General features: G+C 61.7%; 48 protein-coding genes, 1 pseudogene and 1 riboswitch (1 of these 50 cut by a window edge). Of the genes and pseudogenes, 21 read left to right on the top strand and 28 right to left on the bottom strand.

Annotation, left to right across the window (positions count from 1 at the left end; all coding sequences use genetic code 11):
* Both rpsD and AC1DF8_RS14135 read right to left on the bottom strand, forming a co-directional pair.
* Window positions 1–316 carry the 5' portion of a 30S ribosomal protein S4 gene (gene rpsD / locus AC1DF8_RS14140; RefSeq protein ID WP_112547755.1) on the bottom strand. The gene continues 302 nt to the left of window position 1, outside the view, so 316 of the gene's 618 nt are visible here — the first part of the coding sequence; its start codon is at window positions 314–316; the stop codon falls past the left edge of the window.
* A gap of 198 nt (window positions 317–514) precedes the next feature.
* Complete coding sequence (locus AC1DF8_RS14135) at window positions 515–1,045, bottom strand: MarR family winged helix-turn-helix transcriptional regulator (RefSeq protein WP_113206262.1); 531 nt, start codon at window positions 1,043–1,045, stop codon at window positions 515–517.
* 102 nt (window positions 1,046–1,147) lie between these two features.
* On the opposite strand from AC1DF8_RS14135, the gene AC1DF8_RS14130 reads away from it, so the two are divergent.
* On the top strand, window positions 1,148–1,483 hold the full coding sequence (locus tag AC1DF8_RS14130) for a cupin domain-containing protein (protein ID WP_478153972.1): 336 nt from the start codon (window positions 1,148–1,150) through the stop codon (window positions 1,481–1,483).
* Window positions 1,484–1,486: 3 nt separating this feature from the next.
* Here AC1DF8_RS14130 and AC1DF8_RS14125 read toward each other — a convergent pair whose 3' ends face one another.
* The 6 genes from AC1DF8_RS14125 to AC1DF8_RS14100 form a co-directional block, all read right to left on the bottom strand.
* The gene (locus AC1DF8_RS14125) at window positions 1,487–3,001 is read right to left on the bottom strand and encodes a helicase HerA domain-containing protein (protein ID WP_478153971.1); all 1,515 of its coding nucleotides are present in this window, start codon (window positions 2,999–3,001) and stop codon (window positions 1,487–1,489) included.
* Between the two features lie 108 nt (window positions 3,002–3,109).
* A complete protein-coding gene (locus tag AC1DF8_RS14120) occupies window positions 3,110–4,285 on the bottom strand; it encodes an MFS transporter (protein ID WP_478153970.1) in 1,176 nt (391 codons plus the stop codon).
* A 96-nt stretch (window positions 4,286–4,381) separates the two neighbouring features.
* Entirely contained in the window at window positions 4,382–5,185 is an 804-nt protein-coding gene (gene murI / locus AC1DF8_RS14115) for a glutamate racemase (RefSeq protein ID WP_478153969.1), read from the bottom strand.
* On the bottom strand, window positions 5,166–5,996 hold the full coding sequence (locus AC1DF8_RS14110) for an RNA methyltransferase (RefSeq protein ID WP_478153968.1): 831 nt from the start codon (window positions 5,994–5,996) through the stop codon (window positions 5,166–5,168). The genes murI and AC1DF8_RS14110 overlap by 20 nt, the downstream gene beginning before the upstream one ends.
* 18 nt (window positions 5,997–6,014) lie before the next feature.
* Window positions 6,015–8,051 carry an FUSC family protein gene (locus AC1DF8_RS14105; protein ID WP_478153967.1) on the bottom strand — a complete coding sequence of 679 codons (2,037 nt, stop codon included), beginning with the start codon at window positions 8,049–8,051 and terminating at the stop codon, window positions 6,015–6,017.
* A gap of 150 nt (window positions 8,052–8,201) precedes the next feature.
* Window positions 8,202–8,744, bottom strand: coding sequence for a hypothetical protein (locus AC1DF8_RS14100; protein WP_478153966.1), 543 nt, complete (start codon window positions 8,742–8,744; stop codon window positions 8,202–8,204).
* Between the two features lie 192 nt (window positions 8,745–8,936).
* Here AC1DF8_RS14100 and AC1DF8_RS14095 point away from each other — a divergent pair, with 192 nt between their 5' ends.
* Both AC1DF8_RS14095 and AC1DF8_RS14090 read left to right on the top strand, forming a co-directional pair.
* Window positions 8,937–10,148 carry an NADP-dependent isocitrate dehydrogenase gene (locus AC1DF8_RS14095; RefSeq protein WP_037102662.1) on the top strand — a complete coding sequence of 404 codons (1,212 nt, stop codon included), beginning with the start codon at window positions 8,937–8,939 and terminating at the stop codon, window positions 10,146–10,148.
* Between the two features lie 444 nt (window positions 10,149–10,592).
* Entirely contained in the window at window positions 10,593–11,222 is a 630-nt protein-coding gene (locus tag AC1DF8_RS14090) for a glutathione S-transferase family protein (protein ID WP_478153965.1), read from the top strand.
* Between the two features lie 61 nt (window positions 11,223–11,283).
* Here AC1DF8_RS14090 and AC1DF8_RS14085 read toward each other — a convergent pair whose 3' ends face one another.
* Window positions 11,284–12,135: an AraC family transcriptional regulator gene (locus AC1DF8_RS14085; RefSeq protein WP_478153964.1), complete on the bottom strand. Its 852-nt coding sequence runs from the start codon at window positions 12,133–12,135 to the stop codon at window positions 11,284–11,286.
* A gap of 234 nt (window positions 12,136–12,369) precedes the next feature.
* On the opposite strand from AC1DF8_RS14085, the gene AC1DF8_RS14080 reads away from it, so the two are divergent.
* On the top strand, window positions 12,370–13,002 hold the full coding sequence (locus AC1DF8_RS14080; RefSeq protein ID WP_478153963.1) for a LysE family translocator: 633 nt from the start codon (window positions 12,370–12,372) through the stop codon (window positions 13,000–13,002).
* Between the two features lie 85 nt (window positions 13,003–13,087).
* Here AC1DF8_RS14080 and alaS read toward each other — a convergent pair whose 3' ends face one another.
* On the bottom strand, window positions 13,088–15,742 hold the full coding sequence (gene alaS / locus AC1DF8_RS14075) for an alanine--tRNA ligase (protein ID WP_478153962.1): 2,655 nt from the start codon (window positions 15,740–15,742) through the stop codon (window positions 13,088–13,090).
* A 150-nt stretch (window positions 15,743–15,892) separates the two neighbouring features.
* Window positions 15,893–16,981 carry a recombinase RecA gene (recA, locus tag AC1DF8_RS14070; protein WP_112547765.1) on the bottom strand — a complete coding sequence of 363 codons (1,089 nt, stop codon included), beginning with the start codon at window positions 16,979–16,981 and terminating at the stop codon, window positions 15,893–15,895.
* A 229-nt stretch (window positions 16,982–17,210) separates the two neighbouring features.
* On the opposite strand from recA, the gene AC1DF8_RS14065 reads away from it, so the two are divergent.
* Entirely contained in the window at window positions 17,211–18,155 is a 945-nt protein-coding gene (locus AC1DF8_RS14065; RefSeq protein ID WP_478153961.1) for a carbohydrate kinase family protein, read from the top strand.
* A gap of 30 nt (window positions 18,156–18,185) precedes the next feature.
* Window positions 18,186–19,112: a pseudouridine-5'-phosphate glycosidase gene (locus tag AC1DF8_RS14060; RefSeq protein ID WP_112547767.1), complete on the top strand. Its 927-nt coding sequence runs from the start codon at window positions 18,186–18,188 to the stop codon at window positions 19,110–19,112.
* A gap of 74 nt (window positions 19,113–19,186) precedes the next feature.
* Here the strand turns inward: AC1DF8_RS14060 and cckA are convergent, their stop codons facing one another.
* Entirely contained in the window at window positions 19,187–21,790 is a 2,604-nt protein-coding gene (gene cckA, locus AC1DF8_RS14055) for a cell cycle histidine kinase CckA (RefSeq protein WP_478153960.1), read from the bottom strand.
* A 306-nt stretch (window positions 21,791–22,096) separates the two neighbouring features.
* Here cckA and AC1DF8_RS14050 point away from each other — a divergent pair, with 306 nt between their 5' ends.
* On the top strand, window positions 22,097–23,197 hold the full coding sequence (locus tag AC1DF8_RS14050) for a flagellar biosynthetic protein FliO (RefSeq protein WP_478153959.1): 1,101 nt from the start codon (window positions 22,097–22,099) through the stop codon (window positions 23,195–23,197).
* A 90-nt stretch (window positions 23,198–23,287) separates the two neighbouring features.
* On the opposite strand, the gene dksA is transcribed toward AC1DF8_RS14050, so the two are convergent.
* Window positions 23,288–23,707 (bottom strand): RNA polymerase-binding protein DksA, encoded by a 420-nt coding sequence (dksA, locus tag AC1DF8_RS14045; protein WP_007826301.1) that lies wholly within the window; start codon window positions 23,705–23,707, stop codon window positions 23,288–23,290.
* 277 nt (window positions 23,708–23,984) lie between these two features.
* Between dksA and AC1DF8_RS14040 the strand changes: the two genes are divergently transcribed.
* The 5 genes from AC1DF8_RS14040 (at window position 23,985) to AC1DF8_RS14020 (ending at window position 28,601) form a co-directional block, all read left to right on the top strand.
* On the top strand, window positions 23,985–24,479 hold the full coding sequence (locus AC1DF8_RS14040; RefSeq protein ID WP_183846010.1) for a SixA phosphatase family protein: 495 nt from the start codon (window positions 23,985–23,987) through the stop codon (window positions 24,477–24,479).
* A gap of 72 nt (window positions 24,480–24,551) precedes the next feature.
* Window positions 24,552–26,027, top strand: a complete 1,476-nt coding sequence (locus tag AC1DF8_RS14035; RefSeq protein WP_478153958.1) for a YcjX family GTP-binding protein — start codon at window positions 24,552–24,554, stop codon at window positions 26,025–26,027.
* Window positions 26,024–27,103, top strand: a complete 1,080-nt coding sequence (locus AC1DF8_RS14030; protein WP_478153957.1) for a YcjF family protein — start codon at window positions 26,024–26,026, stop codon at window positions 27,101–27,103. The genes AC1DF8_RS14035 and AC1DF8_RS14030 overlap by 4 nt, the downstream gene beginning before the upstream one ends.
* Window positions 27,104–27,313: 210 nt before the next feature.
* Entirely contained in the window at window positions 27,314–27,865 is a 552-nt protein-coding gene (locus AC1DF8_RS14025) for a hypothetical protein (protein WP_112547773.1), read from the top strand.
* A gap of 121 nt (window positions 27,866–27,986) precedes the next feature.
* Window positions 27,987–28,601: a flavodoxin family protein gene (locus AC1DF8_RS14020; RefSeq protein WP_478153956.1), complete on the top strand. Its 615-nt coding sequence runs from the start codon at window positions 27,987–27,989 to the stop codon at window positions 28,599–28,601.
* A gap of 92 nt (window positions 28,602–28,693) precedes the next feature.
* Here the strand turns inward: AC1DF8_RS14020 and AC1DF8_RS14015 are convergent, their stop codons facing one another.
* Window positions 28,694–28,873, bottom strand: coding sequence for a hypothetical protein (locus AC1DF8_RS14015; RefSeq protein WP_478153955.1), 180 nt, complete (start codon window positions 28,871–28,873; stop codon window positions 28,694–28,696).
* 199 nt (window positions 28,874–29,072) lie between these two features.
* Here AC1DF8_RS14015 and AC1DF8_RS14010 point away from each other — a divergent pair.
* Window positions 29,073–29,288 (top strand): annotated as a pseudogene (locus tag AC1DF8_RS14010) (hypothetical protein); the annotation flags it as partial.
* Window positions 29,289–29,309: 21 nt separating this feature from the next.
* Window positions 29,310–29,885: a cysteine hydrolase family protein gene (locus tag AC1DF8_RS14005; protein ID WP_478154087.1), complete on the top strand. Its 576-nt coding sequence runs from the start codon at window positions 29,310–29,312 to the stop codon at window positions 29,883–29,885.
* Window positions 29,886–29,961: 76 nt separating this feature from the next.
* Here AC1DF8_RS14005 and folK read toward each other — a convergent pair whose 3' ends face one another.
* The 3 genes from folK to folP all read right to left on the bottom strand — a co-directional run bounded on the left by folK (window position 29,962) and on the right by folP (window position 31,808).
* Window positions 29,962–30,489 carry a 2-amino-4-hydroxy-6-hydroxymethyldihydropteridine diphosphokinase gene (gene folK / locus AC1DF8_RS14000; RefSeq protein ID WP_478153954.1) on the bottom strand — a complete coding sequence of 176 codons (528 nt, stop codon included), beginning with the start codon at window positions 30,487–30,489 and terminating at the stop codon, window positions 29,962–29,964.
* Window positions 30,470–30,838: a dihydroneopterin aldolase gene (folB, locus tag AC1DF8_RS13995; RefSeq protein WP_112547776.1), complete on the bottom strand. Its 369-nt coding sequence runs from the start codon at window positions 30,836–30,838 to the stop codon at window positions 30,470–30,472. Before folB ends, folK begins: the two co-directional genes overlap by 20 nt.
* A 76-nt stretch (window positions 30,839–30,914) precedes the next feature.
* Entirely contained in the window at window positions 30,915–31,808 is an 894-nt protein-coding gene (gene folP, locus AC1DF8_RS13990) for a dihydropteroate synthase (protein ID WP_478153953.1), read from the bottom strand.
* A gap of 207 nt (window positions 31,809–32,015) precedes the next feature.
* Between folP and AC1DF8_RS13985 the strand changes: the two genes are divergently transcribed.
* Complete coding sequence (locus AC1DF8_RS13985; RefSeq protein ID WP_183879237.1) at window positions 32,016–32,645, top strand: DUF922 domain-containing Zn-dependent protease; 630 nt, start codon at window positions 32,016–32,018, stop codon at window positions 32,643–32,645.
* Window positions 32,646–32,944: 299 nt separating this feature from the next.
* Here AC1DF8_RS13985 and AC1DF8_RS13980 read toward each other — a convergent pair whose 3' ends face one another.
* Complete coding sequence (locus AC1DF8_RS13980; protein WP_112547779.1) at window positions 32,945–33,265, bottom strand: 2Fe-2S iron-sulfur cluster-binding protein; 321 nt, start codon at window positions 33,263–33,265, stop codon at window positions 32,945–32,947.
* A 204-nt stretch (window positions 33,266–33,469) separates the two neighbouring features.
* Complete coding sequence (locus AC1DF8_RS13975; protein WP_112547780.1) at window positions 33,470–33,841, bottom strand: Hpt domain-containing protein; 372 nt, start codon at window positions 33,839–33,841, stop codon at window positions 33,470–33,472.
* A gap of 464 nt (window positions 33,842–34,305) precedes the next feature.
* Between AC1DF8_RS13975 and AC1DF8_RS13970 the strand changes: the two genes are divergently transcribed.
* Together AC1DF8_RS13970 and AC1DF8_RS13965 are read left to right on the top strand one after the other, a co-directional pair.
* On the top strand, window positions 34,306–41,154 hold the full coding sequence (locus tag AC1DF8_RS13970; RefSeq protein WP_478153952.1) for an apolipoprotein A-IV repeat region-like domain-containing protein: 6,849 nt from the start codon (window positions 34,306–34,308) through the stop codon (window positions 41,152–41,154).
* A gap of 182 nt (window positions 41,155–41,336) precedes the next feature.
* A complete protein-coding gene (locus AC1DF8_RS13965) occupies window positions 41,337–42,203 on the top strand; it encodes a D-alanyl-D-alanine carboxypeptidase family protein (RefSeq protein ID WP_183846016.1) in 867 nt (288 codons plus the stop codon).
* A gap of 76 nt (window positions 42,204–42,279) precedes the next feature.
* On the opposite strand, the gene AC1DF8_RS13960 is transcribed toward AC1DF8_RS13965, so the two are convergent.
* Genes AC1DF8_RS13960 through AC1DF8_RS13945 form a run of 4 tightly spaced genes read right to left on the bottom strand, consistent with a single transcriptional unit; the run spans window position 42,280 to window position 46,352 of the window.
* Window positions 42,280–42,894, bottom strand: a complete 615-nt coding sequence (locus tag AC1DF8_RS13960) for an ABC-type transport auxiliary lipoprotein family protein (RefSeq protein WP_112547312.1) — start codon at window positions 42,892–42,894, stop codon at window positions 42,280–42,282.
* Between the two features lie 55 nt (window positions 42,895–42,949).
* On the bottom strand, window positions 42,950–44,320 hold the full coding sequence (locus AC1DF8_RS13955; RefSeq protein WP_112547313.1) for an MlaD family protein: 1,371 nt from the start codon (window positions 44,318–44,320) through the stop codon (window positions 42,950–42,952).
* 9 nt (window positions 44,321–44,329) lie between these two features.
* A complete protein-coding gene (locus tag AC1DF8_RS13950; RefSeq protein WP_112968227.1) occupies window positions 44,330–45,181 on the bottom strand; it encodes an ABC transporter ATP-binding protein in 852 nt (283 codons plus the stop codon).
* Between the two features lies 1 nt (window position 45,182).
* Window positions 45,183–46,352: an MlaE family lipid ABC transporter permease subunit gene (locus AC1DF8_RS13945; protein ID WP_478154086.1), complete on the bottom strand. Its 1,170-nt coding sequence runs from the start codon at window positions 46,350–46,352 to the stop codon at window positions 45,183–45,185.
* Window positions 46,353–46,453: 101 nt separating this feature from the next.
* Between AC1DF8_RS13945 and dgcA the strand changes: the two genes are divergently transcribed.
* On the top strand, window positions 46,454–47,437 hold the full coding sequence (dgcA, locus tag AC1DF8_RS13940; protein WP_112547315.1) for an N-acetyl-D-Glu racemase DgcA: 984 nt from the start codon (window positions 46,454–46,456) through the stop codon (window positions 47,435–47,437).
* On the opposite strand, the gene AC1DF8_RS13935 is transcribed toward dgcA, so the two are convergent.
* Together AC1DF8_RS13935 and AC1DF8_RS13930 are read right to left on the bottom strand one after the other, a co-directional pair.
* Complete coding sequence (locus tag AC1DF8_RS13935; RefSeq protein ID WP_029869149.1) at window positions 47,389–48,609, bottom strand: MFS transporter; 1,221 nt, start codon at window positions 48,607–48,609, stop codon at window positions 47,389–47,391. The two genes, dgcA and AC1DF8_RS13935, sit on opposite strands and share 49 nt — an antisense overlap.
* Window positions 48,610–48,798: 189 nt before the next feature.
* Window positions 48,799–49,611, bottom strand: a complete 813-nt coding sequence (locus tag AC1DF8_RS13930; RefSeq protein ID WP_112547317.1) for a UDP-2,3-diacylglucosamine diphosphatase — start codon at window positions 49,609–49,611, stop codon at window positions 48,799–48,801.
* Between the two features lie 293 nt (window positions 49,612–49,904).
* Between AC1DF8_RS13930 and AC1DF8_RS13925 the strand changes: the two genes are divergently transcribed.
* Window positions 49,905–52,217: an NADP-dependent malic enzyme gene (locus AC1DF8_RS13925; RefSeq protein ID WP_478153951.1), complete on the top strand. Its 2,313-nt coding sequence runs from the start codon at window positions 49,905–49,907 to the stop codon at window positions 52,215–52,217.
* A gap of 39 nt (window positions 52,218–52,256) precedes the next feature.
* Here the strand turns inward: AC1DF8_RS13925 and AC1DF8_RS13920 are convergent, their stop codons facing one another.
* On the bottom strand, window positions 52,257–52,790 hold the full coding sequence (locus AC1DF8_RS13920; protein ID WP_478153950.1) for a ribonuclease H family protein: 534 nt from the start codon (window positions 52,788–52,790) through the stop codon (window positions 52,257–52,259).
* A gap of 198 nt (window positions 52,791–52,988) precedes the next feature.
* On the opposite strand from AC1DF8_RS13920, the gene AC1DF8_RS13915 reads away from it, so the two are divergent.
* Window positions 52,989–54,071, top strand: a complete 1,083-nt coding sequence (locus AC1DF8_RS13915) for a DUF2865 domain-containing protein (RefSeq protein ID WP_113210433.1) — start codon at window positions 52,989–52,991, stop codon at window positions 54,069–54,071.
* A gap of 22 nt (window positions 54,072–54,093) precedes the next feature.
* Here the strand turns inward: AC1DF8_RS13915 and AC1DF8_RS13910 are convergent, their stop codons facing one another.
* Complete coding sequence (locus AC1DF8_RS13910) at window positions 54,094–54,942, bottom strand: LysR family transcriptional regulator (protein WP_029868793.1); 849 nt, start codon at window positions 54,940–54,942, stop codon at window positions 54,094–54,096.
* A gap of 140 nt (window positions 54,943–55,082) precedes the next feature.
* Between AC1DF8_RS13910 and AC1DF8_RS13905 the strand changes: the two genes are divergently transcribed.
* Window positions 55,083–56,627, top strand: coding sequence for an MFS transporter (locus tag AC1DF8_RS13905; protein ID WP_478153949.1), 1,545 nt, complete (start codon window positions 55,083–55,085; stop codon window positions 56,625–56,627).
* Between the two features lie 17 nt (window positions 56,628–56,644).
* Here AC1DF8_RS13905 and bluB read toward each other — a convergent pair whose 3' ends face one another.
* Entirely contained in the window at window positions 56,645–57,346 is a 702-nt protein-coding gene (gene bluB / locus AC1DF8_RS13900; RefSeq protein ID WP_478153948.1) for a 5,6-dimethylbenzimidazole synthase, read from the bottom strand.
* A 42-nt stretch (window positions 57,347–57,388) separates the two neighbouring features.
* Window positions 57,389–57,580: riboswitch (cobalamin riboswitch) on the bottom strand.
* Between the last annotated feature and the right edge of the window lie 91 nt (window positions 57,581–57,671).

Genomic DNA, 57,671 nt, shown 5'->3' with positions numbered 1-57,671 from the left:
CGAACTTGGCGCGGTAGACGATCGCGTCGAGGCGGGACTCCAGAAGACCGATCAGGTTTTCCGAGGTGTCGCCCTTGCGGCGGTCAGCTTCAGCGAAGATCGCGCGGAACTGCTTCTCGCGCAGGTCACCGTAGTAACCCTTCAGCTTCTGCTTGGCGCGCAGCTGCACGCCGAAGTCGGAAAGCTTGCCCTTGCGGCGCTGGCCGTGCTGGCCCGGGCCGTATTCGCGGCGGTTCACCGGGGACTTCGGACGGCCCCAGATGTTTTCGCCCATACGGCGGTCGATCTTGTACTTGGACGATTCGCGCTTGCTCATCGTATTTCCTTTCAAAGTGTTAGGACGGTTTGTTGCCAAACCGCACGAAGGAAACACGCCCTCCTTTGATCCCGTTTCCGGGAGCCGACAGGATCTTTCCATTACGCGAACGGATCTGATCCACGGGACATGTCAAATGAAACACCGGACATTGCTGCCCGGTGCTGGCGCGGTCTTTAGGGATAAGTCACAGGATTGTCAAACAGAATCTGCCACGGCGAGGCCGTTATCGCCGGTTCGCTCAAGGGAACCTGCGAGCTTGCGCAGCAGAGCGGCAAGCGCGCGGCGCTCGCTTTCCTCAAGCCCGCCGAGATGGGCGAGTTCCCGCTTCATATCTTCGCGGAAGGCGGCTTCTGCGCGTTCGATGCCCTCATCGGTCAGCGCCACCTCGAAGCTGCGCTTGTCCTGGGCAGAGCGCTCCCGCCGGATCAGCCCCGATTTCTCCAGCCTGTCCAGCCGATGCGTCAGCCCGCCCGACGAGATCAGCAGAAGGCTGTAGAGCTCGGTCGGCGTCATCCTGTAGGGCGGCCCTGCCCTGCGAATCGTCGCAATCACGTCGAACTCGCCCCGGTCGAGATCGAATTCGGCGAATGTCGCCTCGATGGAGGGCCGCACCAGATTGGAGAGCCGGTAGATGCGCCCGAGGATGCTCATGGGCGTCGTGTCGAGATCGGGCAACTCCTTTGCCCAGAGGGTGCGTAGGCGATCGACGTGATCTTCCGTTTCCATCATGGCTCCAAACTATCTTGACGAGAAGATAAATTGGGTGAAGTATCTTCTCGAGAAGATAAATTCATAGCGAAGTCCGTAGCGTGATCCAAGGAGGAAATCATGTTCCATGTCATACCGCGTGAAATCCAGCAGCAATTCGCCAACCGGACCATTCGCTTCGAGGGCCGGGATTTCGGCGCCCCGGTCTCGATCTTCCTGATCGACAACGAGCCTGGCCAGGGCCCGGACCTGCATGTTCATCCCTATACGGAAATGTGGATCGTGCGCTCCGGCAAGGCGCGTTTCACCGTTGGCGAAGAGACGCTGGAGCCCAATCCCGGCGATATAGTCATCGTGAATGCGGAGACGCCCCACTGCTTCAAGAATGTGGGAACGACGCGGCTGGAGCTCACCTGCATCCATGCCAGCCCCGAGATCATCCAGAGCTGGGTCTGATGCTTATTCTGCGGCGCTCTTCAGGGCCTCGGTGTCAGGCGCATCGGCCGAACCCGGCGCGGTCTCGGCCTGCAGGTCCGGGAAGGCGACGATGCGTTTGCCGGTAAAGTCCGTGTGGACGACGATAAGCCCCTGTTCTTCGAAATAGCCAAGCAGCCGGCGCGCGCGCCGGGCCGAATGCGTGCCATAAGCGCGGGCAATGCGGGCATCGGACGGGCAGGCCTCGCCGCCGATCGCGGCCTTCGCCATCATCAGGAACACACCCTGAAGATCGTCGGTGACGCCATTGGAGAGCGAAAGCGCCGTCGCCCAGGCCTCCCCTGCTGCCATGTCGGGATCGACGCCGGAGCGGGAAACCGCCACGCGCCGCCGGAAATCCTGCAAGGACATTGGGGCTCCCGGAACACGGCGCATGCGCAGCCGCACCAGGAATTCCTGATAGAGGACTGCATCCGTGCGGAAACCGGAGCCCGGATCGTCGAGGATCTCGGAGAGCACGCCGGAAAGCCGCTCCTCGCGCTCTTCGGCCGACAGTTCCGGCTGGGCCACACGCGGCTCGGCGGCCTGCATGGAGCTGGTGGCCGGCGTCGAGCGCGAGAGCTCGGCCAGGATATCGGTGGTCGGGCGCGGCGCCGGTGGAGCACGCCGTACGATCGGCCGCTGGAACTCTTCCGGATCCGGCGTGAAGATCAGGTCTTCGACATCTTGTGGCGAATCCGGCAGCGGCATCAGCTTCGGGCTGGAAGAACGCGCCGATGTCTCGACATTGCCGATCTGGATCGGCAGCGGCCGACGCGACAGCGCCGGTCCAAGGGCGACGAAATGACCGCGCTTCAGATCTCGGAACATTTCCGCCTGACGGCGGTCCATGCCGAGCAGATCAGCGGCGCGCGCCATGTCGATATCGAGGAAGGTGCGGCCCATCAGGAAGTTCGAGGCTTCGGYCGCGACGTTCTTTGCAAGCTTGGCGAGACGCTGCGTGGCGATGACGCCGGCAAGCCCGCGTTTACGTCCGCGGCACATCAGGTTGGTCATGGCGCCGAGCGACGCCTTGCGCGCATCTTCCGAGACATCGCCGCCGACCGAGGGCGCAAACATCTGCGCTTCGTCGACAACGACAAGAACCGGATACCAATATTCGCGATCGGCATCGAACATGCCGTTGAGGAAGGCCGCAGCCGCCCGCATCTGCTGCTCGATATCGAGCCCTTCCAGCGTCAGCACGCAGGAAACTCGGTGCTGGCGGATACGGTTGGCAATGCCGGCAAGCTCGGCCTCGGTGCGCTCGCCATCGACGACGACATGGCCGAACCGGTCGGACAGCGTGACGAAATCACCTTCGGGATCGATGATGACCTGCTGTACCCATTGGGCCGATTGCTCCAGCAGGCGGCGCAGCAGATGCGATTTGCCGGAGCCGGAATTGCCCTGCACGAGCAGACGCGTCGCCAGCAATTCCTCGATATCGAGCGTCGCCGGGTTGCCGGACGCCATTCCCATATCGATGCCAACCTGCACGCCCAATTCCCCTTACAAATTCCAGCCCCCGTCTCTAGCAGATTCGCAGGCGCTGTTGTCGTCAAACCTTTAAAAACCCACAGGGAAAGTCAGGCCTGGAAAGACGCCCTACACCGCCTCGCGCTCGACGAGATCGCCCGCCATGTCGTTTTGCGTCGGAATCAGCAGCCGGGTGCAGAGCAGGCTGACGAAGAGTGGCACCAGCAGGACCGCGAGCCCCACGCGCAAGCCCAGGAGTTCGCCGAGAAAGCCGATGATCGGCGGCCCGATGAGAAAACCGCTGAGCGCTGCGAAGGAGAGTATGGCAACGCTTGAAGCAGGTGGTCGGTCGGTCAGCGAAGCGACGGCCGTCACCGCAAGCGGAAATCCGACCGAGACACCGACACCGACTGCTGCAAAGCCAAGCAGGGCAAGCGGCGTCGCCGGCGCAAGGAGAACGACGAGCATGCCGGCAAGCGAGGCGATGCCGCAGCCGCGGGCAATGGCAACCGCGCCGAAACGGCCCTTCATGTAATCACCGCTGAAGCGCCCCGCAGCAACCATGAAAGCGAAAACCGAATAACCGAGACCGGTTTGGGCACCTTCGGCATTCATGACATCGCGGAGGTAGACTGCCGACCAGTCGGCGATCGCACCTTCGGTCATCGTCACGCCGAAGACGAAGGCGCAGATCCCCAGCAGGGCAAGGCTTGGCGGCCTGAAGCCGGTCTTTGTCTGCGAATTCTCCGCATGGTGACTTTCCGGCAATTTCGGCAGGCGCAGGCTGGCGACCAGCGCGATCGGCAGGACGATGATCGCCGTGATCAGGATCGACCAGTGCGGTGAAAGCCCGATGGCGATGGCACCAACGCCGATCAGGCTGCCGGCCATGATGCCGAAGCTCCAGAAGCCATGGCAGCGGCTCATGATGATCAGCCCCGTCGCCTTCTCCGTCACATCCGCCTCGACATTCATGCCGAGTTCCACCGTGGAAAGCGCGACCCCGACGATCATCAGGGCAAGGAAAAGAAGCAAGGCGCTGGGCGCGAAGGCCGGCAGCGAAACCACCGCAAGAAAGAAGATGAACCCATAGATGATCGCCATGCGCCCGCCGATGCGCGAGACGATCCGGCCGGCAAACGGGAGCGTGATCAGTGTACCAATAGGTAATCCCAGAAGGGCTATCGCGAGATCGGCGGTGCCCAGTTCGAGCTTCGCCTGGATATCGGGAATGCGCGGCAACCAGGCGCCAAAGGCGATCGGTTGCAGAAAGAAGATCAGCATCACAAGTCTTTGCAGCGGCACGGCGCATCCCTTTGCATCTTGAGCGGCAAACACCTGCTCGCGATTCCCCTCGGGGATCTTGCGTGATGAGGCAGGGGAAATAAAGCGCGCAGTGCCCTACCGSGYGCTCAGMCCGAAACCTTGCATCAGCCGCCGCGTGGCAAAATCCGGATTGCCCGAGGTGAAGACGGCAAAGTCGAAATTGTCAGGATGAACGGCGTCCGCAACATGCGGTACTAGCGTGCGAGCGCGCCGCGCAATGGCTTCCGCCGGATCCAACCAGTCCACCGGCCAAGGCGCCAGCCTGCGAAACATATTCGCCATGAAGGGATAATGCGTGCAGGCGAGCACGACGATGTCGGTCTTGCGCCCATCCTTCTCGACGAAACATTGGTCAATCTCGGTGAGCACTGCCTCGTCAGAAACGGCGTCACCGCGGATATAGGCTTCAGCCATGCGCGCCAGGTTTTCCGAGCCGACCAGCCGCACATGGCATTGCTGGGCGAAGGACTGGATGAGGTCGCGTGTATAGGCGCGTCTGACCGTGCCGGGGGTCGCCAGCACCGAGACGAGCCCTGAGCGTGTGCGCTCGGCAGCAGGCTTTATCGCCGGCACAGTGCCGACGAAGGTCATCTGCGGAAAGGCGGCGCGCAGGTCGGCGCCCACAAGCGTAAAAGCCGTATTGCAGGCAATGATGCAGACCTCGGGATCGTAATCTTCAAGCAGCTTGGCGAAGAGGCCGATGATCCGCTCCTTCAGCGCCTGCTCCTCCCATCCGCCATAGGGAAAGCCGGCATCGTCGGCGATATAGATGAAGCCGCGCTCCGGCATCAGCACGCGCGCCTCGCGCAGCACGGTGAGCCCTCCTATGCCTGAATCGAAGACGAGGACGGGTTTCAGCTCATTCGTCGGCGCTGTCATCGGTGGGCGCTTCCTTGCGGGATCTGGTGGAACCGCCCTTGCGCGGGCTATTGCGCGAGAAGCGGTCGAGAGAGGAGATGACGCCGCGCAGCACGCTGATTTCCTGCTCCGTGAAGGCCCGGCGGGAGAGAACTGCGCGCAGGTTGTCGACCATTTTCGGCTTTTTCGAGGGCGGATGGAAATAGTTGCGGGAATCGAGCGCCTCTTCCAGCTGGTCGAACAGGCCGAAGAGCTGTTCCTTGGTGGAGGGCCGCTGCTCAAGCGCCTGGAACGGCACCGCCTCCAGATCCTCCATGCCGGATTTCATCCATTCATATGACATCAGCAGCACCGCCTGGGCGATGTTGAGCGATGCAAAGGCCGGATTGACCGGAAAGGTGACGATCTCGTCGGCTAGCGCCACTTCCTCATTGGTCAGTCCCCAGCGCTCGCGGCCGAACAGGATACCCGTCGCCTCGCCTGCCCTGAAGCGGCTGCGCAGGTTTCCGGCGGCAAAGACCGGTGAGCGCACCGGCTTGTAATTGTCGCGGCTGCGCGCCGTCGTCGCATAGACGAAGTTGAGATCGGCAATCGCCTCTTCCAGCGTCGCGAAAACCTTCGTGCCTTCGATGACGTGATCGGCCCTGGAGGCTGCGGCCTGCGCCTTCTCGTTCGGCCAGCCGTCTCGCGGATTGACGAGGCGAAGATCGGCAAGGCCGAAATTCGCCATGGCGCGTGCCACCATGCCGATATTCTCGCCCATCTGCGGCTCGACCAGAATGATGACAGGCCCTTCGGCCAGAAGTTGACGCTCGCTGTTGGTGCCCGCCATGGTGCTTATTTGTGCTTCCTATTCCTGTTTTACGGGCGCAATAGCTTTGCCGGCCGCAAACGGCAAGTCCTGCGTCTCTGTCGGATAGAGCCGTTCGATGGTCGAGCCGATCATTTCGACGGCGAGTCGCGCCCCTTCCTGCCACAGTGGCAGGTGACGGCTGACGTGCCGCATCTGCTTGCGGGTGACGAGGAAACACTCCGAGCCGCGCGGCGTAAATCTGTCCAGAAGTCCGATCTCTGCGGTGATCCGTCCCTTGAGATCCTCGTCGACGGCATCGGCGGCGTTATTGCGGGCCAGAATGCGCGACCAATAGGTAACGGAGAGGAAAATCGCCAGCGTCTGGCGAATTTGTCCCGGCCTGGTGACAATGGACCAGGTGGAGCCGAGCGGGCGCGCCGAAAGCGTGATGTCGCGGTAGCAGGCATCGACCTTCTGCGAGATGACGATGAGCTCCGGCTGGCTCTTCTTTTCCGATACGGCCAGGAGCAGCTCCTTCAGGGCGTTGAACCACTTGGCGACCGCCGTATCGAGTGTCCCGCGCGTGCGTGCCGGCAGGACGAGGAAGGCGACGAGCGTTCCCGCCACCGCGCCGATCAGCGTCTCCTCCAGTCGCAACTTGAGGAGATCGAAGGTGAGGACACCCATCATGCCATAGACCAGGCAGAGAACGATCGAGATGAAGAAGGTCATCGTCGCATAGGAAATCTGCAGGAAATAGAAGGCAAGGAAGACGCAGACGATTGAAACCGCGATGGCGATGGCCAGCTGGTGCGTCAGCAATGTCGCCAGCACCAGGCCGAAGGCGATGCCGAACAATGTACCGATTGAGCGCTGCAGCGCCTTGATAGCAGTATCGCCGCGCGAATTGGTATTGCTGAAAACGAGGAAGGACGCCAGCACCGCCCAGAACCAGCGTTCGCGTGAGAGCGCCAACCCAAGCGTCATGGCGATCGCCGCCGCGAGCGTGATCTGCAGGGCCGAGCGCATCAGCGGGTTCTTCAGCGAAAAATCGATCGGCGTTGATGGGCTGGCCTCCTCAATCGAGGCAATCTCGGCAAAGTCGGACCTGCGCCCGGCATCGATCGTCTCCGCAAGCTGCCGGCGTGCGGCACCCAACCAGAGCAACGCCCGCGCCGTCTCGCCCTGCGGCTGGCCTTCCATATCGGCGACCGCCTTCTCCTGGGCCGAGAGCACTGCCTTGTCATCCTCGATCACCGCATGGACGAGCACAAAGGATGGCGGGCTTTGATAGCTCAGCACGATGGCGCTTTCGGTCGCCAGATGCGCATCGAATAGCCGGATCGCCAGTTCAGCGGCCGGTGCGGAAGCGCCATCGAAAACACCGCCCGGCGGGCGCGGAATGAAGCTCTCGGCCATCAGCACGACTTCCTTCAGCCGGTCCTCCAGCTGGCGCAGTTCCTGCCGGTCGGTCTCATCGACTTTCCCATCAGCAGCAAGGGCAGCGAGCTTGAAGAGGATCTGGTTGATGCGGCCCCGCACGCTCTCGAGCGATCGCAGCAGGTCGCGCCGCCAGTTGTCGGGCAGAAGCACCGCCCTCACCCAATGGCTGACGAGCGCCGAGACAACAGGGCCGACCAGGACGACGGGCAATTCAGCGATCGTCGGGTGGAAGTAGGAGCCCATGAAATAGGAAGTGAAGGCAAACATCCCGATCGCAAAGCCACGAGGACCGTAGACGCGCGCGGATGATGCGAGGAAGATCACCACGAGGAAGATGAAATCCGAGAGAACGCGTTGCGACTCCAGCGCCGCCGCGATACCGACGACGACAAGGCTTGCAAGACAGCCGAGCAGCCTGGTGACGAGCTGGCTCGCCGAGCCCTTGTCGCGTACCGCGACTCCGCCTTCGATCGACAGCACGATGCCGAGACCATAGGACGCGATCGGCAACGGCACGATGAGCATGTGTATCGAAAGCAGGATCGCGAAGGAGAGCAGGATCGACAGAGTGACTCGTGACCCCATACGCAGGCGCGACAGCGCCGGGTCATTGGCAAGCAGCCAGTCTCGGAACTCAAAGCCGGAAATCACCCTTGCCAGTCCTCATGCGCGCGGGATGTGGCGAACCCGAGAGCGAGATACCGCCGCCTCGGCAAAAATCAAATCACACCAAAATGATGATGCCAAGAGTCATTAGTCGTCGTGTTCTCCGGAGTCGCCAGACGGTGACTTCTTTGGCAGTCATTCGCCATTAGCGATCTGCACCATGGCCTCCTTGAGCGAGATCGGTCCCTGCCCCTCTTCGCCCTGGATCATGATGTCGTCGATGACGGCCTTGCCGCTCTCCTCGATTACCTCGAAACGCACGGTCGTGAAGGCATCCTTGTTGGGTGCGCCTTCCATGCAGGTCGCCGCCTTGAATTTCACCGTCACTTCGGTCGTGCCGTTTGCCGGCTGGCCGCTTTCGATGGAGAGATCCTGCAGCGGACAGGCATCCTGACCGTTGACGATGACGTCATAGTCGAAGGGCGAAATGCCGTCCTCGTCGGCCGCAGGATTTTGGGCTGCCGCCTTGTATTTGTCGCCGAAATCCTTGCTGTAGAGCCGGCCGAGCGTGCCTTCGTCGAAAATATCGATCCAGTCGCTGTTCTCGCCCGCCCAGTTTTTCTGCGTGTCCTTTATGATCTCCTTGACCGGCCCAGTCGCATCGGCCGCAAGTGAAAGGCCGGGTGCAAAAGACAGGGCGGCAACGAGGCCGGCGAACAGAACGGCGATCTTCTTCATGGCAAAATGTCCGGGACTCGGGGGGGCTTCTGCCGGCGAGACTAGCCATTTTCCAGCACTTGGCAATGGCGGCAAAAACGCTACGTCCCTGCCCGTTCTGCTTTGCGTTCCCGGCTCACAATGCTATAGCGCTCCGGACCCACATCACCCACCCGGGACAGCTGTCCCTTTCCTAGCTTACGAGGCAGATACATGAAGAAGATCAAGGTCGCCAATCCCGTCGCCGATCTCGACGGCGATGAAATGACTCGCATCATTTGGCAGCTCATCAAGGACAAGCTGATCCATCCGTATCTCGACCTCGACATCGACTATTTCGACCTCTCGGTTGAAAACCGCGACGCCACCAACGACCAGGTCACGGTCGATGCCGCCAACGCCATCAAGAAGTACGGCGTCGGCATCAAGTGCGCGACCATCACGCCGGACGAAGCCCGCGTGAAGGAATTCAACCTCAAGGAAATGTGGAAGAGCCCGAACGGCACGATCCGCAACATCCTCGGCGGCGTCATCTTCCGCGAGCCGATCATCTGCCGCAACGTTCCCCGCCTCGTCCCGGGCTGGACGCAGCCGATCGTCGTCGGCCGTCACGCTTTCGGTGACCAGTACCGCGCCACCGACTTCAAGTTCCCCGGCAAGGGCAAGCTGACCATCAAGTTCGTCGGCGAAGACGGCACGGTCATCGAGAAGGAAGTCTTCAACGCGCCGGGCGCCGGCGTTGCCATGGCCATGTACAACCTCGACGAGTCGATCCGCGAATTCGCCCGCGCCTCGATGATGTATGGCCTGATGCGCAAGTGGCCGGTCTACCTGTCGACCAAGAACACCATCCTCAAGGCCTATGACGGCCGCTTCAAGGACATCTTCGAAGAAGTCTTCGAGACCGAATTCAAGGATCAGTTCAAGGAAGCCGGCATCACCTACGAACACCGCCTGATCGACGACATGGTCGCTTCCGCTCTGAAGTGGTCCGGCGGCTATGTCTGGGCCTGCAAGAACTACGATGGCGACGTCCAGTCCGACACCGTTGCCCAGGGCTTCGGTTCGCTCGGCCTGATGACCTCGGTTCTCTTGACGCCTGATGGCAAGACGGTTGAAGCCGAAGCCGCTCACGGCACGGTCACCCGCCACTACCGTCAGCACCAGAAGGGCCAGGAAACCTCGACGAACTCGATCGCTTCGATCTTCGCCTGGACCCGTGGTCTCGCACACCGCGCCAAGCTGGACGACAATGCCGAACTCGCAAAGTTCGCCTCGACGCTGGAAAAGGTCTGCGTCGATACCGTCGAAGCCGGCTTCATGACCAAGGACCTGGCGCTGCTCATCGGCCCGGATCAGCCGTGGCTCTCCACGACGGCTTTCCTCGACAAGATCGACCAGAACCTGCAGGCTGCAATGGCCTGAGCCCTGTCAGGATAGAGATCGAAAAACCCGGCCATTGTGCCGGGTTTTTTGTTGCCGGCTCGGTGCTCATGGATACTAAATTAGCAACGCCTTTCAAAGGCAAGCCTCGCGTAAGTTGCAAAGCCTATTCAGAAACTCGCCTAGGCATGGAGGTTCTGATGGCCAAGAAGAGTTTTGTCCCCGAATTCCTGCAGCTTCTAAGGCTTCTCGCGCGCCGCGAGGGCCAGGATATGATTGTCTTTTACCTTGATCTTGCTTTGCTCGAGACGCAGACCCTGCACTACAATCAGCGCTGGCGATCCCTTCCCGGCCGGACCGCCGGCCCTGACGCAGCGCCGGCGACAGAGGTCATTTCCCGCGCGGCAGTGAAGGCGCCGCCTTCTCCAAGGGTTGAAATCTCCCGCGCCAGCGCTACGAAAGAAGCTTGGGAGAGAGGAAAGCAGGATGACCGAGGAAATCACCTTCTACACCAATCCGATGTCGCGCGGCCGGATAGCGCGGTGGATGCTGGAAGAAACCGGCATACCATATCATACCGAAGTCCTGACCTTCGGCGGGACGATGAAGGAACCGGACTATCTGTCCGTCAACCCGATGGGCAAGGTGCCGGCGATCCGTCATGGGAAGACGATCGTGACGGAATGCGCGGCAATCTGTGCGTATCTTGCGGACACGTTTCCGCAGGCAGGGTTGGGCCCGCAGGCGGATGAGCGAGCCGATTACTACCGCTGGATGTTCTTCGCCGCCGGGCCATTGGAAGCGTCCGTCACCTTGAAGGCGCTCGGCTTCGAAATTCCGCAGGAGCGGCTGCGCATGGCAGGTTGCGGCTCGTTCGGTGATGTCATGGGCACGCTGGAAAAGGCGGTTTCGGCCGCCTCCCCCTATATTGCCGGCAAGCGCTATACCGCTGCCGATGTTTATGTCGGTTCGCATATCGGCTGGGGTCTTGCCTTCGGCAGCATCGAAAAGCGCCAGGCGTTCGTCGATTATTTCGGCCGGCTTTCCGAACGCGATGCCTATAAGCGGGCAACGGCGCTGGATGAAGAAGCGGCAAAGGCGATGCAGGCGGCCTGAAGCAATTCCAGCAAAAGTGCGTAGCGGTTTTGCGTCCGGAATGCGTACAGAAAAGAGCCGTTTACGCCAGCGGCATGTAGATATCCGTCCGCAATTCGGTCGGCGCGACTTCGCGCGGATTGTTGAGATATTCCTCGAACATCACGCGATCCCGGATCTGCCGGCCGGACGCGGGCAGCCACTGGGCGTAGAGCCACTGATAGGCCTTGTACATATCGGCGTAAGGCCCCTTGTGGTGCAGCACGGCATAATCGCCGCCCTCCACCATGCGTCGCTCCAGTGGCGCATTGGCGGTCGTCTCCTCTCCTGCTGCGACACAGGCGACAGAGCGCAGCTTCTCGGGCTGCACGAGATCGGGATCGTCGAGATAGACGCCGATCATGCGCATCTCCGACTTTGCGAGCCCACGGGCATAGAGCGTGCCGAACAGCGTCTCGAAGGCCTTGCCGATCTCCATATAGGAGCCGGTATGGGGAACGCCGATGAGCTCGAGCTGCGGGATGGTTTTCAGGGTGACATCAAACATGGCTTGCGCCTTTCCGGTGCGTGAGGGTTGGAACTGCGTGTGGCTTCCCTCTTTCCGGTAGCGTGCCGGCGGCATTCCATAGACCGATTTGAAGATGCGGTTGAAGGACTGGAGATTGGGATAGCCTGATCGCTTCGCAATCTCGCTGACATCAAGATCCGTACGGACGATATCGCCCGCCGCGCGATGCAGCCGCAGCCGCTTGACGGTTGCCGCCAGCGTCTCGCCGTAAATCGCCCTGTAGATCCGGTGCCAGTGATAGCTCGACAGGCACGCGATTTCGGCCAGCCGCTCCATATCCAGATCCTCGTCGAGATGATCGTGGATATAGGCCGAGACCCGTCTCAGACGGTTCTCGTAGAGCGCCCATGCCGTTTCACCCACCATGTCAAACCCTTTGCAAATCGATCGGCTCACCAAAGCATAGCCCGATTTGACAAATCCTGCTGACTTGAACCTTAGAGCGCCGTGCGTCCATTCGGACGCACAAAGGACGCTCTAACTCTTTGAATCTACGCGCCAGGCTTTTCCGAAAATCGATTCATACTTTCGGAAAAGCCTGGTGCTGGGAGCGAATCCTGCGTAGACCGGAATTCCGGCTCGAACCCAAGAGGAAGACTGATGCCGGACTTTTCTACATTGATACTCTTTGCCGCCGCAGCGTTGGTGCTCACTGCGACGCCCGGTCCCGATATGCTGCTGATTGCCTCGCGCAGTATCAGCCAGGGACGCACAGCCGGATTTCTAACCTATGCCGGTATTGCTCTCGGCACCTATTGCCACGCGCTTGCCGCAGCTTTCGGGCTTTCGCAGCTCCTCGTGGCCGTGCCCGTTGCCTACGAGGCCGTGCGTTGGGCCGGTTGCCTCTATCTGCTTTATCTCGCCTACAAGACGATCCGTTCCGAAAGCACCACCTTTGTGCCGGCCTCGACGCTGAGGCGGCTATCGGGACGGCGCATCTTCTTTGCCGGTCTTGCGACCAATCTGCTCAATCCGAAAATGGCGCTCTTCGTCATCGCGCTCTTTCCGCAATTCGTGAATGCCGAGGGCGGTTCGATGGGCGTGCAGATGCTGGTGCTCGCCAGCGTGCTGAACGGTATCGGCCTTGTCGTCAACGGCGCAGTCATCCTGCTCGGCAGTCAGATCCGCTCGCGTCTGGGCTCGATGCGCCGCTTCCCGAAGCTGCCGCAATATATCCTGGCTGGCGTATTCACCGGCCTCGCCTGCCGCCTCGCATTGCAGACGAGAAACTGACCGCAGGGCGTGCCGAAAACAAAACCGGCTGCGAAATCGATGATCTCGCAGCCGGTTTGATTTTGACCTGTCGTCAGGCGAATGCTCAGCCTGCGAGTGCGGCCGCAACGGCCTCAAGCGCCTCGTCAGCCTTGGCACCATCTGGGCCGCCGGCCTGCGCCATGTCGGGACGGCCGCCGCCGCCCTTGCCGCCGAGAGCAGCAGAAGCGACGCGCACCAGATCGACAGCGCTGAAACGGCCGACGAGATCGGGCGTCACGGCCACGACGGCACTGGCCTTGCCATCGTCGGAAACGCCGATCAGCGTCACGACGCCGGAGCCGATGCTCGCCTTGCCGTCATCGGCAAGCCCCTTGAGGTCCTTCGGATCGACGCCGGTCACGGCCTTGCCGAGGAACTTGACGCCGGCGACCTCGCGCACGGCATCGGAAGAACCGCCCTGCCCGCCGCCCATGGCGAGCTTGCGCTTGGCATCCGCCAGTTCCTTTTCGAGCTTGCGGCGCTCATCCATCAGCGCTTCGACGCGCGACAGCACTTCTGACGGCTGCACCTTCAGCGACGCGGCCAGCGTCTTAACGCGCTCGTCCTGTTCGGCGAGATATTCGCGGGCCGATTCACCGGTTACGGCTTCGATACGGCGAACGCCCGCGCCGACGGCGCTTTCGCCAAGGATGCGCACGAGACCGATCTGGCCGGTTGCCGACACATGCGTGCCGCCACAGAGTTCGACCGAATAAGGCCTGTTGGCTTTGGCGCCATGCAGACCCGTACCCATCGACACGACACGCACTTCATCGCCGTATTTTTCGCCGAAGAGCGCCATGGCGCCTTCTGCAATGGCATCGTCGACGCTCATCAGGCGGGTCGTGACCGGAGCATTTTGCAGCACGATCTGATTGGCCATCTCTTCGACGACTTTGAGTTCTTCTGCCGTCATCGGCTTCGGATGCGAAACGTCGAAGCGCAGGCGCTCGGGCGCGACCAGCGAACCCTTCTGGGCAACGTGGGTGCCGAGCACTTCGCGCAGCGCCTCATGCAGGAGATGGGTTGCCGAGTGGTTGGCGCGCAGGCGCGAGCGGCGGGCGTGATCGACCGTCAGCGCGACAGGCTCGCCGGCCTTGACCACGCCTTCGATCACGGTGCCCAGATGCACGAACAGGCCCTCGCCCTTCTTCTGCGTATCCGAAATCTCGATCTTGCCGTGGTCGGAAGAGATCACGCCGGTATCGCCCATCTGACCGCCGGACTCGCCGTAGAACGGTGTCTGGTTGACGACGATCTGCACCTTGTCGCCGGTCTTGGCTTCATTCGCGACGGCACCGTCCTTGACGATCGCTTGCACCACACCTTCGGCCGTCTCGGTGTCGTAACCGAGGAATTCGGTCGCGCCGTGCTTTTCCTTGAGTTCGAACCAGACGGTTTCGGTCGCCTTCTCGCCGGAACCTGCCCAGTGCGAACGTGCCTCGGCCTTCTGGCGCTCCATCGCATCGGTGAAGCCCGAGATGTCGACGCCGATTTCGCGGGCGCGCAGCGCGTCCTGCGTCAGGTCGAGCGGGAAGCCGTAGGTGTCATAGAGCTTGAAGGCGGTCTCACCGTCCAGCATATCGCCCTTGGAGAGATCGGCCGTCGCATCCGAGAGAAGCGACAGGCCGCGCTCCAGCGTCTTGCGGAAACGGTTTTCCTCAAGCTTCAGCGTCTCGGAGATCAGCGCCTCGGCGCGCACAAGTTCCGGATAGGCGCGGCCCATCTCCTGCACCAGCGTCGGCAGCAGCCGGTACATCAGTGGCTCCTTGGCGCCGAGAAGCTGGGCATGGCGCATGGCGCGGCGCATGATACGGCGCAGCACGTAGCCGCGGCCTTCATTCGACGGCAGCACGCCGTCGGCGATCAGGAAGGCGGACGAACGCAGGTGGTCGGCGATGACGCGGTGGCTGGCGCTGCCCTCGGCCTTGACGCCGACGGCATCTTCGATCGTGCCGGTCAGCGTGCGGAACAGGTCTGTGTCGAAGACGCTCTGGACGCCCTGCAGCACGGCAGCCATGCGCTCCAGGCCCATGCCGGTATCAATCGACGGGCGCGGCAGCGGGTTGCGAACGCCGGGCTCGGTCTGTTCGAACTGCATGAAGACGAGGTTCCAGAATTCCAGGAACCGGTCGCCATCCTCTTCCGGCGAACCGGGAGGGCCGCCCCAGACATTCTCGCCCTGGTCGATGAAGATTTCCGAGCACGGACCGCAAGGACCGGTATCGCCCATCTGCCAGAAATTGTCAGAGGTCGGGATGCGGATGATCTTGTCGTCGGAGAAACCGGCGATCTTCTTCCAGAGCGTCGCAGCTTCCTCGTCCTCGGAATAGACAGTGACCAACAGCCGGTTCTTCGGCAGGTCGAAGCCCTCGGTGACCAGCTTCCACGCAAGCTCGATCGCATTCTCCTTGAAATAATCGCCGAAGGAGAAGTTGCCGAGCATTTCGAAGAAGGTCAGGTGGCGGGCAGTGTAGCCGACATTGTCGAGGTCGTTATGCTTGCCGCCGGCGCGCACGCATTTCTGCGAGGTCGTCGCCGTCGAATAGGGACGCTTTTCGAGACCGGTGAAGACATTCTTGAACTGCACCATGCCGGCATTGGTGAACATCAGCGTCGGGTCATTGCGCGGCACGAGCGGGCTCGATGGAACGATCTCGTGGCCGTTCTTCTTGAAGTAGTCGAGGAAGGTCGACCGGATATCGTTTACACCGCTCATTTCATGCCCTTCGATGCTGCCAGCAGGCAGGTAAAATTAAATCCATCGGCTTTYATCGTCCGACCTTGCCACTGTCCAGCAACAAACAAAACCGGCCGCATTCTCGTGAGGGAATGCGGCCGGTTCGAATTCGTTATGTGCTAGGCTGGATTACATGTCGCCATCGCCAGCATCATCGCCGGCATCCGGGCCGCCATTCTGCAGGAAGCGGTCGGCGATCAGGCCGGCATTCTGGCGCAGCGCCGTTTCGATCTCGCGGGCGAGATCCGGATTGTCGCGCAGGAAGATCTTGGCGTTTTCGCGGCCCTGGCCGAGACGCTGGCTGTTGTAGGAGAACCAGGCGCCCGACTTCTCGACGATGCCGGCCTTGACGCCGAGGTCGATCAGTTCGCCGGTCTTGGAAACGCCCTCGCCATACATGATGTCGAATTCGACCTGCTTGAAGGGAGGCGCCATCTTGTTCTTGACGACCTTGACGCGCGTCTGGTTGCCGATGACCTCTTCGCGTTCCTTGACCTGGCCGATACGGCGGATGTCGAGGCGGACGGAGGCATAGAACTTCAGCGCGTTACCGCCTGTCGTCGTTTCCGGCGAACCGAACATGACGCCGATCTTCATGCGAATCTGGTTGATGAAGATCACCATCGTATTCGACTTGGAGATCGAAGCCGTCAGCTTGCGCAGCGCCTGGCTCATCAGGCGGGCCTGCATGCCCGGCAGGTTGTCGCCCATTTCGCCTTCGATTTCGGCGCGCGGCGTCAGCGCTGCCACAGAGTCGACGACGAGAACGTCGATCGCGCCGGAGCGCACCAGCGTATCGGTGATTTCGAGCGCCTGTTCGCCGGTGTCGGGCTGCGAGATCAGGAGGTTCTGCAGGTCGACGCCGAGCTTGCGGGCATAGACCGGATCGAGTGCATGTTCGGCATCGACGAAGGCGCAGATGCCGCCCTTCTTCTGCGCTTCGGCAATCGTCTGCAGCGCGAGCGTCGTCTTACCAGAGCTTTCCGGACCGTAGATCTCGATGATGCGACCCTTCGGCAGACCGCCGATGCCGAGGGCGATATCGAGGCTGAGCGAACCTGTGGAAACCGTTTCGATCTCGACGATGTTCTCGTTCGAGCCGAGTTTCATGATCGAGCCCTTGCCGAACGACCGCTCGATCTGTGAGAGTGCCGCTTCGAGCGCCTTGCTTTTGTCCACCGATTTGTCCTCTACGAGCCGCAATGAATTCTGAGACATTCGATCCACCTTTAGGTTATTGACGCTGCTCTAGCAATGTCGCCGCTGATGCGAAGTTTGTACCTGATTTGTTCTTATTTCGCAATGGGGTTGCAAATAATTGAAAGAAAAAGGTAAAACGGCCTGTGTTCTATTTTTGTTTTATCGATGCAAAGCAACGGCTTAATGTCCCGCAGGCACTGAATCCTGCCGCTTTGCGCCGCATTCGATTCGCTTTCGAGGTGCAGAAATGAGCGGCAAGATTCTTGTCCTCGGCGGCGCCCATATCGATCGTCGCGGCCGTATCGCCGGTGAGACGGCACCGGGGGCCAGCAACCCCGGCTCATGGTTCGAGGAACCGGGCGGCGGCGGCTTCAACGCGGCCCGCAATCTTGCCCGTCTCGGCTTCGACGTGACGATGATCTCCCCGCGCGGCGGCGATCCGATCGGCGAGATGGTGAGCGAGGCGGCCGACTTTGCCGGCATCAACGACCGTCCTTTCGTCTTCCTCGACCGCAAGACGCCGAGCTATACGGCGATCATTGAGAAGGACGGCAATCTCGTCATCGCGCTCGCCGACATGGAACTCTACCGCTTCTTCGTGCCGCGCCGCCTGTCGATCCGCTGGGTGCGCGATGCTTTCGCTGCCACCGATTTCATCCTCTTCGATGCCAACCTGCCGGAGGAAACGGCAGCCGCGATCGTTGCAAGGGCCAAGGCGCTCGGCAAGCCGGTCGCGGCAATTGCCATTTCACCGGCCAAGGTCGTGCGTCTCCTGCCCTGCCTCGGAGGCATCGACTATCTCTTCATGAATGAGGCCGAGGCTGCAGCCCTCACCGGCAAGCGGCCGGACGACGCTGCCGGCTGGCCGTCGCTGCTCGGTGACATCGGCATCGGCGGCGCGGTCGTCACCCGCGGCCAGCGCGAGCTTGTCGCCTTCAAGAACGGTCGCGCACTTCTCCTGCAGCCGCCGATTTCTGACAATGTGGCCGATGTCACCGGTGCGGGAGATTCGCTCGCAGCAGGCACTTTGTCTGCGCTGATGCGCGGCCATCCGCTCGAAGAGGCCGTTCGTCACGGCGCTGCGGCGGCGGCACTCACCGTTCAATCGCGGCATGCGGTGAACGAAAATCTCGCGCCCGATCTTCTCCGCGACATGCTTTCGCTTGTCCCGGCGGCCAGAATTCTGCAATGAAGCGGCAACATCGATAAACGGATACGGATCATGACCAAACCAATCTCGCCCCTGCTGCCGATTTCCTATTCGAAGGAAGTGGCCGCCGCCAAGCAGCGCGGCGCACCGATCGTGGCGCTCGAATCGACTATCATCACCCACGGCATGCCCTACCCCGGCAATATCGAAATGGCGCGCAGCGTCGAAGCGATCATCCGCGACCAGGGTGCCGTGCCTGCCACCATCGCCGTGATCCACGGCACGCTGCATATCGGCCTGGAGGCCGCCGAACTGGAACAGCTCGCCAAGGCCAAGGACGTGATGAAAGTATCGCGCGCCGATATCGCCTTCGCGATCGCCGAGCGCCGCACCGGTGCAACGACTGTCGCTGCCACGATGATTGCCGCGGCACGCGCCGGCATCAAGGTCTTCGCGACCGGCGGCATCGGCGGCGTGCATCGCGGTGCCGAAGAAACCTTTGACATCTCCGCCGACCTGGAAGAACTGGCCCGCACCGGCGTCATCGTCGTCTGTGCCGGCGCCAAGGCGATCCTCGATATTCCGAAGACGCTGGAAGTGCTGGAGACCCGCGGCGTGCCCGTCGTCACCTATGAAAGCGATGAATTCCCGGCCTTCTGGTCGCGCTCCTCAGGCATCCGCAGCCCGCTGACTCTGAACAGCCCGGCAGCGATCGCCAATTTCCAGACGACGCGCGAACAGCTTGGTATCGACGGCGGCATGCTGATTGCCAACCCGGTGCCGGAAGCCGACGAAATTGCCCGTGAGGAAATGGAAATCTATATCGAGCGCGCCCTCGACAGCGCCGAGCGTGACGAAATCACCGGAAAGGCGGTGACGCCTTACCTGCTGAGCACAATCTTCGACCTGACGGATGGCCAGAGCCTGAAGACGAATATCGCGCTCGTGGAGAACAATGCGCGGCTAGCGGCAGAGATTGCCGTCGCACTCGGCGAATAACCGATCGTCCCCGGGGTTCCCCCCGCCAATATTACTGAGAAATTTAAGGGGCGCTCCAGCGCCCCTTTTTCGTATCAGCTATCCAGCGTCTCTTTCACCGCCACAGCCAGTTGCTTCAGCGAGAATGGCTTCGGCAGGAAGCCGAACTTGGCTTCCGGCGGCAGGTTGCGGGCGAACGCATCCTCGGCGTAACCGGATACGAAAATGAACTTCAGATCCGGATAGTTCTTGCGCAGCTCGCGCAGCAGCGATGGTCCGTCCATCTCGGGCATCACCACGTCGGAGACGACGATATCCACCTTGCCTTCGAGCTCCTCCATGATCTCGAGGGCCTCGAYGCCGGAGCCGGCCTCGTGGACCGTGTAGCCACGCGTCTCCAGCATGCGCTTGCCGCCGCGCCGCACCGCTTCCTCGTCCTCGACGAGCAGGATCACGGCGGAGCCCGTCAGGTCTTCAGGCTGCTTCGGCTGCACCAGTTCCACGACGTTCGCGCCACCTGCCGCAACTGCCTGATCGGCTGCCTCCGCCTCGGCGGCAACGGCCGGTTCGACGATATGGCGCGGCAGGAAGATACGGAAGGTGGTGCCCTTGCCGACTTCCGATTCCGGCTGGATATAGCCGCCGGACTGCTTGACGATACCGTAGACCATGGCGAGGCCGAGACCGGTACCCTTGCCCACTTCTTTCGTCGTGAAGAAAGGCTCGAAGATCTTGTCCATGATCTCGGGCGCAATACCGGTGCCGGTATCGGTCACTTCCACCAGCACCATGTCCTCATGCGGCATGTAGGAGTAGTTGAAGGCCGCGACTTCGGCGGCCGGCAGATTACGCGTGCGCAGCGTCAGCGTGCCGCCCTTCGGCATCGCATCGCGCGCATTGACACTGAGATTGATCAGCACCTGCTCGAACTGCGAAAGATCGGTTTTGACCGGCCAGAGATCGCGGCCATATTCGACGTCGAGCTTGACGTTCGTGCCAGAAATCAGCCGGTCGACCAGCATGCGAAGATCGCCGACGACATCGGTGAGGTTGAGCACCGTCGGCCGCATCGTCTGCTTGCGCGAGAAGGCGAGCAGCTGGCGCACGAGAACGGCCGCACGGTTGGCGTTGCGTTTGATCTCCATGAGATCGGCAAAGCTTGCATCGGCCGGCCGCGCCTGCAACAGCAGATGGTCGGAGGATAGCAGGATCGCGGTCAGCACATTGTTGAAGTCATGCGCGATACCGCCGGCGAGCGTGCCGACTGCATTCATCTTCTGCGTCTGCGCCATCTGCGCTTCGAGCGCCTTCTGCTCGGTCACTTCCACCGCATAGACGATGGCCGCCTCCTCGGGCGCCTCGTCGCTCTGGTCGATCACGGCATTCACGTAGAAGCGGAAGAAGCGTGCATCATCGGTCGGCGTGCGGGAATCGATCGGGGCGATATCGCCCTGCCGGTCCTTGGCGGCGGCAAGCGCTGCGGCAAGCTGCGGCCGGTCGCTCTCCTGCACGATCGTTTCCATCAGCGCGCCGCGCTCCAGATCGTCACGCGAGACGATATTGGAGAACAGCTTCAGGAAAGGCGCATTGGTGCGCAGGATCTTGCCCTTGCCGTCGACGGAGGCAATCGCCATCGGCGTATTGTTGAAGAAGCGGGTGAAGCGCATGGCGGCTGCCGAGGCCGATTGCCCGTTCTCGCCATCCTTGTCGCGCGTGAGCACGATGGTGCGGCTTTCGCCCGGCGCCCCGTCGCGCATGGAAGTGACGCGGTGGATGATCTGCACCGGCAGGCTCTGGCCGTTCGATTTGCGCAGGTCGAGATCGAGCGTGACGGTCTTCTTCAGACCCGGTTCGGCCTGCACGGACTGGATCAGCGCCAGCCCCTCGCCGGCGACGAGATCGCCGATATTCATTGAGCCCGGCATGAACTTGGTGAGGTCGAGCCCCAGCCATTCGGCAAGCGTCGCATTGAGATAGAAGATTTCGCCCTTGCGCCCGGCGGAAAAGAAGCCTGACGGAGCGTGGTCGAGATAGTCGATCGCGTTCTGCAGCTCCTTGAAGAAGCGCTCCTGGTCCTCGCGCTCGGCGGTGATATCGGTGATCTGCCAGATCTGCAGCGGCTTGCCGTCGCCATCGTCAGGCTGCAGCAGACGGGCCTTGAGACGATACCAATGTGCGCCAGCGCTGCTTCCTGGTCCGACTGCGCGCAGCAGGCGGAATTCCTCGCGCCCCTCCCGGCCTTCACGCAAGCCGTTCACGAGGCGGTAGAGCGCCTCATTCGATTCGCGGTGGCGCGACAGCAGCGTTTCCAGCGTCTGCACCTCTGTTGCCTTGCGTGCGCCCGTCAGCGCCCCGTAGGCGGCGTTGGCATAGACGATGCGGCCCTTCTCGTCTGTGATCAGCGAACCGTCCGGATGGCTGTTCAGGAAAGCGCGCGCCAGGCTGTCGGACTGGCGCTGCGGCATGACCTCGATGAAGCCGATAACGGAGGAAACGAGGAAGAAGATGCCGACCATGGCGAGAACGCCGAGACAGCCGAGTACCAGCTCGTTGCCGAGCGAATCTTTGAAGAAGACGAAGGCTGCCGCCGCCGCAATCAGCACGATCGCCAGCAGAATGATGCGTATCGCCGTGCCAGAACGCCCCCCACGATCCACAAGCGGCGCGTTATAGTCGTCGACCTGACGCGATTTCGTCATCTATTCCTCGCAAAGCCCCTCCTGCCGCGCTCGCTAACATCGCTGCGAAACAGGAATCAGGCACTCTTTCCTTCTTATCAACTTGCTGCGCCCGCAAAAACAGCAGGTTTCGTCAGACTGCTTGAATTCACAGGCAAACGCGCCAGTTTTCTTGCAAGCCCGCTGGTGTAACGGCGAGAGCTCGCCGGCCAAATAACTGCACAACACGAAATCACCTTCGCCGGTGACTGGACAGACCCGGCGGCTCTTGCCTAAGGAGCGGAAAAGTCGTCTGTTGTGCCATAATGCGAAATGGAGTGAGTGCCTATGTTCGATGATGTTGTAGGAGCTTACGGTAGCCGCTTCCTGCTTGCCGCTGGCGGCGTCGGTATTGCCCTCATCCTGCTCATCCTGGTTCTGTGGTTCCTGCGCAACCGCGCGCCCTCGCCCTTCGTTCGTGGCGGGCGCAACCGCCAGCCGCGTTTGCAGGTGCTCGATGCCGCCGCCGTCGATGCCCGCCGTCGCCTGGTGCTCGTGCGTCGCGACAATGTCGAACATCTCGTCATGATCGGCGGTCCGACCGATATCGTCATCGAAAGCCRCATCCTGCCGGAAACCGAAGCCGAAACCGGAAGTGATTTCCGCCCGCAGCCGGTCGAGGAGCGTTCGCTCGCTCCGGAGCGCGAGGTCGTCCAGCCGCGCCGCGAGCCGCCGCCGGCTCCGCAGCCGGGGCCGGTCGCCGCTCCCGTCGCACCGCCTGTGGCTGCAAGCGCCGAACCCGATCTCGAACCCTATAGCCCGGCACCGGCTGCGGTCATCGTCCCGGTCATCGCACCGCCGGCCGAGCCTATCCGTCAGCGCTCCGAGCTCCCGGTTGCTCCAGCCGTGGCTCCCCCGATGTCTGGGCAGCAGGCTTCCGCGCCACAGGTTTCTGCTCCGCCGCTGAGTGCCGAGCGCGATATCCCGCAGCGCATGTCGCAGCCTCAGTCGCGCCAGCCCGAACGCCCAGCTCCGCAACCGGTGCCCGATACCGCCAACGCTGCCGATATCCTCGATGCGGCCCGTCAGCGCGTGCTGCCGCAGCAGCGTATCGAACCGGAAGTATCCACCCCGCCGGCCCAGAGCATTCCCGCCGTCTCGCGCGGTGCCCCGGTCGCCACGGAAGATGGCGGTCTGCAATCGGCTGCCATCCGCCGGGATTTCCAGCGCATCCTTGATGAGGAAATCTCGGCCAATCCGGCCGCCGAGCGCGTCGTTCCCGTACCCAATGCGCAGCAGGCGCGCCCTGCCCCGCARCCAGGTTCCCCTCAGCCCGGCTCGATGCCGCGCCGCGATCCTGAAATGGCCCCAATGACAGGTGCGGATGCTGCCCTTCAGAAGGAAGTTGCCCGCATCTTCGGCGAAATGAGCGTCAATCGCGACAAGTAGTCCGGGGTCGGATCGCCTGGAGCAAACCGGTAAAACAAAAAGGCACCGCGATCGTCCCGCGGTGCCTTTTTCAATTCCGGTCGGGAGCGATTATTCGTCCCGGTAAACCTTTTCGCGACGCTCGTGGCGTTCCTGGGCTTCGATCGACAACGTGGCGATCGGGCGGGCGTCGAGACGCTTGAGACCGATCGGCTCGCCGGTTTCCTCGCAGTAACCGTAAGTACCGTCTTCGATGCGCTGCAGGGCTGCGTCGATCTTGGAGATCAGCTTTCTCTGACGGTCGCGGGCGCGAAGTTCGATCGCCCGGTCGGTTTCTGAGGATGCACGGTCTGCAAGATCGGGGTGGTTTGCGCTCTCCTCGGCCAGATGGTCGAGCGTTTCACGCGCTTCTCTAAGGATATCGTTTTTCCAGGCAACCAGCTTGGCTCTGAAATAAGCGCGCTGGTTCGTATTCATGAACTCCTCGTCTTCCGAGGGAACATAATTGCTAAGATCGATCTTCTCACTCAACGCGATTCTCCTGAAGAACATCTCATCTGGCGGGGTGTATATCCCAAGGGCTATCCGCGATTCAAGCCAAATAAGACACGTAAACAGATTTTTAAATCTGTCACAAATTTGAGCTAACAGTCTATTTTCTCATCATTATTCCGAACCGCGATTTTTGCTTCGCCTTCAACATGCCGTGTTGAGCATGGCGTTTCGCACTATTGAAGGCCGGCTGGCAGTTGACGTTGCGGGAGTGCAACCGCTACTGAAAAGGCTCCGTTCGAAGCTGGATTTGCCCATGGCCGCCCTCCTGCCTCCACCCCACCGGATCTACCTCCTGCGTCACGCCGAAGCCGCTTGGGCCGAGCCCGGACAGCGCGATTTCGACCGCCCGCTGAACGAGAAGGGTTTCGGCGATGCCGAGATTGTTGCCGACCGCGCAGCCGACAAGGGCTACCGTCCTGATGTCCTGATCAGCTCGACCGCGCTTCGTTGCCGCGACACCGCCGAGGCCGTGCATCGAGCCATGGGCGAAACGCTCGACATGCTCTTTGTCGACACGCTCTATAACGCCTCCGTCGACACCTATCTCGAAATTATCGACGCGCAGGATGTGGGAAGCGTCATGCTCGTCGGTCACAACCCGACCATGGAGCAAGCCTTATTGGCGCTGATCGGCCAAAAGGCTATGGCAGCCTCTGTGCCGAAAGGTTTCCCGACAGCCGGTCTCGCTGTCATCGACTATGTCGCTACGACTTCGGCATGGCGTCTCGTCGATTTCGTCGTCGACTGAGCTTTCGCGCCGCTTCTTTTTCGGGCCGCGGCCCCTCCCTATATTGCAGGCAGTGCCACCAGGGATTCCGATTTGCCGCCACGCCTGACATCCTTTGCCGACGACGCGCTGATCGCGTTGGATAATCTTGCGGACCGCGCCAGCGGTCTCGTCAATCCGACCATCCGGCTCGGTGTCACCGGCCTTTCCCGCTCCGGCAAGACCGTCTTCATTTCCTCGCTGGTCCATAATCTCCTGCATGGCGGCCGCCTGCCGCTCTTCGAAGCGGTGCAGTCCGGCCGCGTTTCGGCGGTGCGCCTGGAGCCTCAGCCGGATGATGCCGTGCCGCGCTTCCAGTATGAGGATCATATCCGCGCGCTGGTAAAGGAGCGCATCTGGCCGGATTCCACCCGCGCGATCTCGGAGCTGCGCATCACGCTCGATTATCAGAGCGCCAGTTCCTGGACGCGCATGTTTTCCCCCGGCCGGCTTTCCATCGATATCGTCGACTATCCCGGTGAATGGCTGCTCGACCTGCCACTGCTCGGCAAGGATTTCCGAACGTTCAGCGAGGAAACCATCGCCCTTGCCGCAACCGGCATCCGCGCCGAGCTGTCGAGCGCCTGGCTGGGTCTGACGAGAGCGACGGACATCAATGCTCCCGCTGACGAAATGGTCGCCCGCGACCTCGCAGTGAGCTTTGCCGACTATCTGAAGGCCTGCAAGGCGGACGAGCGTTCTCTCTCCACCCTTCCTCCCGGCCGCTTCCTGCTGCCCGGCGATCTCGACGGCTCGCCTGCCCTGACCTTCGCCCCGCTTGCCCTGCCGCCTGAAGGCCGGCCGAAGCACGGCTCGCTCTGGGCGATGATGGAGCGCCGATACGAGGCCTACAAGTCCGTGGTCGTCAAACCCTTCTTCCGTGAGCATTTCGCCAGGCTCGACCGGCAGATCGTTTTGGTCGACGCTCTCCAGGCGATGAACCGCGGTCCGGAAGCCGTGCAGGATCTGGAACGCGCCCTGACCGATGTGCTGGCCTGTTTCCGCCCCGGCACCAATTCCATCCTGTCATCGCTGCTCGGCCGGCGCATCGACCGCGTTCTGGTGGCCGCCACCAAGGCCGACCACCTGCACCACGAGAGCCACGACCGGCTGGACCGCCTCACGCGCCGTCTCGTCGATCGCGCCATCGATCGCATCGGTATGGCCGGCGCCGGCATCGATGTCATGGCGCTCGCCTCCGTGCGCGCCACGCGCGAAGCCACGGTGCGGCGCGACGGCCACGACCTGCCCGTCATCGTCGGCACGCCTATGGCTGGTGAAAAGATCGCCGGTGAGATCTTCGACGGTGAGCGCAAGACGGCGATCTTCCCAGGCGACTTGCCGGAAGATCCTCAATCGCTGTTCGAACGCATCGAAGCCGGCGATAGCACGGTCGAGCTGCCCGATGTCAACGTGGTGCGCTTCCGTCCTCCGCAGCTTGAGGAAACCGGCGGCGGCATCAAGCTTTCCGTGCCGCATATCCGTCTTGACCGCGCCATGCAGTTCCTGTTCGGAGACCGCCTCGCATGAGCAAGCCGCCGATCGACCAGCCCAATCCGCCGCGTCGCGCCCCTGCCGCCTTCACCTATGAGGAGGAAAATGCAGCACCCGAATCCCCGCGCGCGGAACGCCGCAAGCCGGCAAGCTTCTCCGGCGAGGTGGTGCTGACGCCGGATGAGGAGGATCCCTTCCTCAATCCGGAACAGGATCTGAGCCCGCTGCCGGTCGCGACTTCGCGCAAGCGCCGCACCTCCTTTGCTGGCATCGCCGCAGGCGCCTTCGGCATCCTCCTGTCGCTTGCCTTCGGCCTCTGGACCGACCAGCTGATCCGCGACCTCTTCAGCCGTGCCGACTGGCTGGGTTACACGGCGCTTGCCGTCCTCGCGATCGGCATTCTCGCCGTTATCGCCGTCGTCGTCAGGGAGACGGCGGGCATGATGCGGCTTGCCGCGGTGCAGACCATCAAGGCCGAGGCAGACGCCGCGATCCTCGAAACTCGTCCTGCCAAGGCTCGTGCCGTCGTTGCCCGCCTGACGAGCCTGCTCGATAAGAAGCCGGAAACTGCCAAGGGCCGCGCCACGCTGAAGGAAACCGAAGGCGACGTCATCGATGCTCCGCATCTGATTGCGCTTGCCGAGCGCGAACTCCTTGGCCCCCTTGACCGCCGGGCGCGCGCGCTGATCGTCAATTCCTCCAAGCGTGTCTCTGTCGTCACGGCCGTCAGCCCACGCGCCATCGTCGATCTGCTCTATGTGCTCTATGAGGCCGCCCGCCTGATCCGCGCCATGGCCGAACTGTACGGTGGTCGCCCCGGCACGCTTGGCATGCTGAGATTGATGCGCGACGTGCTTGCCCATCTTGCCGTAACCGGTTCGATTGCCGTYGGCGACAGCCTCGTGCAGCAAGTGCTGGGCCATGGGCTTGCCTCGAAGCTCTCGGCGCGACTCGGCGAAGGCGTGATCAACGGGTTGATGACGGCGCGCATCGGCATTGCCGCCATGGATCTCTGCCGCCCGCTGACTTTCAGGGCGCTGAAGCGGCCGGGAATCGGTGACTTTATCGGTGATTTGACGCCGTCGATGACGACGCGAAACGGCAATCCTTAAGAAAAAGCCGGATTGCGACACATTCCGGCCTTCTTATCAAAGCTGCAGAAAATTCCAGCGGATTCAATGCGCTACACGCGCCGCCTCAGAAACATTGCCTAGCGAAAGCCCTGTATTTCCACGCATTTTGGCGCCTCGGAAAGAAAGGATTAACCATTTTTCGGCAAAACTTCGGACCAGTTCCCGAGTGGTGTTTGCCAAGGAAAATCCATGTACTCGCGCAAGTTTCTTTTTGTATGCGGCCTGGCCGCCGCGGCATTGTCTCCGGTGGCAGACGTCGCTTCCAACGCCACTGCCGCAACCCGCGACAAAGCCTTCTTCGAATCTATCGCCGGCACCTGGAAGGGACCGGGCGAAATCGTTGCCGGCAAGTACAAGGGCACGAAATTCACCTGCAATCTCGTCGGCTCGCCGGCTGATGATTCCGCGGCCGGCATCAAGCTCGACGGCACCTGCCGCGTCGGTGTCTTCAAGCAGCCGATGACGGCCGTCATTTCCCAGTCCGGTTCCACGTACAAGGGCAAGTTCCTGGATGGCGCCGAGGGCAAGGGCCTCGACGTTGTTTCCGGCGCCGTTACCGCAGATACCGTCGTCGTCGGCATCAATCGTTCCAAGCTGAACGGCGCGATGATTGCCCGTGTGCGGGACGACAAGACCATGAATGTCACCGTTTCGGTCAAGGTCGAAAGCCAGATGATCCCGGTCATCGGCCTGACACTGACCCGCCAGGTGGATGAAATGGCTGTCGGCTCGATCCAGTAAGCAATTCATTCGGATCGGATTTTCCTGAAGCGGCGGGTTTCCGCCGCTTTTGCTTTTTGGGCGTGGGGAACCATGAGCATTTGGTCGGGTTGTGTGCGGACGAACAATCCGGAGATCGATCGTGCCCCTGAAAGCTTTCGCCCTGAATGCCACGCTGAAATCCAGCAGCGGTGAGCCCTCCTCCACTGACCGCATGCTCGCCCTCATCGGCGAAGCAATGCGCAAACAGAACGTGGAGACGGAAACGATCCGCCTTGCTGACCATAATATCCTTCCTGGTGTGACGTCCGACGAGGGACCTGGCGATGCCTGGCCCGATATTCGACGGATGATTCTCGATGCCGACATCCTCGTTTTCGGCACGCCGGTCTGGTTGGGACAACCCTCCAGCGTTGCCAAGCGCGCTTTGGAGCGTATGGATGCCTTCCTTGAAGAAACGGACGATCAGGGCCGTATGGTCTCCTATGGCCGCGTGGCGGCGGTGGCCGTTGTCGGCAATGAGGATGGCGCCCATCACGTCTCGGCCGAACTCTATCAGGCGTTGAACGATGTCGGCTTCACCATACCGGCCAATGCTGTGGCCTACTGGGTGGGCGAAGCCATGGGCAGCACCAATTTCGTCGATCTCAAGCAGGTACCTGAAACGGTCACGACGGCAGTCGACATGCTGGCGCGCAATACGGTTCATCTGGCGAAACTGCTCAAGCAGAACCACTATCCGGGCAAAGCCGAATGAGTGATACTCCAGTGGGCGGACACTGAGCTCCGCTCAAAAGTAGACATGAAAAAAGCCCGCTTCTGCGGGCTCCTTTCTGTATCGGTCAGGTTTTAGTTTGTGTTTTTGTGGCTCTGCTGACCGGCCTTCACATGCTGTTCATGCGTGCCGCCGCGGGTACGCGAACTGGATTGATTGTCGCGCGACGAAGCCTGCAGCTGCGAGCCGGTATTCTTGTGGCTCTGCTGACCTGCCTTGACGTGCTGTTCGTGTGAACCGCCTTGGTTTGCCATGATCAATTCTCCTTTTGGTAGTTGTCTGCGAGAGCGGCCCGACTGCCGTCTCGTTAGGTCAACCGCTCGGGCGCCGCCACGTTCCCCATTTTAATATTTCGTGATGGTACCGGATCATTTCCCGCCACGCGCCGTTCTTCGTAAACGGCAGGCTTGCTCCTGCCCAGCTATGGAGACGAAGGACATGAACGCGACCCACACGGATACGGAAACAAGGAGCCTGAAGCTCGCCAGGGAATATCTGCGCCTTGGCGGACACCGCCGCTCCAAGATCGACGACAACATCACCACTGTGCGCCAGTGGGAGAAAGATCCCCCGGAGGCTGAACGCTTCTGGCAGGAGCAGGTGCAGCCGCTTTCAGCAGCCGACCGCAAGCAGGTCGAGGATTTCCTGCCCAGCATCAATTCGCCATGAATGCTCGAAGCTACAGGTTCGATGCGCGAAAACTGGATCCATCTCTGCATCGATATGCAGAGGATGTTCGCGGAACGGACAGCTTGGCATGTGCCATGGATGGCGACGGTGTCGCCGCAGATTGTTGAACTCTCGGCACGGTATGCGGAGCGAACGATTTTCACGCGCTTCGTTCCTCCGCCGAGTGCCGATGCCATGCCGGGCATGTGGAGGAATTACTACGAGAAATGGCCAATGATGACGGGTGAGCACTTGCTGCCGGAACTCGTGGACATCGTTGCCGAACTGAAGTCTTTCTCGCCGCCTGCCCGCTTCTTCAACAAGCGAACCTACTCTCCCTGGGTCGACGGCCGGCTCCACGAAACGCTTGCGCAGGAAAAGGTCGGGGCCATCGTCATCACCGGCGGCGAAACCGATATCTGTGTGCTTGCTGCAGCACTTGGCGCAATCGATCTCGGGTACCGCGTCGTCCTGTTGAAGGATGCCGTCTGCAGCAGCGCCGATGAAACGCATGACGCCACGCTCGAACTGCTGGGCGGCCGCTTCTCGGTGCAGGTGGAGATCACCGAAACGGACGCATTCCTCACCAGTCTCTAAGCCGCCGTTTGCCGTTCACTGCTTCGGAATGCATGACAGGGGTCTGTGAGTGTTCGGCTCTCGTCTGTTGCTGGTATTAAGTCTTGTGCCACCACTCGCGGCTCTCGTCTGCGATCTCGATACCCGCGATGTCGGCGCCGGCCAACCAGTCGGAAACCGCCCTGCCCCTGACCACGAGTCCGGGCGCGATATCCGCGAGCGGCATCAGCACGAAGCCTCGCTCCGTCATGCGCGGATGCGGCAGTTCCAGCCGCGGCGCATCCTGCTCGATACCTTCATAAGTCAACACGTCGATATCGAGCGTGCGCGGCCCCCAGCGCTCGATGCGTTCGCGCTTCATCTCCCGTTCGATCGACAGGCAGAGATCGAGCAGCGCTTCCGGTGCAAGCCGCGTTTCTACCGCCGCGCAGGAATTGAAGAAATAGGATTGATCGGTCTTGCCCCAGGGCGGCGTGCGATAAAGCCGCGAGACGGCGGCCACGCGGCAGTCCGGATGGGCGTCCAGCACCGCAAGCGCCGACGCCATCGACTTGACCGGGTCGCCGATATTGCCACCGAGACCGAGCGTTGCGAGGCGGAATGGATTATCGGGCACGGTGCTCAACGGTCACCTGCACGAAATCGAGCACGCCGGGGATCGGCGCATTCGGCTTGCGCACCGTGATCTTGGCCCTGATGATCTGCGGGAATTTCTTGCAGAGGCCCTTGGCGATATCGAACGCCAGCGCTTCGATCAGGTAGCGCCGCTGGCCAACGACGATCTCCTCGATGATGGTGAAGGCGGTACCGTAATGCACCGTCTCGTCGATGGAATCGTTTTCCAGCGCGCTGCCAGCTTCCACTTCCAGTTCTGCATCCACGAAGAAACGCTGGCCGAGGAATTCCTCTTCGGCATGGACGCCATGCCGGGCGAAGAAGGCGCAATTCTGCATCAGGATCGTATAGGTACTCATGACGGCCTCCCCCTAAGACATGTCGCGCAAAATTCTCTATCGATTTTGCGGTAACGACATGTGAAAAAACAGAGATTCAAAGTGCGGCATGCGGATCTGATGGATCGTGACACGCTTTGGAAATATCGTTCCGGGCAGCCAGCATAGCATCGGCTACGGCAAGCGCATCCCTGTTGATTGCGACATTGTGTACGCGGAAAACAGCCGCGCCTTGAATGCGCAACAGCGCGCTCGTCGCTGCCGTTGCCGCATCGCGCTCCGCTGGCTCCCGGCCGGTGACGGCGCCGAGGAACCGTTTGCGCGACGTGCCGGCGAGAAGTGGCAGGCCGAAGCGGTGCAACTCTTCGAAACGCGCCATCAGCTCCAGGTTTTCGTCCGGCGTCTCCTTGGCAAAACCAAAGCCTGGATCGAGCACGATCCGGTCGCGCAGGACGCCGGCGGCAGAAGCGATCTCGAGCGAGCGCTCGAGAAAGAAGACCTGGTCTTCGATGATATCGGCAAGCTTCTGCCGGTCGCGACCGGTATGCATGATGCAGAGCCCTGCCCCGGTTTCAGCCGACAGCGCGGCGATTTCGGGCTCCCTCTGCAGGCCGAAGACATCGTTGACGATATGGGCGCCGGCACTGATGGCTCGCCGCGCCGTCTCCGCGCGATAGGTATCGATGGAAATCAGGACTTGCGTGCGTCCTTTGAGCGCTTCGATAACGGGCAGTACCCGCGCCTGTTCCTCCGCCAGGCTGACGGAGGCCGCGTCCGGCCGCGTCGACTCACCACCGATATCGAGAATGTCAGCGCCGTCTGCAACTGCCTGGAGCGCATATGCGACAGCCCTGTCGACCGTGTCGTAGCGCCCGCCGTCAGAGAAGGAATCCGGTGTCACGTTGACGATCGCCATGATCACCGAGCGCTTGCCGAGCTCGATCTCGCGGTCATGGGCCACACGCCAGAATCTGCTGTCGAGCTGTTTCACAAGCCTAATCCCGTCGCTAAAGCGTGTCTGCGATCATCCAGATCCGCTTGCCACACTTTAAGCCTTTGTTTTACGTATGTCGTTATCGCAAGACTGCCGCGCAGTTTTGCGCGACATGCTTTATCGAAAAAAGGCCGCTATCCGATATTGCGCTTGTGGTGGCTATGCCCCAAGCTCCGCCAAACTTCAACACAGGTTCAGTTCAGAATGCCGCTTGCGTTGCGTTATATACGCCTTCCCATCGCCTTTGCAGTGATTGCCCTTTTCCTCTGCGGCCCCGCGGCAGCCGAAGTCGTTGCGACGAAAAGCTATTCCTATTTCAATATCAAGGGGAAGACGGCAGACCAACTGGACGACGAGCTGAGCCGTCGCGGCCCGACGGCGAACGGCTCCTCCGCCCGCCACCCCGGCGCCACCAAAATCCGTTTCGGTGGCGAGGCGACCTATATTCAGGAAAGTGGCCGTTGCCGCGTCGGCAACGTCAAGGTCACCGTCCATACACAGATCATCATGCCGCGCTGGAACAACCGCAAGGGTGCCAGCCGCGAGCTGTCGATGATCTGGGATGCCCTGTCGAGCGATATCCGGCGCCACGAGGAACGCCATGCCGAGATAGCCCGCACCCAGGCGCGCGTCATGGAACGCGAACTCAAGGCGCTTCCTTCGCAGCGCAACTGCGAAGCCATGCAGGAACTCGTCTCGGATGCATCGGCTCGCGGGATAGAGGAGCACGATAAGTTGCAGGCCCGATTCGATCGCGTCGAGGCGGTCAATTTTCAGAATCGGATGCTGAGACTGCTCAACAACAGACTCAAGGGCAAGGGCGGCGAAAGATAAGCCCTTTTTGCCTTCAAGGCGAGCACAGATCGTTAGCTGCGCAATGAAACTTGTGCGAAGCTTGTGGAACTCCCAGGCTTTTACCAATCATTTTTCATTCTGGTGGACTCAACCGGAACGCGGTAATATGACTATATTCGAAAGTGCAGTAAGGCAGCTGGCTTTCGTGACGGTGTTCTCCTGGCGCGTTCCGAAGCCGCGGGTGTTCCTCCCTCATCCGTAGGTAATGCGCCCGCCTCGCCTCGCTCGCCTCCGGCGTGCGAGGCTCTCTTTTTGGAAAAAGCCGCTATTTTGGGGAATTATGCCTGCCGTTCCGGCACGTGCACGGTGAGCCCGTCATAGGCGGCCTTCATCCTGATCTGACAGGAAAGGCGCGAGGTCGGACGCACGTCAAAGGCGAAGTCCAGCATATCCTCTTCCATCGCTTCCGGCGGGCCGACGACCTCGGTCCACTGCTCGTCGACATAGACGTGGCAGGTCGCACAGGCGCAGGCGCCGCCGCATTCGGCTTCGATGCCGGGCACGGAATTGCGGACCGCATTCTCCATCACGGTGGAGCCTTGATCGACATCGAGGTCGAAGCGCGTTCCGTCAAAGGCGACGATGGTAAGTTTAGGCATCAGGATGATTTCCGGTCTTTCATAGGAGATGTGCGGATTTTCTTCCGATAATTCGGCGCGTCAGTCAACATGCCGGTTTCGCCTGCAAACCTCGCAGATCAGGCAAGGCTCCGCCATTCTCAAAGCGTCATCGACGAAGTCGCAAAAAGACCCGCCGTTCCCAAATGGAACAGCGGGCCCAGCTTCTTGCTGACCTGTCCTGCCTTATCCGCGGCAGAGTTTCAGAATGAAATTCTCGGCATCGACAACGGCCGCACCGAGTGCTGCCATCGCGGCGACATCGCCATTGTTCTCTTCCACCGCTTCCGCTGACTGCGAAACCCGGAAGGCGCCGACTGAACTTGCCGCTCCCTTCAGGCGGTGCGCTGCAGCACCCACCCTGGCGGACTCGCCGCTGGCAATGTCCTGCAGGCAGGCGCGCGCCTGGCGCGCAAACATCTGGAGAACTTCGATTTCCACCGTCTTGTCGCCCATCGTCTGGCGCGCGAGATGGACAAGATCGATCGGCCGGATCTTGGAAGGCGAAGGCCCCGCGGAATTGTCGGGTGCTTCGAAAGCGATGCTCACTGCTGCCATTTGCCAATACTCCCGTCTTGTATTGCCCGCGCTTGCTACTGTTGTGCGGTCGGAGAATGGCGATCCCGTTAAATTCCGGCACATTCGGCGTGGAAATCTAACCATATGGTTAATGTCCCTTAAATATCGCTAAAATATCGGCTTTTGGCCCGCTTCGAAATTTTAAAGGTGTTAACAACAGGTTAAGAGCGATGGAAACGCAAGGGTTCATTAATTGTGTAAGGCACCCAGATGTGTCACTACGATACTGTTGAGGCGGGCTCCTGCCGCGCGCCTTTGCCGTCAGAGTGGATAATGGTAGTGTTTTGATACCTTTCGTTTGCAAAATCGGCTATCTACTCTGAAATGACATGCTTATCCGTCCGTCTTGGGATGGAAGGCTGGAACGGCGAAGGTTCTTTCCGGGTGAAGGCGATGGCCCGGATGCGCTGCCGGACTTGCCGGGAATTGTGAGGCGTATCGGAATGGCGAATAACAAATACAATGAATCGATCGAGGACAAAGCGTTCAAGGCATTGGACGAGGCGCTTCAGATTGATTTCGGCCAGGAAAACGTGCCGTCTCGCCGCGGTAACGCGCCCCACGCCCCGGAGGCTAATGTGACTGACCCATCCAATGCCCGCAATCAGGCCCAGGAAGAAGCACAGCGCCGCCGCGGCCGCGCCGCCCGAACCGGCGACCAGCAGGCTCCGCGGGCACCGGCCTTCTCTCCGGCCAACGATGCCAGCCGCAATTCACCCGCCTCGCTTCTGAAGTCGCTGGAAAACGGCTCCAGCCGCTCTGCCCTGCGCACGGCCGCTCTCGTCTCGATCCTGTGGGTCGTCATCGGCCTCGGGCTGATGTTCATGCTCTATGCGCCGCAGATCTCGCAGATCCGCTCGCTGACCGATCTTGCCGCCCTGCCGGGCGTGATTGCCGGCCTTGTCGGCATCATCGTGCCGGTCATGATGTTCTATGCCTTTGCCATCATGATATCGCGCGCCCAGGACATGCGTAACGCCGCCCGCTCGATGGCGGAAGTGGCGCTGCGCCTCTCCGAGCCGGAAACCATTGCTTCCGAACGCATCATGACGGTCGGCCAGGCCGTGCGCCGTGAAGTCTCCGCCATGAACGAAGGCATCGAGCGCACCATCGCGCGTGCCTCCGAACTCGAAACGCTCGTGCATTCCGAAGTGAATGCGCTGGAGCGCTCCTATGCGGATAACGAACTGCGCGTGCGCGGTCTCGTCCACGAACTTGGCTCCGAGCGTGAGGCGATCGTCAATCACGCCGACCGCATCCGCTCTTCCATCGCCGGCGTCCACGACCAGCTGAAGGAAGAACTGTCGCTGGCGACGGAAGAGATTGCCATCCGGCTTGCCACCTCGGGCGAAGCTTTCGCCTCGCTGATCGATACGCGCGCTGCTGCGATCATGGAGAAGTCGGACAGCGCCATCCAGTCGCTTGGCACGCTGCTTGCCGCCAAGACCGATACGCTGCTCCATACATTGACGGCCTCCGGTCTTGCGATCGGCAATGAATTCGACAATCGCCTGGACGCGCTGACCAGCACGATCAACGAACATGGCGAGCGCCTGCTCACCCAGTTCGAGACGCGCGCCTCGACGATGGATGCAAGCACCGAGCGCCTGAATGCCGCCCTGCAGGAGCGCACCCAGCAGCTCAACGAAATTCTGGTGTCCCGCACCCGCGAGATCAATCAGAGCCTGACATCGGGTGAACGCACGATCACCGGCACGCTCGACGACGTGCTCTCCAGGTTGAACACCGCTCTCGATGAAAAGGGTGCGAGCTTCCGCCAAAGCTTGCAGTCGAGCGCCGACGATGCGGTCATGGATCTCGACGTGCGCTCCGGCTTCTTCGAAGAGCGCCTGCAGACGACCGTCGCCCAGCTTTCGACAGCCTTCGACGAACGCGTCGCCGAATTCACCGATGCCTTCGACAAGCGTTCCGGCTCGCTCGATACCAAGCTCATCGAAAGCCTCACCCGCATCAACGAGACGCTGTCCGGCAACGCGGATTCCATCGAAGGCATCCTCAATAGCAATATCGAGCGCCTTGGCACGTCCATGACCGAACAGTCGCTGGCGCTGGCGACGGCCTTGGCAACCGGTCAGGAAGTGCTGGACAGCACCCTTTCCAGCCGTGCAGACGAAATCACCTCGGCGCTGACGAACCGCACCGGCGAACTCGGCTCGGCGCTGAGCAACGCCACGTCAGAGATTTCGCTGGCGCTGGCAGCCGGCACGTCCGACTTGCAGAACAATCTCGCCGCCCGGGCAGCCGAATTCCGCGACACGCTGCAGACGACCACTACAGACATCACCACTGCCGTCAACAGCGGCACCGAAAAGGTGACCGGCGCATTCAGCGGCCGCGCCGAAGAGCTGAGCGGCGTTCTCGCCGCCCGCGCCGCCGAAATCACCGGTGCGCTGAAGACCGCGCATACCAACCTCGACAGCGTGATGGCCGAACGCGGCGGAGCGCTGATCGGCGCCCTTGCAGACCACCACAGCCGCTTCGACGAGGCGCTTTCGAGCCGTTCCGAAGCCATTATAAATACTGTCTCGGGCACCCATGACCGTCTTGCCGAAACCCTCGACGAGAAGGCGATGGCTCTGGCGATCTCGCTGAACGAGACGCAGTCGCGCATCGAAGACACGCTCTCGACCCATTCTGAAACGCTCATCAACGCCGTTTCCGGCACCCATGAGCGCCTTTCCGAAACGCTCGATGAAAAGGCGATGGCGCTTGCCATTTCGCTGAACGAAGGCCAAGCCCGTATCGAGGATACGCTGGCGACCCGCTCGGAAGCCATTATCGAGGCTGTTTCCGGCACCCATGAGCGCCTTTCCGAAACGCTCGACGAAAAGGCGATGGCGCTTGCCATCTCGCTGAACGAAGGTCAGGCCCGCATCGATGATACGCTGGCGACCCGTTCGGAGGCATTGCTCAGCTCCGTTTCCAGCACGCATGACCGCCTCGCCGARACCCTCGACGAGCGGGCCATGGCGCTCGGCATTGCGYTGAACGAAACGCAGTCGCGCATCGAAGACACGCTGTCGACGCGTTCGGAAGCGCTGATCAATGCCGTCTCCGGCACGCATGACCGCCTCGCCGAGACCCTCGACGAGCGGGCCATGGCGCTCGGCATTGCGCTGAACGAAACGCAGTCGCGCATCGARGAYACGCTGTCGACGCGCTCGGAAGCGCTGATCAATGCCGTCTCTGGCACCCATGACCGCCTCGCCGAAACGCTCGACGAAAAGGCGATGGCGCTTGCAATCTCGCTGAACGAAAGCCACAGCCGCCTGGAAGATACGCTGACGACGGGCGCCGACGCTTTCGCCAATGCAGCCGCCGGCACGCATGAACGGATCGCCGCAACGCTCGGCGAAAGCCAGCTCCGCATCGAGGAGGCGCTCGCCAATCGCGCCGAATCCATCGTCAATGCCGTCACGAACAGCGCCGACCGCTTGTCCGATACCCTCGACGAGAAGACCATGGCGCTCGCGATTTCGCTCGACGATGGCCAGAGCCGCTTCGAGTCTGCGCTCGAAAACCGCAGCAACTCCATCATGGATACCGTTGCCAATGCCGAAGAGCGTGTTGCCGGCGCCTTTGCCGACCGCACGGAAGCGATCCGCGCCGCGTATACGGACAACCAGGCACGTCTGGAAACCGCGCTCGCCGAGCACACGTCGACCCTATCCGAAGCCCTCGATGCCGGCAGCGTCCGAATGGAAGGCATTATCGGCAGCATGACGGGGCGCATCGAGGATGGCCTGACCGACGCCCAGCAGCGTATGGCCGCCCTTGCCAACGATGCCGCAAGCAATGTCGAAGGCGGTCTTGCCGCCGCGCATGATCGTATCCGCGCCACGCTCGACGACCGTACGAATGCCATCACGCTGACGCTGAGCGAGGCCCATAACCTCATCAACGACACGCTCTCCGAACAGGCGACCTCGATCGGTACCTCGGTTGCCACGAGCATCAGCATGCTCGAAATGTCGCTGGAGGATCGCGAAGCTGCTATCCGCCAGGCCATCGACGGCAGCGCCCAGGCGCTCGAGGATCGCATGCGCGAAGGCGCCGGCCAGATCGCCGGCCGCTTCCAGGAAGCTGCCAACACGATCTCGCGTTCGGCCGCCGATTTCTCCGGCCATCTCGACCATTCCGTCGACAACCTGACAGGCCGCTTCACGGAAACCGGCGCCCGTGTCGAGGCCAGCCTTGCCGCCATCGAGACCCGCATTGCCGATGGCGTCGGCGGGCTCGCCGACAAGGTCGATGCTGCGGGCAACCAGATCTCCGGCCTCCTGGATGACGGCGTCTCGCGTCTGGGCTCGATCGGCGACGACGCAGCCCAGCGCATCGCCGCAACGCTCGGCACCAGCGCCGCAAACCTGACCCAGGCGCTCGACAGCCGCGGCGCCAGCCTGAAGGATGCTTTCGACGGCCGCGCCGCCAGCCTGACGGATGCACTGCAAGCCGGCAGCGCCAACCTCACCCAGGCCCTCGACAACAGCAGCGCCAACCTTACGCATGCTCTCGACAGCCACAGCGCCAACCTCACCCAGGCTCTGGACAGCCGCCGGGCTCATCTTGCCGAAACGCTCGACAGCAGCAGTGCAAATATGGCCCAGTCGATCGACGGCCGGACCTCGGCTTTGGGCGACATGATGGATCGCGGCACCGCGCGCATCGAAGAGCGTCTCTCCACCATGGACCGCGCTCTGACCGTCGGTCTCGATGCCGTCAACCGCACGATCGAAGGCAAGGCAGCCGGTCTTGCCGCAAGCCTGCGCAACGCCGTCGCCGAAGCTGCCGAAGGCATGGATGGCGAAGCCACCAAGTCCTCCGAGCTGCTCAGCCGCACCGGCCAGCAGTTCGCCGAAGCCATGGACGAGCGTTCCTCGCAGATCGTCAACCGCGTCGCCGAGGCACAGAGCCGCCTCGCCGGCCAGGCTGCCGCCGTTGCTCAGACCTTCTCCGAGGCCGGCAACGTCATCGTCAGCAAGGTGGCGGAGGCCGAAAACATCGTCAGCAGCCAGGTCAGCGCCATCAACCATGCGCTGGCCGATGCCGGCCAGACGCTGGCCGCGCATGGCAACTCGATCCGCTCGACGCTGACGGATGCCGGCAGCCAGATCACATCCAGCATGGCCGAGGTCGACCGTGCGCTTGAGGCCCGCAGCAGCATCATTCGCTCCAGCCTGGAGCAGCGTGCCCGCGAAATCGACACCACGCTCACCGATATCGACAAGGCGCTGGAAGCACGCGGCAACTCGATCCGCTCAACGCTCGACGAGCGCAGCCGCGACCTGAACTCCATGCTTGCCGGCCGCTCCACCGAGCTGTCGCGCATCCTGGATGAGACGGCGCGTCCGATCATCGACCGCTATACCGACGCCGGTCAGGAAGCTGCAGCTCGCATCACCGCGGCAGCAAGCCTGAGCGCCGAGCGCCTGCGTGCGGAAAATGAAGCACTCACCGAAGCCGTTGCCACCCGCGCGGAAAATGTCGCCAATGCCGTCGCCGCGATCGAGAACAGCCTGACGAACAACGTCAACGGTCTCGTTCAGCGCCTGTCGGAAAGCAGCGCCGCCATGTCTGTCATGATGACGCGGGCGGCCGATCAGCTGAGCGGCGTCGACAGCCGCCTCGGCGATACGACCACGCGCTTTACGGACTCTGCCGCGAAGGCTGCCGAAATGGTCTCCGCATCGACCCGCCTTCTCGAAGGCAAGGTCGACCGCCTGTCGGATATTTCAGGCCAGACGCTCGCCCAGGTGGGCAGCATCATCGGCCGCTTCGACGACCATTCGAAGGTTCTGGGACAGGCCTCGCATCTTCTTGCTGCCGCCCAGTCCGGTCTCGTCTCGACGCTCGAAGAACGCGAGACCGCCCTGCAGACGCTGGCAGCTGGCCTCGTGCAGCGTTCTGGCGAGATCGAAAAGACCATGCGCGGCCTCGGCGGCATGATCGAAACGGTATTCGAACGCGCCGAGCAGCGTTCCAATCAGGTTACCGGTACGCTGCGTCAGAGCGTGCAGGCCTCGTTTGCCGATATCGGCCGCGTGCTTTCGGACACCGAGAAGCGCGCCGAAGAGGCAGCGTCCAACATGCGCGAAGCCATCAATCGCGCCGGCGAGGAAGCCAATGCCACGATCGACACCAGCTTTGCCAATGTCGAGCGCCGTTCGGGCGACCTCACCAACCGCCTGCGTGGCGGGCTGACGGCATCGCTGTCGGAAGTCGAGCGCATGCTCGGCGAAGCCGGGCGCGCCTCCGATCATGCGGCGCAGAACCTGCGTGAATCGCTTCGCGATGCGATCGATGAAGCGGTCGGCCGCTTCTCGGGTGCAACGGAAGAGATCCGCCGCTCCGCAGCCGATATCCGCAACGAACTCGACACGACCCGCGCTGAACTGAAGCGCGGCGCGTTCGACCTGCCGGAAGAAGCCAAGGAAAGCGCGTCCGCCATGCGCCGCGCCGTTGCCGAGCAGATCAAGGCCCTGCAGGATATTTCGCAGATCGTCGGCCGCTCCAGCCAGCGTCTGGAAATCTCCGAGCCGGTCGCCCGCACGCTTGCCCAGGCAGAACCTGCACCGCGCGTCACCCAGCCGGTGATCCCAACGGCTCCGGCCCCGCAGCCGGCACCGACAGCTCGTCAGTCGATCGAATCCATGGGCCTGCGTGGCGCCATTGCGCCCACCCCGGCTTCTGCACCCGCCCCGCAGCGCCCGGTTGCCCAGGCTCCCCAGCCGACACCTGCTCCGCAGGTTCGCCAGGAAGCGCCGCGGACGGAACCCACCAGTGGCGGCTGGATCAGCGATCTCCTGCGCGGAGCCTCGCGTGACGAGGCCGAAGAAGCGCCGCGTGCGCCGGCCCGCCCGGCAGCGGAAGCTGCTGCTCCGGCCCCTGCTCCCGCTCAGCGTGCCAATGATGCGCGCAACCCGCGCCATGTCGTTGAATCGCTGAACTCGCTTTCGGTCGATATCGCCCGCGCCATTGATCACGATGCCTCGGTCGATCTGTGGCGCCGCTACCAGCGCGGCGAGCGCGACGTCTTCACCCGTCGTCTCTACACGCTGAAGGGCCAGCAGACCTTCGACGAGATCAAGCGCAAGTACGACCGCGAGCCGGAATTCCGCACCGCCGTCGATCGCTACATCGGCGATTTCGAAAAGCTGCTCGCCGACGTCGCCCGGACCGATCCGAACCGCACGGTCACGCAGTCCTACCTGACTTCGGATACTGGCAAGGTCTATACGATGCTTGCCCACGCCGCAGGCCGGTTGAGCTGAGTTGCCGGGCGAAACCTGACATGGTGAGACAAAAAGGGTCATCTGTGGATGACCCTTTTTTATTGCCCCGGCTCCCTCATTCCGTCACAAACATCCCTGATCCGCATGCACCAACGGGGCATAAGCCCCAGCCAGACCATAGCCAAGCCATTTGCTTGCCACGACAGAGACCGTAGACATTGATGACCAAGACGACCTCCCGGCTGATAGCCGCCGCCCTATCCTCAGCATTTCTTCTGGGCGCGTTCATTCAGGCCGAAGCCGGCCAGGCAAGTTTTCTGGTGGATGTGCAGACCGGCCAGGTTCTCGAAGCGTCCAATCAGGACGATCTGAATTATCCGGCATCGCTGACGAAGATGATGACGCTCTATCTCACCTTTCAGGCGCTGCATGACAAACGACTGACCTGGGACCAGAAGATCACGATGTCGGAAAATGCCGAGAGCAAGGAGCCGTTCAAGCTTGCCGTCGGCGCCGGCCGCAAGGTCACAGTCAAGGAGGCTGTCGAAAGCATCGTCGTTCTCTCGGCCAATGATTCCGCTGTGGCGCTTGCCGAACAGCTGGGCGGCTCCGAACAGGCCTTCGGCACACTGATGACGGAAAAGGCCCGTCAGCTCGGCATGAAGGACACTGTCTTCAAGAACCCGTCGGGCCTGCCGGACCCGGAACAGGTGACCACCGCGCGCGATATGGCGACACTTGGCGTTTCGCTGATGCGCGACTTCCCCGACGAGTTCAAGCTCTTCTCCATGCGCGGTTTCCAGTTCCGCGGCATGAAGCTGCGCGGCCACAACAACCTCATGTACCGCTACAACGGCGTCGACGGCATCAAGACCGGCTTCACGGATGCATCCGGCTACAACGTTGTGACCTCGGCCGCCAAGGATGGCCGCCGCGTCGTCGGCGTCGTCATGGGCGAAAAGACCGCCAGCCTGCGCGACGACAAGATGGCCGGCCTGCTCGACAGCTACCTGCCTTCAGCGTCCACCGCGACAGCCTCGGCAACGGGCGGCACGCCGACGATGACGGATGCCCAGCCGACCAAATAAGCGGTGGCGATACGCCAGAAACAAAAGGCCCGAAACCGTATGGCGGTTTCGGGCCTTTTCAGTGAAATGAGATGCCTTAGATCGACTTCAGCGTCCAGCCGACGATCTGGTCGGTCACTGCCGTAAACGCCCGATCCAGCCCCTTCACGAAGCCCGCATTGTCGCCGCCGGCAGCCGCCGTTGCGCGGAAGACCTGCTGGGCGCGCACTGTACCGTTGCGATCGTTGAGGATCTTCACGGAGATCTCCACTACGGCCTTGTTGCCGGAGGAAGCATCGATTTCGAAAGATCTGATATCGCTGACGACCTGATAGTCGATCGCCAGTCCCTGCCCCGGCTTGCCGACGCCGCCGAGCTTGCCGGAATTCTCGAAGGCTTCGACGAGCTTTGCCTGCACCATGCGCGGCAGCGTATCGCTCCACTGCGAGCGCGACAGATACTGGATTTCCGAGGGCGAAACGCGGATCACGATCTGGTCGCTGTTCAGCGCCTTGAGCGCAGTCGGGTCGGCAATCAGGATCTGCTTGTTCTTGGCCGACGGACCGCTGCCATCGACTGAGGCTGCCGAGAGATCATAGGTGTCGTTCTTTGCCGTCGTTCCGCAGCCTGCGAGAAGGGCTGCCGTCAGCGGCAAAATAATCGCCGTTCCGCGGATCCAGGAACGGCGCGACATCACATGCGATAGACCCATATTACGCTACCCCTGACCTCTGTTTTCTTTCCCGCAATTCCCGACCGAAATTGCTCTAGCGCCGTGTGCGCCCGTCATATTGCTTGACCGTCGGTCCGCCGAAGATGATCCGCTGCGGATTCTGGTCGAAATTGCTGATGGCATTGTTGAGATTGTTCGCCGTGCCGCGCAACTCGTTGACCAGCGTCTGGACGTCGCTGAGCCCGCTGCCCGAGAAGCGCTGCAGGTTGTCGGCGATCGGCCCGATGCGCGCATTGACGCTGTCGGCAACCTTCTTGAAGGATTCGAGCGTCGCGCGCGCCTCGGTAAAGAGCGAATTGGTATTGTCGGAGCCGAGCAGAGCATCGACCTTGATGAGGATGCCGTCGACACGGGTCGAAGCCGAGTTCAGCTTGTTTGCCATCTGCTGAACATCCTGGATCGTCTGGTCGATATCCTTCTTCCGGTCCGCCACGGTGTTGGTGACATCGCGGATCGAGGCGACGGCAGCGCGTGCATCCTTCGTCGCCTGGGCGATATCGTCGACCGAACCCTTTATCTTGTTGGTGTCGATGGCGGCGACCAGTGTATCGACACGATCGAGTGTGACCTGTGCCTTCTTGCCGAATTCGTTGTAGGTCGTCACCGTCTGGTCGACCTTGTCGACAAGCCCCTTCAGACCGCCGGAGGCGTCGGCTATGTCGCGGCTCACCTTCTCGGCATTGCTGAGGATCGTGTTGATCTTCTTCGCGTCGACAGCCTTCACCAGATCCTCGACGGCCGCAAGCGTCGAATCGACACGGCCCGAGACATTGCGCACCGTATTGGAGAGATCGCCTACACTCTGCAGGAAGCTGTCGATATTGCCGGAATTCTTGGCCAGCGCATCCGAGAAGGTTTCGGCATTCTGCAGGGTCTTGGTCAGTGGCCCGCGCGCGTCGCGCACGAAGCCCTGCACATCACCAACGGCATCATTGGCACGGTCAAGGATCTTGTCGGCGGTTGCGAGCAGGTTGGTGACGCTCGACTGGTCGGCGACGATGACGGCGCGTTTGCCGCTTTCCAGTGCCTGCTGGAGAATGTTCTTGTCTTCCTTGCGGCCGCCGGAAAGCTCGATATAGGCCGCACCCGTCAGGCCCTGGATTTCAAGCGCGGCCTTGGTGGAGGGATAGATCGGCGCATCCGAGCGAACTTCGGTAAAGGCCAGCGAATATTGCGGGTCGTCGGCATCGATGGAGAGCGTCTGCACCGAGCCGACCTGAATGCCGTTGAACCGGACAGGCGAACCCACGCTGAGGCCGTTGGCTGAGCCCGGGATGCGCACGATCAGCTCGGCCATCGGCCCGCTGCGGCCATATTCGGCCATCCAGTAGACGAAACCGAATGCGGCCGCGATCACCAGAACGGTGAAAAAGCCGACGATCGTGTAATTGGCTTTGGTTTCCATCGTCTCCGGTCACTTCCCGCTGTCATGCTGCGCCCGGGCCGCCGGCGCGTCGTCCTGCGGCACGATCGAACGCGCGCGCTTGCCCTTGAAGTAGGCTTGAACCCACGGATCGTCGTAGGCCAGCATGTCGTCGATCGTTCCTTCCACCATTACCCGCTTCTTTCCAAGCACGGCAATACGGTCGCAGACCGAGAACAGGCTGTCGAGGTCGTGGGTCACCATATAGACTGTTAACCCCAGGCTATCGCGCAGATTGGCGATCAGCTCGTCGAATTCCGCAGCCCCGATGGGATCGAGGCCTGACGTCGGCTCGTCGAGGAAGACGAGTTCCGGGTCGAGCGCCAGCGCGCGGGCAAGTGCCGCGCGCTTGATCATGCCACCTGAAAGCTCGGAAGGATATTTGTCGGCCGCATCGGCTGCGAGACCCACCATGCGGATCTTCAGATGCGCGAGCTCATCCATCAGCGAACTCGGCAGGTCCAGATATTCACGCATCGGCACCTGGATATTCTCCTTGACCGTCAGCGAGGAGAAGAGCGCGCCCTGCTGGAAGAGCACGCCGAGACGCATGTCGAGCGCATTGCGTTCCTGCTCGTTGAGCTCGTCGAAATCCTGGCCAAGAATCTTGATGGTGCCGGACCGGCGCGGCAGCAGGCGCAGAACGGTGCGCATCAGCACCGATTTGCCGGTGCCGGAAGCGCCGACGAAGCCGAGGATCTCCCCGCGGTAGATATCGAGGTTGAGCTTGTCGAGCACGACCTTGGAGCCAAAACCGACAGTGACGTCACGCGCTGAAAGCACGATGTCGCGATCACCGTTCCTGGTCTCTTCGATCGGTTGCTGATCCACGTTGTCCGCCATGTCAGAAATCGATCGCTGCATAGAACATCGCAAAAAGTCCGTCCATCAGGATGACGACGAAAATCGCCTTCACGACGGAGGCGGTCACATGCTGGCCGAGCGATTCGGCGCTGCCGCCGACCTTCAGGCCTTCGACCGCCGCGACGATGCCGATGACGAGCGCCATGAACGGCGCCTTGATCATGCCGGCCAATATGGTCGAAAGCGTTACGGCCTCATGCAGGCGCGACAGGAAGGTGGCGAATGTAATACCCGAATAAAGATAGGCGACGGCAGCGGCACCCGCCAGCGAAGCAAAGTTGGCAATCACGGTCAGAAGCGGCAGCGCAACAGTGAGCGCCACCAGCCGCGGGAAGATCAGCACGCCGATCGGGTTGAGGCCCATCACCTTCAGCGCGTCGACTTCCTCGCGCATCTTCATGGAGCCGATTTCGGCCGTTATGGCACTGCCCGAGCGGCCGGCGATCATGATCGCCGTCAGAAGCACGCCGATTTCACGAAGCTGCAGGATGCCGACAAGGTCGACGACGAAGATTTCCGCGCCGAAATAGCGAAGCTGGAAGGCGCCCTGCTGCGCAATGATCGCGCCGATCAGGAAGGACATCAGCAGGATGATCGGAACGGCCCGCACACCCATATGGTCGATCTGGTTGACGATCGAAGCCGGCGAAACGCCGCTGCCCCGGCCGAACTTCATCTGGGCGCCGCGCACCGCCGATCCGAGGATGTACATGGCGGCGGCCAGATTGTCCCAGACATCAAAGGTCATCCGGCCGATCGGCGCGAAGACGCGCTCCATGAGCGAACCCTTTTCCTTCTGCTCGGGCTCCTGCTTATCAGGCTCCTTGGAGAAGGTGGCGATCAATTCGTCGATATGCTGGTTCGTGCCTTCGAAACGGACCGTCCGCCCGGCTTCTTCCTGCTGCTTCTTTAGCCGGCAAAGCAACCAGATGCCGGCCGTGTCGATATCGGTGACATTGGAAAGATCGAGCGTCAGGTCGCCGCTATTGATGCGTGCGAGCTTGTCGAAATCCTGCAGGACGAGATGGAGGTTGGCGCTGCGCCAATTGCCTTCGAGATGCACATGCTGGCCCGAGCCCTCGGCTCGGTCGTCCACATGCAGCGAGGCGGCGTTGCGTTTCTCGGACTTCAAAATACTTGTGTCTTTCAATGCTTGCAGCGACAGTCCCGACTCGCGAACGTGATATTCGCCGCCCGGCGCGTTAATATACAGAAGCAACGCGCAATTTCCATGCTCGCAGGAGAGCAAATATGCCGCGCAATCTTGATATCCAGATGAATTCATTCCCGATTGCGGGAACTTTCACCATCTCGCGCGGGGCAAAGACCTCCGCAGAGGTGATCACCTGCACGCTGACAGAATCAGGTGCCAAAGGATGGGGCGAATGTGTGCCCTACCGCCGCTATGGCGAGACGACGGAAAGCGTGATGGCGCAGATCGAAGCGGCCCGCCCGCTGATCGAGGATGGCATCTCCCGGGCCGCACTGTTGCATGCCATGCCGCCGGGCGCGGCCCGCAATGCCGTCGATTGCGCGCTGTGGGATCTCGAAGCCAAGCTATCAGGCCGGAGCGTTGCCGACCGGCTCGATCTGCGCAAGCTGAAGTCCCTGACGACTGCCTATACGATCTCGCTCGGAGAACCCGATGTCATGGCAGCCCAGGCGCGTGAACATGCGCAGCGCCCGCTTCTGAAGGTCAAGGTCGGCACTGGCGATGACGAAAGCCGCATTTTGGCAGTGCGCGCCGCCGCGCCCGATTCCGCCATCATCCTCGATGCCAACGAGGGCTGGCCGGAAGACAGGCTTGAACATCATCTTCGTATCGCTGCCGAAGCCAATATCGCGCTGGTGGAGCAGCCGCTGCCGGCCGGCCGTGACGACATGCTGGCCGAGATCGCTCGCCATGTGCTCGTCTGCGCCGATGAAAGCGTCCATCACACCGGCGACCTCGCAAGCCTTGCCGACCGCTATGACGCGATCAACATCAAGCTGGATAAGACCGGCGGCCTGACGGAAGCGCTGGAAATGAAGGAGGAAGCCCAGCGGCTCGGCTTCTCCATCATGATTGGCTGCATGGTCGGCACGTCGCTTGCGATGGCGCCTGCCGTTCTTCTGGCGCAGGACGCCGATTTCGTCGATCTCGACGGCCCGCTGCTCTTGGCCCGCGACCGCGAGCCCGGTCTGAACTACGCCGGCTCCCTCGTATTCCCGCCCGACGCCAGCCTCTGGGGCTGAAGATAATAGGCGATGATGACAAGGGCGAGCCCGAAGGCCGCGACACAGGCCATGACATAAAAGCTGTCGAGGCCGAGCGCGGAATAGATGTAGCCTGAGGCGATCGTCATCAGGCCGGAGGCCATGCCGATATAGAAGAAATAGGCGCCCTGGGCCGAGGCTTCCTGCGTCTCCTGCACCGTCGCCACGATGCGCCGCTGCACGCCGGTATGCACGAAGGCATAGGTAAAACCGTGCAGGCATTGCAGCATGAAGAACCCGATGAAGCTCGTTTCCATCGGGAAGAACACCCAGCGGCAGATGCTGACGGCGCAGCCGAATCGGATCAGCGTCCAGGCATTGAAGCGGCGGTTGAGCCGCCGCGACAGGAAGAACACCGTTACTTCGGAGGCGACGCCGGCGCTCCAGAGCAGGCCGACCGCGGTGCCCGAAAAACCGAGCTGGTGCCAATAGATCGAGGAGAAGGCGTTGAGCAGCGCATGGCTTGCCTGCTGTATGGAAACGCCGAGCAGCAGAAGCAGCAGATGCGGCTCCCGCAGGCCGCTGCCCGTCGTCGCCGGGAGATTGATCGGCTGGCCGCGCCGCCGTGTCGGCCCGATGCGTGGACAGAAAACCGCCATGACGATTGTCAGCGTGAAGCCGAAGATCATCACCGGCAGCACCATGGCGCCGCCCCATTTGCCGACCAGCTCGCCGCCGATCAGCGTGGAAACAATGAAGGCAACCGAGCCCCAGACGCGCATGGAGCCGTAATCGAGCCCCCAGCGGCGCACCCCCGAAATCACGATCGATTCGACGACCGGCACATAGGGAGCGAATGTCGCGCCCTGCAGCGCAAAGACGATCAGCACCGGCCAGAAATTCGTGGTCCAGTAGAGCGCTATGGCGGTCAGCAGCGAGAGGATGCCTGACCATAGAAGCACATGTGCCCTCTCCTGCATGCGGTCGGCAAAGACCGCCACGATCGGGGCCACAAGAACGCGCACCACCATGGGTACGGCCAGAATCGTGCCGATCTGGTGGTCACTGAACTGGTGGTCTGCAAGCCAGACGGGGAAGAAGGGCAGAACGATGCCGTTGACCAGCAGCGGCGCGCTGTAGCACAGCGCGCTAAGCTGCCGGAAGCGCGGCGGCGCTCCCTCACCCGTCGAGGGATTTTGTGCGGGAATCATGATGGACCTGAAGGAAACTGACCGTTGCCTAACACATCCAATCCGACACGACTATGGCGAGAAATAGCCCGCCTGTAACGTTTCGGACATAACTCGAAACGATTTAAAAAATTAATTGGGCCTGTCGCCTGACGGCAACGGCTAAATTCATGATGCACCGGCCAGGCCGGTGCGGTACGCACACATTATTCAGGCAGCCTGCGGGGCGAGATCGCCCTCTTCAAGCAATTCGACAGAGGTCAGGGCCGGCACGTTGCTGGTCAGCGCACGCCAGGTGATGAGTTCGAACCGGCCGTCCTCATGCTCGACGATTGCCGTGCAGCTTTCGACCCAGTCGCCGGTGTTGATGTAACGGACACCGTCCATATCCTCGATCACGGCGTGATGGATATGGCCGCAGATGACGCCATCGGCGCCGCTCTTGCGGGCTTCCTCGGCAACCACACGCTGGAATTCGCCGATGAAGTTGACGGCGTGTTTCACCTGCAGCTTGGCCCATGCCGAGAAGGACCAATAAGGCATGCCGAGGCGGCGGCGCACGGCAGCCAGCACAATATTGATGCGGATCGCCATATCGTAGGCCCAATCGCCAAGATAGGCGAGCAGCCGGGCATTGCGTACGACGACGTCGAATTCATCGCCGTGCAGGATCAGATACTTCTTGCCGTCGGCGCCGTCGTGGATGATGCGGTCGACGACTTCGATGCCGCCGAAATGCGTGCCCGGAAAGGCGCGCAGGAATTCGTCGTGATTGCCGGGAATATAGACGACGCGCGTACCCTTGCGTGCCTTGCGCAAGAGTTTCTGGACGACGTCGTTGCAGACCTGCGGCCAGTACCAGCTGCGCTTCAGGCGCCAGCCGTCGATGATATCGCCAACGAGGTAGATCGTGTCTGCCTCATGGTATTTCAGGAAATCCAGCAGGAAATCCGCCTTGGCGGCCTTCGAGCCGAGATGCACATCGGAAATGAAGAGGGTGCGGAAGCGCCGGGGTTCCATCATGTCTGTCACAAGCCTTTCCGCTCGTGTCCCATCGTTCTTCGTCTGGTCTTCCAAAATCAGACTCGTGTATCAGGAAGATGACAAACCGCAGGAAAGCCCTGCAAAGCCGCTCAATCCACCGATAAGAGCCCTTCCCGGTCGGAGTGCCGCAGCTGGCCGGGAAAACTCCGATGTCAGCTCCCCGTTACCATCAGATCAAAAAGTTCCGCTGCGCTTATTTCCGTACTGTTCCCACGGGTCGATTGATGTATGGAGGAAGCTTCAAAAGACTTCGAACAACGCTGGAGGCGGCGATGGATCACCAGGAAAAATCCAAATCGGAAAAGAATTTGACGGGCGGCAGCCTCGACGAGCAGGCGCTTTTCTTCCACCGCTATCCGCGCCCCGGCAAGCTGGAAATCCAGGCGACCAAGCCGCTCGGTAACCAGCGCGACCTGGCGCTTGCCTATTCTCCCGGTGTCGCCGCTCCCTGCCTCGCCATCCGTGACAATCCGGAGCAGGCGGCCGACTATACGTCCCGCGCCAATCTCGTCGCCGTCATCTCCAACGGCACCGCCGTGCTCGGCCTCGGCAATATCGGCCCGCTTGCCTCCAAGCCGGTCATGGAAGGCAAGGCCGTCCTCTTCAAGAAATTCGCCGGCATCGACGTCTTCGATATCGAAGTGGATGCGGCAGATGTCGACCAGATGGTTTCCACCGTCGCCTCGCTGGAGCCGACCTTTGGCGGCATCAACCTCGAGGACATCAAGGCGCCGGAATGCTTCCGCATCGAGAAGCAGCTGCGTGAGAAGATGAAGATCCCGGTCTTCCATGACGACCAGCATGGCACCGCGATCATCGTCGCAGCCGCCATCCTCAACGGCCTGGAACTCGCCGGCAAGAAGATCGATGAGGTGAAGATCGTCGCCTCCGGCGCAGGTGCCGCCGCCCTTGCCTGTCTCAACCTGCTGGTGACGCTCGGCGCCAAACGCGAAAACATCTGGGTCCACGATCTCGAAGGCCTCGTCTATGAAGGCCGCGTCGAGCTGATGGACGAGTGGAAGGCGATCTACGCTCAGAAGAGCGACACGCGCACGCTTGCCGAAAATATCGGCGGCGCCGACGTTTTCCTCGGCCTGTCAGCGGCCGGCGTGCTGAAGCCGGAACTCCTGGCGCAGATGGCCGAAAAGCCGCTCATCATGGCGCTTGCCAATCCGACGCCAGAGATCATGCCGGATCTTGCCCGCGCCGCCCGCCCCGATGCGATGATCTGCACCGGCCGTTCCGACTTCCCGAACCAGGTCAATAACGTTCTCTGCTTCCCCTATATTTTCAGGGGTGCTCTGGACTGTGGCGCCGAGACGATCAACGAGGAAATGAAGATGGCGGCTGTGCGCGCCATCGCGGCCCTTGCCCGCGAGGAGCCATCGGACGTTGCCGCCCGCGCCTATTCCGGCGAAACCCCGGTCTTCGGGCCCGACTACCTCATCCCCTCGCCCTTCGATCCGCGCCTGATCCTGCGCATCGCGCCTGCCGTTGCCAAGGCTGCGGCCGAAAGCGGCGTAGCGCGCCGCCCGATCACGGATTTCGACGCCTATCTCGACCAGCTGAACCGCTTTGTCTTCCGCTCCGGCTTCGTCATGAAGCCGATCTTCACGGCTGCCAAGGTGGCGGAGCGCAAGCGCGTCATCTTCTCGGAAGGCGAAGACGAACGCGTGCTGCGCGCCGCCCAGGTGCTGCTTGAAGAAGGCATCGCCRAACCGATCATCATCGGCCGTCCTCAAGTCATTGAAACGCGCCTGAAGCGTTACGGCCTGCGCATTCGCCCGCTGCAGGATTTCGATGTCATCAACCCCGAGGACGATCCGCGCTTCCGCGAATATGTCGATCTCTATCTGCAGCTCGTCGGGCGCCGCGGCGTCATCCCGGAAGCGGCCCGTACCATCGTGCGCACCAACACGACCGTCATCGGTGCCTTGGCGCTGAAGCGTGGCGAAGCCGATGCGCTGATCTGCGGCCTTGAAGGCCGTTATGAGAAGCATCTGCGCGACGTGCGCCAGATCATCGGCAAGCGCCCGAACGTGCGCGATTTCTCCGCGCTCAGCCTGTTGATCTCGCAGCGCGGCGCGACCTTCTTCACAGACACCTATGTGACCTTCAACCCGACGGCTGAGGAAATCGCCGAGGCGGCGGTTCTGGCTGCCGAGGAAATCAAGCGCTTCGGCATTACGCCGCGTGCTGCCCTCGTCTCGCATTCGAACTTCGGCTCGCGCGAATCCGAAAGCGCCAGCAAGATGCGCAACGCCCTGCAGCTGGTTCGCGAGGCGGCACCGGATCTCGAAGTCGACGGCGAAATGCATGGCGAAAGCGCGATCTCCGAGGAGCTGCGCCGCCGCGTCATGCCGCATACCACGCTGCATGGCGAAGCCAACCTGCTGGTCTTCCCGAACCTCGATGCGGCCAATATCACCCTCGGCGTCGTAAAATCGATGACCGACGGCCTGCATGTTGGCCCGATCCTGCTCGGCACGGCGATGCCGGCCCATATCCTGGCGCCGTCGGTCACCTCTCGCGGTGTGGTCAACATGGCAGCGCTTGCTGTCGTCGAGGCATCGCAGCCGGCGTAACTTGCGCTGCGGCCGTCTGTGAAACGACGGCCGCTGACATCAGGCACGCCGTATCGAGCGGCGTCCCTGATCCGACAGTTCATCCGCGCGTTCGTTGCCTTCAATGCCGGAATGACCCTTGCACCAGGCAATTGTTATCGATGGATTCCGGGATAGTTCGATGTCGAGCGCTTTCCAGAGTCTGGCATCCGATATCGCTCTGTTTCTGGCCCTGCCGTTCGGATTGCTTTTCTTCCAGCTATTGTTCCTCCAGATGGGGCGCCAGCTGTTGCAGCCCTCGACGGTGTAGACGGAATCGGACCAGATGATCGCGGCTGTGCCGGGCACTGTGCTGCCAATCCAGATTGCCGCCTCAAGCACTGCGGTCAGTTCCATCGTGTTGTTGGCGCCATTCTCCACGCCGCCGAAACCGGTGCCTATTTCCACCCCATCGCGATAGGCGATGAAGGCCCACCCGCCGTGCCCCGAGCGAGGCTCAAAACAACCGTCCGCGAAGAGGTGTAGGCCGTGCCCGGTTTCCGGTATTCCTGCTGTCGCCTCGGTGAGGTGAGTTTCGTCGGAAATGCCTGTCATATCAGCTGTCTAGAGATCAATAGACTCCCCGCGTGATTGCAGGAGCGAAGGTATGCAAGCATTAGGCTTGCTGGATAAGATTGCAAAAATGCGCTAGGAATTACTGCGAGCTTATTAAGGGAAATACGTTAAGACATAGCGCGGTGGATTGAAGCCGCAATTCACCGATAGATGCTTTTCTCATTCCGGGACGACGTCGTGAAGCGCCGAAACCTGTATCTTGTTTTCTTTCTGGCATTCGCGGTTCCGGCAGCAGCTGAGACCAACGCGATCTGCGAAGATCTGCGCGGACGCCTGGCCGATCTGCCGCAAACCTTCGGCAATAATGGCCCCGAGATGCGCCAATATGCAGGCGCGCTTGCCGAACAGAATCTGGAACTGCGCAAGGTGCGCGGCGATCTGCGCCGGTATGGCTGCACCTCCGGCAGCATGGTCGTCCTCGGCGGTGAGAATGCGGGATTCTGCGAGGAGCTCGAGCAGGCGCAAGCAAAGATGGTCGACAATATCCGCTATCTGCAGGACCGCCGTAGCGAATTGCGCCAGTCCGGCGCCGATCCGGCCCGCGAAGGCCTGATGGCGGCCCTCGAAGACAATGGCTGCAACAGCGACAGCTTTACAGAATCCGCGCAAGGTGACGCCTATGCACCCGCTCCTTCCATCGAGGAGCAGGCAATGCGCGGCGATACCTTCATTCCACTCGGCGGCGGCGAGCGTTACGGCCTGCCGCGGGCCGAAATGCTTTCGCCCGTCAGCACCATCTGCGTGCGCACCTGTGATGGCGGCTTCTTCCCGATCAGCAACAATGCCACTTCGGTCGATTTCGGCCGCGATGCCGCGACGTGCTCGAAAATGTGCCCCGGCGTGGAGACGGAACTCTACTACCGCGATATTTCCAGCACCGAAGCCTCGAACATGATCTCGACGGCAACAGGCGCGCCCTATGGCGCGATGAAGAACGCCTTCGCCTACAAGACCCGCGCGCCCGGCGAAAAATCCGCCTGCTCGTGCAATCTCAGCGCCTATTACCAGGAAATGCGCAAGAGCCAGACGGCCTCCGCTCCGGCGCCTGAGCCGAAAAGCTCCATCACCACGATCCACACCGAAGCCCCGAAAGCGGCAAGCGCCCCGCCTGCCCCGCAGGTGCAGGTACCGGATCGTCCCTATGATCCCGCCAGCAACAAGGTGCGCCAGGTCGGCCCGCAATTCCTCGCCGGCGATCAGGGCAAGATCGATCTCGCCAATCCCGCGGCATCGGGCCCGCAGCCCCAACAGCAGCAATAACGATTCAGTAGAAACCGCGCCATCAGCTGGACACGCGATGCTCTCTGAAGGCGGCTGCCAGCGTGCGTAGTGCCGCGCGCGATTTGGCGTCCGTCAGCGTCGAATGCAGCACGATCTCCGAAGATGGCAGCGGCGGCAGGCCGAAGCGTTCGCTGACCTCGACCGTGCCGACGGGGGCCAGGCGATAGGAGAAGGTCGAGACGGCAAGCCCGGCCGAAACGGCCGCGGTCACAGCCGAAGAGCCGCCGCCGAGGAAGACTTCGGTCCAGGGAATGCCCGCCACATCAAGCGCGCGGGTGCAGACAGCCCTCACTCCGCAGGTCGGCGATAGTGCTGCAAGACGCAACGGCTCGCCGCGGCGATACTCGAATTGCGGCGTGGCGAACCAGCCGAAATGCTCAGGCCCCAGAACCTCGCCGTCGCGCCGGTCTTCGTCCCGGCGGATGATCGCCGCATCCAGTTCGCCGCGATCGAAGGCCGCAAGCAGGGTGCAGGAATTATCGATCCGCACTTCGATCGTCAGACCCGGATCATGGGCGTTGAGGCGCGCAAGCAGTGTCGGAACTTCCGGCCCTGCCACATGCGCGGCAATGCCGATCGTGAAATGGCGGCGCGACGAAGAGAGCGCCGCAACGGCGCGGTCATGGGCTTCGAGGAATTCCCGTGCGGCCTGTAGAAACACTGCCCCCTGCGCCGAAAGCCGCACCAGCCGTGGCGTGCGTTCGATCAGCCGGTGGCCGAGCCGCTCCTCCAGCCGCTTCAGTTTGACGCTGATCGCTCCTTGCGTGCTGCCGAGTTCGTTGGCGGCGCGGGTGAAACTCTTGTTGTCGGCGATCGCCACGAAGGCCTGAACGGAATCGACATCGAGCATGGTTGAAACCAATCATTCGAATTTGTTGTGTCTGAAATATGTAATCATCCAATTCTGTAATGATCAAGTCCCGCCTATGCTGACGCAAATGGACCACAGCGGATGTCACGTTGTGCGCCTCAACGTCGAAAGGCCAAAACATGCCCCCTGATTCCCTTTCATCCTCTCGTGCGCGGGGCATCATTGCCCTGCTGGCTGCCTGTCTCTCCTCGCTGATGTTCGGCCTCGAAATATCGAGCGTGCCGGCAATCCTGCCCACTTTGGAAAAAGTGCTTCACGCCGATTTCAGTGCCCTGCAATGGATCATGAACGCCTATACGATCGCCGTTACGACGGTGCTGATGGCCGCAGGCACATTGGCCGACCGCTACGGCCGCAAGCGCGTCTTCCTGATCGGCATTTCCGTCTTCGGCCTCACCTCGCTGATTGCCGGACTYGCGCAGGATGTTTCGCTGCTGATCGTCGCTCGTTTTCTGCAGGGAATGAGCGGCGGCTTCATGCTGATCTGCCAGGTAGCCGTGCTCTCCCACCAATTTCGCGAGGGCCGCGCCCGCAGCATCGCCTTCGGCTGGTGGGGCATCATTTTCGGCATCGGCCTGGGCTTCGGCCCGATCGTCGGCGTCGGCATCGTGGCGGTGGCCGGCTGGCAATGGGTATTCCTCATCCATGCCGTACTGGCGGCCGTGACAATCGCTCTCGCGCTGACGGGAATTCAGGAATCGCGTGATCCCGCGGCCGGACGGCTCGATATCGCCGGCATCGCCACCCTTTCGCTGGCGGTCTTCTGCCTTGCCTTCTTCATCACCCAGGGGCCGGCTCTCGGTTTTGCGAGCCCGGCTGCGCTTGGCATTATCGGACTTGGCGCCGCAAGCCTCGTCGCCTTCGTCGTTGCCGAAAAGCTGAACCCGCGACCGATGTTCGATGCCTCGGTGTTCCGCATCCGCACCTTCTCGGGCGCCATTGTCGGTTCGGCCGCCATGAATATCAGCTTCTGGCCTTTCATGATCTATTTGCCGATCTGGTATGAAGCCGGCCTCGGTTACGGCAGTGTGGCGGCCGGCATCGCCTTGCTGGCCTATACGCTGCCGACGCTCGTCGTGCCGCCGCTTGCCGAGCGGCTTATGCTGCGCTACCGGCCAGGTATCATCATTCCCGGCGGCCTTTTCACCATCGGACTCGGCTTCCTGCTGATGAAGTCAGGCAGCGCCGCCGCCGCGCCAAGCTGGCTGACGATGCTGCCCGGCGCGCTGCTTGCCGGCATCGGGCTTGGCTTCACCAATACCCCGGTCACCAACACGACAACCGGTGCGGTATCCAGCGACCGCGCCGGTATGGCCTCCGGCATCGACATGAGCGCCCGGATGATCTCGCTCGCAATCAACATCGCGGTCATGGGCTTCATCCTGTTCACTGGTGTGCTCTCCCATCTGAAGAGCGCCTTGCCGAACTCGATGGACGCAGGCGATCTGCGCCTGCTTGCCGAACGGATCTCCGCCGGCAGCATCGCCGCCCTGCCTGATATTCCCGCCGAGACGGTGCATGATGCGCTGGTCGCAGGCTTCGGCGGTGTCATGCTCTATGGAGCGATCGGCGTCTGGCTTCTCGCTGCTGCGAGCCTCCTCACCTTTGGCCATTGGAGGACACCAGCCTGCGCCAAGGATTGCAGCACCCAGCCGGCCGAGTGAAGCACACCCGTGCCGGCTCAAACCGGCGCGGCCTCGCCTTCCACCTGCCCCCAGCCGTCATGGAAGACCAGTTCTTCCAGCGCCACCCGCTGCCGCCAGCCTTTGACCGCCAGTTCCGGCTCCTCGTAGAGCCGGTCGACGAAGCCGGCGCAGAGCCAGGCGACGACTTCGATATGATTGGGAATGCCGAGTATCTCCTTGAGGTCGCCCTCGCGAAAGATGCTGACCCAGCCGATGCCGACGCCTTCGGCACGGGCCGCGAGCCACAGGTTCTGGATGGCGCAGACGGTGGAATAGCTGTCCATGCGTGGATTATGCGTGCGTCCCAGCACGACGCTGCCGCTGCGGGTCGGATCGCAGGTCACGCAGATGCCGAGCGGCGCCTGGACAATGCCTTCGAGCTTCAGCGAACGATATTTTTCCTGCCGCTCGCCGGTAAACATGCTGGCCGCTTCCTCATTCGCGCTGACAAACGCATCGCGCACGCGCGTCCTCACCTCGGCGCTTTTCACCAGGATGAAATTCCACGGTTGCATGAAGCCGACCGAAGGCGCGTGGTGCGCGGCGGTCAAAAGCCGCGTCACCAGATCGTCCGGCAAGGGATCGGGCAGGAACTGGCTGCGCACGTCGCGCCGCGTCATGATCGCGTGGTAGACGGCCTCGCGTTCGGCCGCAGAAAAGCTGGATGCCGGACAAACGGCATCATCAATGGGTCGCATCGTCAAATCCCCAACAACGCAACCGCCCGCCGTCCGCGCGGGTTGGGTCTATCTTGCCAGGCCGGTCTTCTGACTCGGCGTCCTCCGCCTCGCCGCTGCCTTCCCGGCCGCAAAGCCAGTGGCGTAGTTTGAACGGCGAGCGTCAGCCTTACAGCGTTGGGCACGTTCCGGTCTTCCACCGGATTCCCGATTCTCCCCCTGGTGACAGCGGGCACCTGACAGGGCGATCTATGGCGCGGAAAGGCCATGGCCGCAAGCCACATGCGACATTCATTTCGTGGACAGGTTGAAAATGCTGGCCTAGAACGAGACCCTGATCCGAGCG

Source organism: Rhizobium sp. 05N49 (genome assembly GCF_056396805.1).
This window is presented reverse-complemented; position numbering and strand designations above follow the sequence as displayed.

What these genes read in the sequence shown, in the direction of transcription:
- recA (WP_112547765.1), bottom strand. Translation starts at nt 16,981, where the DNA reads ATGTCTCAGAATTCATTGCGGCTCGTAGAGGACAAATCGGTGGACAAA.
- AC1DF8_RS14100 (WP_478153966.1), bottom strand. Translation starts at nt 8,744, where the DNA reads ATGAAGAAGATCGCCGTTCTGTTCGCCGGCCTCGTTGCCGCCCTGTCT.
- AC1DF8_RS14040 (WP_183846010.1), top strand. Translation starts at nt 23,985, where the DNA reads ATGGCCGCCCTCCTGCCTCCACCCCACCGGATCTACCTCCTGCGTCAC.
- folB (WP_112547776.1), bottom strand. Translation starts at nt 30,838, where the DNA reads ATGAGTACCTATACGATCCTGATGCAGAATTGCGCCTTCTTCGCCCGG.
- alaS (WP_478153962.1), bottom strand. Translation starts at nt 15,742, where the DNA reads ATGAGCGGTGTAAACGATATCCGGTCGACCTTCCTCGACTACTTCAAG.
- AC1DF8_RS14025 (WP_112547773.1), top strand. Translation starts at nt 27,314, where the DNA reads ATGTACTCGCGCAAGTTTCTTTTTGTATGCGGCCTGGCCGCCGCGGCA.
- AC1DF8_RS14130 (WP_478153972.1), top strand. Translation starts at nt 1,148, where the DNA reads ATGTTCCATGTCATACCGCGTGAAATCCAGCAGCAATTCGCCAACCGG.
- AC1DF8_RS13935 (WP_029869149.1), bottom strand. Translation starts at nt 48,609, where the DNA reads ATGATTCCCGCACAAAATCCCTCGACGGGTGAGGGAGCGCCGCCGCGC.
- dgcA (WP_112547315.1), top strand. Translation starts at nt 46,454, where the DNA reads ATGCCGCGCAATCTTGATATCCAGATGAATTCATTCCCGATTGCGGGA.
- AC1DF8_RS14005 (WP_478154087.1), top strand. Translation starts at nt 29,310, where the DNA reads ATGCGCGAAAACTGGATCCATCTCTGCATCGATATGCAGAGGATGTTC.
- AC1DF8_RS14080 (WP_478153963.1), top strand. Translation starts at nt 12,370, where the DNA reads ATGCCGGACTTTTCTACATTGATACTCTTTGCCGCCGCAGCGTTGGTG.
- AC1DF8_RS13960 (WP_112547312.1), bottom strand. Translation starts at nt 42,894, where the DNA reads ATGGGTCTATCGCATGTGATGTCGCGCCGTTCCTGGATCCGCGGAACG.
- AC1DF8_RS13920 (WP_478153950.1), bottom strand. Translation starts at nt 52,790, where the DNA reads ATGACAGGCATTTCCGACGAAACTCACCTCACCGAGGCGACAGCAGGA.
- AC1DF8_RS13985 (WP_183879237.1), top strand. Translation starts at nt 32,016, where the DNA reads ATGCCGCTTGCGTTGCGTTATATACGCCTTCCCATCGCCTTTGCAGTG.
- AC1DF8_RS14015 (WP_478153955.1), bottom strand. Translation starts at nt 28,873, where the DNA reads ATGGCAAACCAAGGCGGTTCACACGAACAGCACGTCAAGGCAGGTCAG.
- AC1DF8_RS13950 (WP_112968227.1), bottom strand. Translation starts at nt 45,181, where the DNA reads ATGGCGGACAACGTGGATCAGCAACCGATCGAAGAGACCAGGAACGGT.
- AC1DF8_RS14060 (WP_112547767.1), top strand. Translation starts at nt 18,186, where the DNA reads ATGACCAAACCAATCTCGCCCCTGCTGCCGATTTCCTATTCGAAGGAA.
- AC1DF8_RS13980 (WP_112547779.1), bottom strand. Translation starts at nt 33,265, where the DNA reads ATGCCTAAACTTACCATCGTCGCCTTTGACGGAACGCGCTTCGACCTC.
- AC1DF8_RS13930 (WP_112547317.1), bottom strand. Translation starts at nt 49,611, where the DNA reads ATGATGGAACCCCGGCGCTTCCGCACCCTCTTCATTTCCGATGTGCAT.
- AC1DF8_RS14095 (WP_037102662.1), top strand. Translation starts at nt 8,937, where the DNA reads ATGAAGAAGATCAAGGTCGCCAATCCCGTCGCCGATCTCGACGGCGAT.
- AC1DF8_RS13910 (WP_029868793.1), bottom strand. Translation starts at nt 54,942, where the DNA reads ATGCTCGATGTCGATTCCGTTCAGGCCTTCGTGGCGATCGCCGACAAC.
- AC1DF8_RS14110 (WP_478153968.1), bottom strand. Translation starts at nt 5,996, where the DNA reads ATGGCGGGCACCAACAGCGAGCGTCAACTTCTGGCCGAAGGGCCTGTC.
- AC1DF8_RS14090 (WP_478153965.1), top strand. Translation starts at nt 10,593, where the DNA reads ATGACCGAGGAAATCACCTTCTACACCAATCCGATGTCGCGCGGCCGG.
- AC1DF8_RS14065 (WP_478153961.1), top strand. Translation starts at nt 17,211, where the DNA reads ATGAGCGGCAAGATTCTTGTCCTCGGCGGCGCCCATATCGATCGTCGC.
- AC1DF8_RS13975 (WP_112547780.1), bottom strand. Translation starts at nt 33,841, where the DNA reads ATGGCAGCAGTGAGCATCGCTTTCGAAGCACCCGACAATTCCGCGGGG.
- AC1DF8_RS13965 (WP_183846016.1), top strand. Translation starts at nt 41,337, where the DNA reads ATGACCAAGACGACCTCCCGGCTGATAGCCGCCGCCCTATCCTCAGCA.
- AC1DF8_RS13955 (WP_112547313.1), bottom strand. Translation starts at nt 44,320, where the DNA reads ATGGAAACCAAAGCCAATTACACGATCGTCGGCTTTTTCACCGTTCTG.
- bluB (WP_478153948.1), bottom strand. Translation starts at nt 57,346, where the DNA reads ATGCGACCCATTGATGATGCCGTTTGTCCGGCATCCAGCTTTTCTGCG.
- AC1DF8_RS14135 (WP_113206262.1), bottom strand. Translation starts at nt 1,045, where the DNA reads ATGGAAACGGAAGATCACGTCGATCGCCTACGCACCCTCTGGGCAAAG.
- AC1DF8_RS14085 (WP_478153964.1), bottom strand. Translation starts at nt 12,135, where the DNA reads ATGGTGGGTGAAACGGCATGGGCGCTCTACGAGAACCGTCTGAGACGG.